General features: G+C 66.0%; 51 protein-coding genes (2 of these 51 running past the window's edge). 9 read left to right on the top strand and 42 right to left on the bottom strand.

What is annotated here, in order from left to right; genetic code table 11:
• Window positions 1-133: the end of a Tn3 family transposase gene (locus WQQ_RS20410; protein ID WP_007187153.1), read on the top strand. Its footprint begins 2846 nt before the window's first position; 133 of the gene's 2979 nt are visible here — the last part of the coding sequence; its start codon lies beyond the left edge, outside the window; its stop codon occupies window positions 131-133.
• Between the two features lie 10 nt (window positions 134-143).
• On the opposite strand, the gene mdeB is transcribed toward WQQ_RS20410, so the two are convergent.
• A complete protein-coding gene (gene mdeB / locus WQQ_RS20415) occupies window positions 144-2705 on the bottom strand; it encodes an alpha-ketoglutarate dehydrogenase (protein ID WP_007187154.1) in 2562 nt (853 codons plus the stop codon).
• Between the two features lie 141 nt (window positions 2706-2846).
• Between mdeB and WQQ_RS20420 the strand changes: the two genes are divergently transcribed.
• Window positions 2847-3362: an Lrp/AsnC family transcriptional regulator gene (locus WQQ_RS20420; protein WP_007187155.1), complete on the top strand. Its 516-nt coding sequence runs from the start codon at window positions 2847-2849 to the stop codon at window positions 3360-3362.
• Between the two features lie 6 nt (window positions 3363-3368).
• Here the strand turns inward: WQQ_RS20420 and WQQ_RS20425 are convergent, their stop codons facing one another.
• From WQQ_RS20425 to WQQ_RS24540, 3 genes are all read right to left on the bottom strand, one after another.
• Window positions 3369-3569 carry a hypothetical protein gene (locus WQQ_RS20425; RefSeq protein ID WP_007187156.1) on the bottom strand — a complete coding sequence of 67 codons (201 nt, stop codon included), beginning with the start codon at window positions 3567-3569 and terminating at the stop codon, window positions 3369-3371.
• Between the two features lie 35 nt (window positions 3570-3604).
• Window positions 3605-3919, bottom strand: coding sequence for a hypothetical protein (locus WQQ_RS23375; RefSeq protein WP_007187157.1), 315 nt, complete (start codon window positions 3917-3919; stop codon window positions 3605-3607).
• A gap of 280 nt (window positions 3920-4199) precedes the next feature.
• Window positions 4200-4373 (bottom strand): hypothetical protein, encoded by a 174-nt coding sequence (locus tag WQQ_RS24540; protein ID WP_007187158.1) that lies wholly within the window; start codon window positions 4371-4373, stop codon window positions 4200-4202.
• A gap of 164 nt (window positions 4374-4537) precedes the next feature.
• Here WQQ_RS24540 and WQQ_RS20430 point away from each other — a divergent pair, with 164 nt between their 5' ends.
• Window positions 4538-4855, top strand: a complete 318-nt coding sequence (locus tag WQQ_RS20430) for an SCP2 sterol-binding domain-containing protein (protein WP_007187159.1) — start codon at window positions 4538-4540, stop codon at window positions 4853-4855.
• Between the two features lie 112 nt (window positions 4856-4967).
• On the opposite strand, the gene WQQ_RS20435 is transcribed toward WQQ_RS20430, so the two are convergent.
• The 31 genes from WQQ_RS20435 to WQQ_RS20585 all read right to left on the bottom strand — a co-directional run bounded on the left by WQQ_RS20435 (window position 4968) and on the right by WQQ_RS20585 (window position 38305).
• Window positions 4968-6482 carry an aldehyde dehydrogenase family protein gene (locus tag WQQ_RS20435; RefSeq protein ID WP_007187160.1) on the bottom strand — a complete coding sequence of 505 codons (1515 nt, stop codon included), beginning with the start codon at window positions 6480-6482 and terminating at the stop codon, window positions 4968-4970.
• 17 nt (window positions 6483-6499) lie between these two features.
• Complete coding sequence (locus WQQ_RS20440; protein ID WP_007187161.1) at window positions 6500-7405, bottom strand: SDR family NAD(P)-dependent oxidoreductase; 906 nt, start codon at window positions 7403-7405, stop codon at window positions 6500-6502.
• 62 nt (window positions 7406-7467) lie between these two features.
• Complete coding sequence (locus WQQ_RS20445) at window positions 7468-8835, bottom strand: DUF1329 domain-containing protein (RefSeq protein ID WP_007187162.1); 1368 nt, start codon at window positions 8833-8835, stop codon at window positions 7468-7470.
• Window positions 8836-8938: 103 nt separating this feature from the next.
• Window positions 8939-9418, bottom strand: a complete 480-nt coding sequence (locus WQQ_RS20450) for a DUF2505 domain-containing protein (RefSeq protein ID WP_007187163.1) — start codon at window positions 9416-9418, stop codon at window positions 8939-8941.
• Between the two features lie 208 nt (window positions 9419-9626).
• Window positions 9627-9836: a rubredoxin gene (locus tag WQQ_RS20455; RefSeq protein ID WP_007187164.1), complete on the bottom strand. Its 210-nt coding sequence runs from the start codon at window positions 9834-9836 to the stop codon at window positions 9627-9629.
• The gene (locus WQQ_RS20460; protein WP_007187165.1) at window positions 9836-11122 is read right to left on the bottom strand and encodes a cytochrome P450; all 1287 of its coding nucleotides are present in this window, start codon (window positions 11120-11122) and stop codon (window positions 9836-9838) included. The genes WQQ_RS20455 and WQQ_RS20460 overlap by 1 nt, the downstream gene beginning before the upstream one ends.
• Before the next feature lie 14 nt (window positions 11123-11136).
• Window positions 11137-11919, bottom strand: coding sequence for a TetR family transcriptional regulator (locus WQQ_RS20465; protein WP_192813009.1), 783 nt, complete (start codon window positions 11917-11919; stop codon window positions 11137-11139).
• Window positions 11920-11976: 57 nt separating this feature from the next.
• A complete protein-coding gene (locus WQQ_RS20470) occupies window positions 11977-12447 on the bottom strand; it encodes an SRPBCC domain-containing protein (RefSeq protein ID WP_007187167.1) in 471 nt (156 codons plus the stop codon).
• Between the two features lie 5 nt (window positions 12448-12452).
• Window positions 12453-13949 (bottom strand): class I adenylate-forming enzyme family protein, encoded by a 1497-nt coding sequence (locus WQQ_RS20475; protein ID WP_007187168.1) that lies wholly within the window; start codon window positions 13947-13949, stop codon window positions 12453-12455.
• A gap of 22 nt (window positions 13950-13971) precedes the next feature.
• Window positions 13972-14280: a hypothetical protein gene (locus tag WQQ_RS20480; RefSeq protein WP_007187169.1), complete on the bottom strand. Its 309-nt coding sequence runs from the start codon at window positions 14278-14280 to the stop codon at window positions 13972-13974.
• A gap of 74 nt (window positions 14281-14354) precedes the next feature.
• The gene (locus WQQ_RS20485) at window positions 14355-15350 is read right to left on the bottom strand and encodes an alpha/beta fold hydrolase (RefSeq protein WP_007187170.1); all 996 of its coding nucleotides are present in this window, start codon (window positions 15348-15350) and stop codon (window positions 14355-14357) included.
• Between the two features lie 7 nt (window positions 15351-15357).
• Window positions 15358-16524 carry a thiolase C-terminal domain-containing protein gene (locus WQQ_RS20490; RefSeq protein ID WP_007187171.1) on the bottom strand — a complete coding sequence of 389 codons (1167 nt, stop codon included), beginning with the start codon at window positions 16522-16524 and terminating at the stop codon, window positions 15358-15360.
• The gene (locus tag WQQ_RS20495) at window positions 16521-16967 is read right to left on the bottom strand and encodes a Zn-ribbon domain-containing OB-fold protein (protein WP_007187172.1); all 447 of its coding nucleotides are present in this window, start codon (window positions 16965-16967) and stop codon (window positions 16521-16523) included. Before WQQ_RS20495 ends, WQQ_RS20490 begins: the two co-directional genes overlap by 4 nt.
• Window positions 16964-19423, bottom strand: a complete 2460-nt coding sequence (locus tag WQQ_RS20500) for a CaiB/BaiF CoA transferase family protein (protein ID WP_007187174.1) — start codon at window positions 19421-19423, stop codon at window positions 16964-16966. Before WQQ_RS20500 ends, WQQ_RS20495 begins: the two co-directional genes overlap by 4 nt.
• 439 nt (window positions 19424-19862) lie before the next feature.
• Complete coding sequence (locus WQQ_RS20505; RefSeq protein WP_007187175.1) at window positions 19863-22271, bottom strand: efflux RND transporter permease subunit; 2409 nt, start codon at window positions 22269-22271, stop codon at window positions 19863-19865.
• A complete protein-coding gene (locus tag WQQ_RS20510) occupies window positions 22268-23380 on the bottom strand; it encodes a WD40/YVTN/BNR-like repeat-containing protein (protein WP_007187176.1) in 1113 nt (370 codons plus the stop codon). Before WQQ_RS20510 ends, WQQ_RS20505 begins: the two co-directional genes overlap by 4 nt.
• A gap of 107 nt (window positions 23381-23487) precedes the next feature.
• Window positions 23488-24693 carry an acetyl-CoA C-acyltransferase gene (locus WQQ_RS20515; protein WP_007187177.1) on the bottom strand — a complete coding sequence of 402 codons (1206 nt, stop codon included), beginning with the start codon at window positions 24691-24693 and terminating at the stop codon, window positions 23488-23490.
• A 28-nt stretch (window positions 24694-24721) separates the two neighbouring features.
• Window positions 24722-25177, bottom strand: coding sequence for a MaoC family dehydratase (locus WQQ_RS20520; RefSeq protein ID WP_007187178.1), 456 nt, complete (start codon window positions 25175-25177; stop codon window positions 24722-24724).
• 7 nt (window positions 25178-25184) lie between these two features.
• Entirely contained in the window at window positions 25185-25991 is an 807-nt protein-coding gene (locus tag WQQ_RS20525; RefSeq protein ID WP_007187179.1) for an SDR family oxidoreductase, read from the bottom strand.
• Window positions 25992-26261: 270 nt separating this feature from the next.
• Complete coding sequence (locus WQQ_RS20530) at window positions 26262-27431, bottom strand: acyl-CoA dehydrogenase family protein (protein ID WP_007187180.1); 1170 nt, start codon at window positions 27429-27431, stop codon at window positions 26262-26264.
• Entirely contained in the window at window positions 27428-28597 is a 1170-nt protein-coding gene (locus WQQ_RS20535) for an acyl-CoA dehydrogenase family protein (protein ID WP_007187181.1), read from the bottom strand. Before WQQ_RS20535 ends, WQQ_RS20530 begins: the two co-directional genes overlap by 4 nt.
• Before the next feature lie 13 nt (window positions 28598-28610).
• On the bottom strand, window positions 28611-29483 hold the full coding sequence (locus WQQ_RS20540) for an SDR family oxidoreductase (RefSeq protein WP_007187182.1): 873 nt from the start codon (window positions 29481-29483) through the stop codon (window positions 28611-28613).
• A 1-nt stretch (window position 29484) separates the two neighbouring features.
• Window positions 29485-30639: an acetyl-CoA C-acetyltransferase gene (locus WQQ_RS20545; protein ID WP_007187183.1), complete on the bottom strand. Its 1155-nt coding sequence runs from the start codon at window positions 30637-30639 to the stop codon at window positions 29485-29487.
• Entirely contained in the window at window positions 30639-31718 is a 1080-nt protein-coding gene (locus tag WQQ_RS20550; RefSeq protein ID WP_007187184.1) for an acyl-CoA dehydrogenase family protein, read from the bottom strand. Before WQQ_RS20550 ends, WQQ_RS20545 begins: the two co-directional genes overlap by 1 nt.
• 3 nt (window positions 31719-31721) lie before the next feature.
• A complete protein-coding gene (locus WQQ_RS20555; RefSeq protein ID WP_007187185.1) occupies window positions 31722-32897 on the bottom strand; it encodes an acyl-CoA dehydrogenase family protein in 1176 nt (391 codons plus the stop codon).
• Complete coding sequence (locus WQQ_RS20560; protein ID WP_007187186.1) at window positions 32894-33670, bottom strand: enoyl-CoA hydratase family protein; 777 nt, start codon at window positions 33668-33670, stop codon at window positions 32894-32896. The genes WQQ_RS20555 and WQQ_RS20560 overlap by 4 nt, the downstream gene beginning before the upstream one ends.
• On the bottom strand, window positions 33667-34788 hold the full coding sequence (locus WQQ_RS20565) for an NAD(P)H-dependent flavin oxidoreductase (RefSeq protein ID WP_007187187.1): 1122 nt from the start codon (window positions 34786-34788) through the stop codon (window positions 33667-33669). The genes WQQ_RS20560 and WQQ_RS20565 overlap by 4 nt, the downstream gene beginning before the upstream one ends.
• A gap of 4 nt (window positions 34789-34792) precedes the next feature.
• Window positions 34793-35680, bottom strand: a complete 888-nt coding sequence (locus tag WQQ_RS20570) for an enoyl-CoA hydratase (protein WP_007187188.1) — start codon at window positions 35678-35680, stop codon at window positions 34793-34795.
• Window positions 35677-36507: a CoA-transferase subunit beta gene (locus tag WQQ_RS20575; protein ID WP_040455247.1), complete on the bottom strand. Its 831-nt coding sequence runs from the start codon at window positions 36505-36507 to the stop codon at window positions 35677-35679. Before WQQ_RS20575 ends, WQQ_RS20570 begins: the two co-directional genes overlap by 4 nt.
• A 1-nt stretch (window position 36508) precedes the next feature.
• Window positions 36509-37390: a CoA transferase subunit A gene (locus tag WQQ_RS20580; RefSeq protein WP_007187190.1), complete on the bottom strand. Its 882-nt coding sequence runs from the start codon at window positions 37388-37390 to the stop codon at window positions 36509-36511.
• 24 nt (window positions 37391-37414) lie between these two features.
• On the bottom strand, window positions 37415-38305 hold the full coding sequence (locus tag WQQ_RS20585) for a VOC family protein (RefSeq protein ID WP_007187191.1): 891 nt from the start codon (window positions 38303-38305) through the stop codon (window positions 37415-37417).
• A gap of 137 nt (window positions 38306-38442) precedes the next feature.
• On the opposite strand from WQQ_RS20585, the gene WQQ_RS20590 reads away from it, so the two are divergent.
• Window positions 38443-40176 (top strand): FAD-binding protein, encoded by a 1734-nt coding sequence (locus WQQ_RS20590; protein ID WP_007187192.1) that lies wholly within the window; start codon window positions 38443-38445, stop codon window positions 40174-40176.
• Window positions 40177-40184: 8 nt separating this feature from the next.
• On the top strand, window positions 40185-40634 hold the full coding sequence (locus WQQ_RS20595) for a nuclear transport factor 2 family protein (protein WP_007187193.1): 450 nt from the start codon (window positions 40185-40187) through the stop codon (window positions 40632-40634).
• Window positions 40635-40666: 32 nt separating this feature from the next.
• On the opposite strand, the gene WQQ_RS20600 is transcribed toward WQQ_RS20595, so the two are convergent.
• From WQQ_RS20600 to WQQ_RS23380, 4 genes are all read right to left on the bottom strand, one after another.
• The gene (locus WQQ_RS20600; RefSeq protein ID WP_040455249.1) at window positions 40667-41362 is read right to left on the bottom strand and encodes a flavin reductase family protein; all 696 of its coding nucleotides are present in this window, start codon (window positions 41360-41362) and stop codon (window positions 40667-40669) included.
• Window positions 41363-41612: 250 nt separating this feature from the next.
• Complete coding sequence (locus WQQ_RS20605) at window positions 41613-42866, bottom strand: hypothetical protein (protein WP_007187195.1); 1254 nt, start codon at window positions 42864-42866, stop codon at window positions 41613-41615.
• 13 nt (window positions 42867-42879) lie between these two features.
• Window positions 42880-43548, bottom strand: a complete 669-nt coding sequence (locus tag WQQ_RS20610) for a hypothetical protein (protein WP_007187196.1) — start codon at window positions 43546-43548, stop codon at window positions 42880-42882.
• 306 nt (window positions 43549-43854) lie between these two features.
• Entirely contained in the window at window positions 43855-46179 is a 2325-nt protein-coding gene (locus tag WQQ_RS23380) for a DUF349 domain-containing protein (RefSeq protein WP_050997794.1), read from the bottom strand.
• A 212-nt stretch (window positions 46180-46391) separates the two neighbouring features.
• Here WQQ_RS23380 and WQQ_RS20620 point away from each other — a divergent pair, with 212 nt between their 5' ends.
• From WQQ_RS20620 to WQQ_RS20630, 3 genes are read left to right on the top strand one after another with little or no spacing between them, the layout of a single operon-like run.
• Complete coding sequence (locus tag WQQ_RS20620; protein ID WP_007187199.1) at window positions 46392-47162, top strand: glucose 1-dehydrogenase; 771 nt, start codon at window positions 46392-46394, stop codon at window positions 47160-47162.
• Window positions 47150-48757, top strand: coding sequence for a FadD3 family acyl-CoA ligase (locus WQQ_RS20625; RefSeq protein ID WP_007187200.1), 1608 nt, complete (start codon window positions 47150-47152; stop codon window positions 48755-48757). Before WQQ_RS20620 ends, WQQ_RS20625 begins: the two co-directional genes overlap by 13 nt.
• Before the next feature lie 55 nt (window positions 48758-48812).
• A complete protein-coding gene (locus WQQ_RS20630) occupies window positions 48813-49679 on the top strand; it encodes an SDR family NAD(P)-dependent oxidoreductase (RefSeq protein WP_007187201.1) in 867 nt (288 codons plus the stop codon).
• 218 nt (window positions 49680-49897) lie between these two features.
• Here WQQ_RS20630 and WQQ_RS20635 read toward each other — a convergent pair whose 3' ends face one another.
• From WQQ_RS20635 to WQQ_RS23385, 3 genes are all read right to left on the bottom strand, one after another.
• A complete protein-coding gene (locus WQQ_RS20635; RefSeq protein ID WP_007187202.1) occupies window positions 49898-52267 on the bottom strand; it encodes a TonB-dependent receptor in 2370 nt (789 codons plus the stop codon).
• 171 nt (window positions 52268-52438) lie between these two features.
• Complete coding sequence (locus WQQ_RS20640) at window positions 52439-54892, bottom strand: TonB-dependent receptor (protein WP_007187203.1); 2454 nt, start codon at window positions 54890-54892, stop codon at window positions 52439-52441.
• 351 nt (window positions 54893-55243) lie between these two features.
• Window positions 55244-55852, bottom strand: a complete 609-nt coding sequence (locus WQQ_RS23385) for a flavodoxin family protein (RefSeq protein ID WP_007187204.1) — start codon at window positions 55850-55852, stop codon at window positions 55244-55246.
• A 135-nt stretch (window positions 55853-55987) separates the two neighbouring features.
• Here WQQ_RS23385 and adhP point away from each other — a divergent pair, with 135 nt between their 5' ends.
• Window positions 55988-56301 carry the start of an alcohol dehydrogenase AdhP gene (adhP, locus tag WQQ_RS20655; RefSeq protein WP_007187205.1) on the top strand. Its footprint extends 718 nt past the window's final position, so the window shows 314 of its 1032 coding nt (coding positions 1-314); the start codon lies at window positions 55988-55990; its stop codon lies off the right edge, out of view.

The following is a 56301-nucleotide window of genomic DNA, read 5'->3' on the forward strand; positions in this document are numbered from 1 at the left end:
GGAGGTCACTGCCGACATGGTCGGCTTCCTTTCCCCTTATCGAACCTGGCACATCAACCGGTTCGGCGACTATGTGGTGGACTACGATCGCCCCTGGGACCCTATGGATTGGACATTGAAAGTTTTCGATTAATAACAGACACTTAAGATAACTTTGCTGCGATTTCGTCAGAATCCCTGCCAACCCTCCCGAGCGTGACATAGCGGCGCGGCACGAAGGCGCGGATCAGCTCGGGCAGCGCGCGAACGTAATCGCTCGCGGCGATGACCGGGCCTTGGGTGGTCGACAGCTGCGCGGTGACGAAGGCGGCCGGCGTGCTCAGGCCATGCCGCAGCTTGCGCTCGCTTTCGATGCCGTCGCGATGCAGCTCGCTATAGCTCGTCGCGCTCCAGACCGCAGCGGCGATGTTCCAGTCGGCCTGCAGCAGGCGCTGGGCTTCGAGCACCTCGGTCATGATCGCGCCCGAGCCGAGCAGCTGGACCTGCGCGCCGTTGGCTTCGTTCGTGAGCGGATAGAGGCCGCGCAGGATGCCGTCGCGAACGCCTTCGTGCGCCGGCATCGAAGGCTGCGCGTAGTTGGCGTTGCCGACGGTGAGGTAATAGAAGCGATCCTGCTGCTCGACGAGCATCTCGTGCATGCCGGCCTCGAGCAGCACCGCCACTTCGTACGCGAAAGCCGGATCGTAGGCGCGGCAGTTCGGCACGCCCGCGAACGCCACGTGGCTGCTGCCGTCCTGGTGCTGCAAACCTTCACCGCCGAGCGTCGTGCGACCCGCCGTGGCGCCGAGCAGAAAGCCGCGCGCACGCTGGTCGGCGGCGGCCCAGATCAGGTCGCCGATGCGCTGATAGCCGAACATCGAGTAGTAGATGTAGAACGGCAGCATCGGCAGATCGTGCACGCTGTAGCTCGTCGCCGCGGCGATCCACGACGAGATCGCGGCCGCTTCGGAGATGCCTTCTTCGAGGATCTGGCCGCTCTTTTCCTCGCGGTAATAGAGCATCGAGCCGAGGTCTTCGGGCTCGTACATCTGCCCGAGCGGCGCGTAGATGCCGACCTGGCGGAACAGGCTCGCCATGCCGAAGGTGCGCGCCTCGTCGGCCACGATCGGCACGATGCGCTCGCCGATCTCCTTGTCCTTGAGCAGGCTGCCGAGCATGCGCACGGCGGCCATCGTCGTCGACATTTCCTTGCCTTGCGCGTCGAGCGCGAAGCTGCCGAAGCCCTGCACCTCAGGCGGCATCAGCGTTTGCGAAGAGCGATTGCGGCGACGCGGTAATGCGCCGCCGAGCGCTTCGCGGCGCGCCTTCAAGTAGCGCAGCTCGGCGCTGTCTTCGGCCGGTTTGTAGAACTCCAGGTGCTCGACCTGCGCATCGGACAGCGGCAGGTCGAAGCGATCGCGAAACGCCTTGAGGCTGTCGATTTCGAGCTTCTTCTGCTGATGCGTGGTCATGCGTCCCTGCCCGGCCGCGCCCATGCCGTAACCCTTCATGGTCTTGGCGAGGATCACCGTCGGCTGGCCCTTGTGCGCGATCGCGGCCGCGTAAGCCGCGTGCAGCTTGCGTGCATCGTGGCCGCCACGCTTGAGCCGGTCGATCTCGGCGTCGCTGAGATTCGCGACCAGCGCCGCGAGCTCCGGCGTCTGCGAGAAGAAGCGCTCGCGGTTGTACGCACCGTCGTTCGCGGAGAAGGTCTGGAACTGCCCGTCCACCGTGCTGGCGAACGCACGCAGCAACTCGCCTTGCGTATCGCGCGCGAACAGCACGTCCCAGTCCGAACCCCAGAGCACCTTGATCACGTTCCAGCCGGCGCCCGTGAACAGCGCTTCGAGCTCATCGACGATGCGGCTGTTGCCGCGCACCGGGCCATCGAGCCGCTGCAGGTTGCAGTTGATGACGAAAGTCAGGTTGTCGAGCCGCTCGCGCGCGGCCAGCGACAGCGCGCCGATCGATTCGGGCTCGTCCATCTCGCCATCGCCGAAGAAGCCCCAGACGCGGCGGCCTTCGGTTTTCAGCAGCCCGCGATCCTGCAGGTAGCGCATGAAGCGCGCCTGGAACACCGAGTTGATCGGCCCCAGGCCCATCGAGCCGGTCGGGAACTGCCAGAAATCCGGCATCAGCCACGGGTGCGGATAACTGCACAGTCCGCGGCCCGAAATTTCGCGCCGGTAGTGCTTCAGGTGCTCCTCGTCGAGAAAGCCTTCGAGATAGGCGCGCGCGTAGACGCCCGGCGACGAATGCGGCTGGAAGTAGACCAGATCCGCTCCGTCCGCATGCCCGGCCGCCTTGAAGAAATGATGAAAGCCCACTTCGAACAGATCCGCCGCCGAGGCATAGCTGGCGATATGTCCGCCGAGCTCGGCCGAGGCCTTGTTGGCGCGCACCACCATCGCGAGCGCGTTCCAGCGGATCGCGGCCATCAAGCGCTCTTCGATCTTGAGGTCGCCCGGATACGGGCCTTCGTGCTCGACCGCGATGCTGTTGCGATACGGCGTGACGCGCGCACGCTTCGATTGCACGCCGCGCCCGACCACGTGATCGGCGAGCCGGTCGAACAGAAACTGCGCGCGCTCCTTGCCCTGCGTCCGCACGATGGCGTCGATGGCATCGAGCCATTCGCGGGTTTCGGTCGGATCGGCATCGGCGGTCGAGCCGGTCGCGGAGAGCACCGTGCCGGCACCGGTCGGAAAGTCATTCGTATCGTTCATATCGCTCGCGGGTGAACGCGCCTCAAGGTGGCCGATAAGCTACTCCAGGCCACGCAGAATAGGCTTCTGAGTTGGCGGCTCAACCTGGCGTTTCCCAGTGATTTATTCTTCCACCTCGCTCTTTTCAGGTGGAATCCTCTAATGTCCCGGCCGACTACGCTCGATCACATCGATATCGCGATCCTCGATCGCCTGCAGGCCGACGCCAGCCTCAGCAACGTCGAGCTCGCCAAGGCGGTGAACCTCACGCCGACGCCCTGCTTCAATCGCGTCAAGGCGCTCGCGGCGGCCGGGCTGATCCGCAGCCAGGTCACGCTGCTCGACCCGGAAGTGCTCGGCCTGCGGCTCAACGTGTTCATCCAGGTGAGCCTCGAAAAGCAGCGCGAGGATGCGCTGAGCACCTTCGAGCAGGCGGTGTCGTCGCGGCCGGAAGTCATGGAGTGCTATCTGATGACCGGCGATTCGGACTATTTGCTGCGCGTGGTGGTGGCCGACATCCGCGAACTCGAGCGCTTCATCATGAGAAGCCTGTCGAAGATCCCGGGAATTTCGAACATCCGTTCGAGCATTGCGCTCAAGCAGGTGCGTTACAAGACCGCGCTGCCCCTGCCCGCCAAGGGCTACACGCTGGCAGCGCCGAACGAGGACGGACGTTGAAGCCGCTCAGCCGTCGTCGTTCTTCTTGACGCCGCGAATGTTCAAGGCGACCAGCCCGAACTGCAGCGCGACGAGCGCCCAGGCTTGCGCATGCCAGCCCCAGGCCACCCACAGTGCATTGCTGACGAGATAGATCCAGAAGCCCCAGTTGCGCCGGGCTTTTCGTTGCGAAGCCACCAGCCAGGCCGCGAACAGCGTCGCGGCCATGGCCAGCCACTGGAGTGCGTCCCAGGCGATGGCGATCAGCTCGCGGAAACCCGCTGCGACTCGACCTGCGCGCCCGGCGCAAGCACTTCGAGCATCGAAGGGGCGCTGGTGTGCGCCGGCCTGCTCGTCGCGACCACCTTGGACAGCGGGCGGAAGCGCGGGAGCATCGCCGCAGTCGGCGGTGCATCGACCCAATAGCTGCCGCAGGCCAGGCAGCAATAAGGCCGCCCCGCAACGCGGTCGCGACCGCGAAAGCCGGCCGGCAGCACCAGGGGTTCGAGATAAACGGGAACGCGATCGGAGTGCGTGAGGGACAGCAGCGATCGGCAGCCGAAGCAATCCTTGCTCATGGCGCTTCCTACTAAGACGGGGGTATCGGGGCGCACGATAGGCGCCGTTGGTGAACCCAAAATGATTCGTGACGCACCGACATCGACCGCCATGTTTGCCACTGGTGCAAGCCGCGGAGCGGCTGTGCCAAATTTCCTCGATTGCGTGATTCGCACGCGTAAAAAATTGCTCGAAGACGGTGCATTTTGGGATGTCCGTTTTCGGCTGAACCGTCGGAATCGTGCCGCCGTCGATTACCTGCTCGTAGCCGGAAGAACGATCTCGCGAGCGACGCTGGGGTCAGGCGCAGATGGCCGGATGGTTCTTGCGGTTCTGCAGGCAGGCCCGGTCGCTCTTGCGAACCGGCCTGGAGCGGCGTTTGTCGGTGTAGATCAAGCCAGCGAGGATCAGGCCGCAGGCGGCCGTCAGGGCGATCAGCGGAAGGACGAATTCGAGCGAGGAGAACGAGGGCATCGGACGGAACCAGAGGTCATGTTGCACTGCAACAGGACGCAGTATCGCGCGCGATCGGGCTCCAAGCAAACCGTGGGTGCCGGCGAGTCGTCCGTGTTGACGAGGTTTGCGCCCCGGTCGGCGGATAAGCTCGGAGCTCGAACTTCTTGGAGGGAGGCTTTTCAATGGACGTGGTCGACTTTCTCAAACAGCTGCCCCAGGCCCTGGTTCCCGAAGAGGCCGCGGACACCCAGTGCGTACTGCAATTCAATACGTCGAAGCCGACCTACGCGACGATCAAGGACGGCGCCTGCTCGGTCACCGAAGGCTCCGCCTCCGACCCGGACGTGACGATCACGATGGAGGACAAGGATCTCATCGAGCTGCTGCAGGGCAAGCTCAACGGCATGACCGCGTTCATGACCGGCCAGCTGCAGGTCGAAGGCGATCTGATGATGGCGCAGCAGCTGCAGACGATCTTCGATCAGTCCAAGCTCGCCTGAGCTCGTCGAGATTCTCTCGGGATTCTCTCGAGAGCTTCTCGAGCTGCAAAAGCAAAAGCCGGATCGATCGATCCGGCTTTTTTTGTTGGGCTCACCCCGCGCGTCCGATCGATCAGCGGCGGCGCAAGGCGCTCGTGAACTTGATGACGCCGTTGATGGCGTTGATCGCCGAGTTCGGCAGGTTCACCGGCTTGGCGAGCATCTGCGCGACCATCTTCTTGTACTTGTCCGAATACGGCGGAAACATCAGGTTCGGATCGGTGATCGGCGGGCCTTCCTCGACCACGGCGCGCGCGTTCGAGCATTCGAGGAAGCTGAAGCGCCCGCCGATGCGCCCGATGCCGCTCGCGTTGACACCGCCGAACGGCAGATGCGGATTGGTGCCCGACTGGATCAGGTTGTGATTGACCACGGTGCTGCCCGAGGTCGTGCGCGCCAGAAACCAGTCGATCGCCTCGCGATCCTTGGCGAAGATGTAGGAGCCGAGCGGCTTCGGCCGGCTGGCGATTTCGGCGATCACCTCTTCACGCTGGTCGAACGGCAGCACGCACAGGATCGGCCCGAAGATCTCCTCCTGCATGATGCGCATCTGCGGTTTCAGGTCGGTCAGGATGGTCGGCGAAACAAACAGATCGTCCGCATCCGTTTCACCGCCGAATGCGAGCGTCGCGCCCTGGGCGATCGCGTCGTCGAGCAGGCTCTTGATGCGATCGAAATGCCGGCGATTGACGATGCGCGGCAGGTCCGGCGAATGCCGAAAGCCACGGCGGTCGGCGTCGTACATCGCGCGCATCGCGCCGCCGAGCTGCTCGACGAACTCGGTCTGCACGCTGCGATGCACGAGCGCGTAATCGGGCGCCAGGCAGACCTGCCCGCAATTGGCGACCCGGCCCCAGGCGATCTTGCGTCCGGCGTCGGCGATGTCCGCGCTCGCATCGACGATGACCGGATTCTTGCCGCCCATTTCGAGCGTGACGGAGGCGAAATGCTCGGCCGCGGCACGCATCACCAGGCGACCGACCGCGTGGCCGCCGATGAAGAAAATGTGATTGAACGGCAAGCTCAGCAGTTCGCTCGCCACTTCGGGGCCGCCCTGCACCACCGCGAATTCATCGGGCTCGAAGACCTTGGCGACGATGTCGGCGAGTACCTGCGCCGATTGCGGCGCGAGCTCCGAAGGCTTCAGCAGCATGCTGTTGCCGGCCGCGATCGCGCCCATCAGCGGCACCAGGCCGATGGCGATCGGTGCGTTCCAGGTGGCGAGGTTGAGCACCACGCCCTTGGCTTCGTACTGCACGTAGCAGCGCTTGCCGAGCGTCATGATCGTGCCCTGCACGTCCTGTCGCTGCATCCAGGCTTCGAGGTTGCGCGCGATGAACTCGGCTTCCGCCGTCACCATGAGCAGCTGCGCGTCGATGTCGGTATCGCAGAGCCGCAGTTCCTTGCGGCCCGCTTCGAGGATCGCGGGCCGCGCGTCGAGCACCGCCTTGGCGAGCTTGCGCAGCTTGTCGGCGCGAACCGCCGCCGGGCTGCGCGCGAGCAGCGGCGCCTTGGCCTTGAGCCTGGCGAACAGTGCGCCGAGTTCGGTGTCGGTGGCTTTTTCGAATGAGGGAGCGGCAGCGTTCACGATGATCTCCGGCTCGCTCAGGCGCCCTTGCCCAACGATTTGTAGGTGGGAATCTTGAAGGTCATGCGCATCATGCTTTCGAGCTGGCTGTCGGACATCAGCCGGCGCATGAGGCCCATCGGCTTCACGTCCTTGCCGAGATATTCCATCGGCGCCCATTTCTTCTTGTCGAGAATCTGGAGCGTGCCGTCGAGCGCCTGCTCGGGCGAGCTGCCGGTTTTCTCGAGCATGTCGGGCAACACCTGCGTGACGACCTTCTGCAGGTAAGGATCGTAGACCTCGCGCACGGCCGCGGGCTGCTCGCCCCAGGTGCGCTGGGTGTTCGCATGCGAGTTCGCGGACATCGCCGTGAGCACGCCGCCCGGAATGATCGAGGTCACCTGGATGCCGAACGGTGCGAGCTCGTGGCGCAAGGTCAGCGTCATGCCGTGGATCGCGTGCTTGGTCATGTTGTACGCGCCCGCACCGACCGGGTTCGCGAGGATCGCGCCCGAGCTGTAATTGGCGATGCGCGAGCCCGGCGCATTGCGGCGAACCAGCGGCAGAAACGCCTGGATCACGCGCAGCTGCCCGAACATGTTGATGTTGAACAGCCGCTCCACGTCCGAGAACTTGGCGCCTTCGAGCACGCCGACGCCGACGTTGGCGACCCCGGCCACGTTCATCAGCAGATCGAGCCCCTTGCCGGCCAGCGCATCGGTGACGACCTTCGCGCTCGCCCTCACCGATTCGCTGTTCGACACGTCCTGGTCGACGACGACGATGTTGCCGCCGGTGACGAGGTCGGTCGGCGCGCCGGGCAGCACGCCCGCGAACACGCGCCATCCGCGCTTCGACAAGGCCTTCACGAGCAGGTTCGCCTGCCCGACATTGGCGCCCGTGATGAAAGCGGTCTTCTGCGCCGCGCTGTCGTTCTTCGCCATCGTTCTCCCCTGCCCCAATCCGGCTCGTCGTTATCGTTTGGTCGCGTTCTGCGCGGCTCGGCTCAGTGGCCGCCGCGTGCCGCGGCGTCCGGGCTGAACTGCGCCGGAGTCAGCGGTACGTTGATCTTCCACCAGTCCTTGCCGCGCTCGTTGACCAGATAGCCGGCCTCGTACACGCCCGAGGTCAGGTCGTGATAGACCGACACGCCGCGGTGGTAGGTCTTGGCTTCCGGCGAGTAATGGAAGGTCACGTAATTGGCGCGCCAGAGCTGGCCGCGGCTGTCGTAGGCATCGGCCCAGTTGACGAGCCAGGTGTCTTCGTCGGCGTAGAGCTCGCGCTTGCTGTAGATATGGCGAACGCCCTGCTTGAGCGTGCCCTCGATCACCCAGACGCGATGCAGCTCGTAGCGCACGTAGTCGCCATTGATCGTGTTGGGCTTGACGAGATCGGCGTACTTGACCGCCGGATCGTTGATCTTGAAGTTGTTGTACGGAACGTAGAACTCCTTCTTGCCGACCAGCTTCCAGGTATAGCGCTCGGGCGATCCGTTGAAGCCGTAGTCGTCGTCGACCGTGCGCAGGCCCGCGGGCGGAACCGGATAGTCGAAGCCCACTTCGGGCGCCTGGCGCACGCGCCGGATGCCCGGCTGGTACTGCCAGCTCTGCGTGGCATCGGCCGAGAAATCGTTCGGCTGGTAACCCACCGCGACGAAGCCCTTCTGCCGCTCCGGCAGCTGGAAGCCCTGGTAGAAGTAGGCGTTGACCTTCTCCTGGAAGCTCTTCGGCTTGCCGGGCTGGTTGCCGATGTTCATGGTCATGAACTTGGCGCGGCCCCAGGCGATGTTGCCGTCGGCATAGACGTCGGCGATGTCGCAGACCGCGGTCTCGGTCCACGGGCGAATCGAGTTGACGACGTTCCACATCGCCTCGATGCCGCTTTGCGGAAACGGGAACGGAATCGATCCGGTGGTGCCGGTGATGCCCTTGCCCTCATGAATCACTTCGGCGGTGGTCGCGTTCTTCTTCGCGGTCTCGCAAACGCCTTCGCCGTAGCCGAAATCGCGATGGCTGGCATAGACGTTCATCTTGAAGGTCTGCGGATACTTCTTGAGCAGGGCCTTCTGGCCGGCGGTGAGGTTGGCCGCGTACTGGTCCGCGTTCTGCGCGGTGATGGTGAACAGCGGCTTTTCATCCGCGTACGGGCCGGGCTCGTAGCTGTTGCTCTTCTTCACACCGGGCCAGTTGTCGGTCCACTTGCCCGAATACGCCGGCACGCCGCCCGGCGTTCCGGCCTTCTCGGCACCGAGGCAGGTGTAGGTGGCGCCGCCCAGTTCGGCAGCCTTCGCCTCGGGCACTTTGGCCTGCACGATCGAGGCCTGCAGGCTCAGGCCACTCACGATCAGGCTGGCCAAGAATGCGTTGCGATTCATTATGGTTCTCCTCATGCACGGTTCCGCGAGGATGCTGCGCGCCAGCCTGGCCTCGCGCCTCATCCGAAGCGACGAGCGCAAACGGACGAGTCGGTCGATGCGGCTAGCGATAGTCTTCGAGCAGCTCGAGCGCCACGCGGGTTTCGTCCGCGGCGCGACTCTCGATATCGTTGACGACGAATTTTTCGAACTGTCCACCGACGACGGGAATCTTCGCCTCGATGCTCCAGTCGAGCGTGACGACGCAGCCGTCGCCGTCCTCGGCGATCGAGGAGTCGCAGGACATCTGCAGCGGCATGCCCTTGGTCTCGACCTTCACCACGCCTTTGCGCTCGGCGAGGTTCCAGTGCTCCTCGTTGATCACCGTGGTTTCGCCGGCCTTCTTGCCGCCCGGCATCGTCACCGGAACGCGACGCTCGATGCGAATGCGGAACTGCTGGCCGTCGAAAGCGTGGTCGAGAATTTCGTATTTGGGCAGGCCGAGCTTTTCGAGCTTGCGCGCATGAAAGTCGCGATCGGTCAGCATGCGCAGCACGGTCGCCGCCGGCGCCGGATAGCGCGTCTTCATCGGATGCTTGGTCATGGTTACTCCGCGGCGTCGCTTTACGACGCCTGATCTTTGTTATGCCTTTCCTCTCTCCCGCTGTGGACACACTGGTGGGGCGGGGAGAGAGGGTTCATCTGAAAAAGTGAGGCTCTTTTCGAGCTTTCCCTCTCCCGGTCCTGCGGACCACCCTCTCCCGCGAGCGGGAGAGGGGAAAATCAGCGCCTTCGATTCGCTGTACGTTGACTCATTCTTCGTAGATCTCGAACGCCGACTTCGGCGATCCGCATTCGGGGCAGATCCAGTCGTCCGGCAAATCTTCGAAGCGTGTTCCGGCGGCGATGCCGTGTTCGGGCATGCCGACCGCGTCGTCGTAGATGAAGCCGCAGATCACGCAGATCCAGCGCTTCATCTGTGCATCCGCGGCGGGCTTTTCAGCGGCTTCGGCGGTGCTCATCAGGCGGCCTTGCGCTGCGCCTGGCGGTTGGTCTTGACCTTGAGCCGGGTGATGCGGCGCGCGTTGTGATGGTTGTAGTCGTAGTCGATCTCGCCGTCGCCGTTGGCGAGTTCGGCATGCGGAAACCGCTTCATGAACTCGGTCAGCATCAGGCCACCCTGCACGCGGACCAGATAGGTGCCGATGCAGAAATGCGCGCCGGCGCCGAACACCAGATTGCCTTCGAGGTTGCGGCGGATGTCGAGCTTGTCCCAATCCGGATACTTGGCCGGATCGTGCCAGGCCGACGGCAGGTTGATCATCACCGCCTGTCCCTTCCTGATCTGCTGGCCGTGGAAGTCCTGGTCTTCGGAAGCGAAGCGGAAGAACGGGAACTTGCCGAACGAGCCCCAGCGCAGCAGCTCGATGATCGCGTTCTCCATGAGCTCGGGCTGCTCGCGCAGCAGCTGGTACTGCTCGGGGTTCGAGAGCAGGCCGTGGATCACGTAGGTGTGCAGGTCGGTCGCGGTGTCCGAGCCCGCGGTGATCAGCGCGAGGATGATCGAGACGATGTCGTAATCGTCGAGCTGGTCGCTGCCGTCACGTGCGGAAACCAGGCTGCCGAGGAAATCGGTGCCGGGGCTCTCGGCCGCGCGGCGCTTGGCGATTTCGTCGAGGAAGAACTTGAGCCCCGGCAGCGTGCCGTTGATCGCATCTTCGCGCTGCTTGGCCGGCAGGTTGATGCGCGTGGACTTGACCACGTTAACCGCGAATTCGTGGAAGAACTCTTCCATCTCGGTCGGCACGCCGACCATGCGCGCGATCGAGCGCGCCGGCAGCTTTTCGGCGATCGTCGAGTAGACGTCGAACTCCTCGGCGTCGGCCGGAATCGAGTCGAAGCACTCCATCACGAGGTCGCGGATCTTGCCGTCGATCTTGCCCATCACCGGGCGCGAGAACGCCGGCATGGTGAGCTTGCGCAGCTTCAGGTGATCGCGCGTCGACACCGTGAACAGCGAGTGATCGAACACGCGGTCGTAGTCGTTCTTGTCCTCTTCGGCCTTGGCCGGCGGCGCATGCTCCCAGACGCGATAGTTCGGCGTGAAGATGTTGTTCTTGAGCATCTCCGCGCAGTATTCGTGCGAGTTGACCATCCACATCTGCAAATCCTTGTGGTAGGCCACCGGGAATTCCTTCACGAGCCGCTGCCAGGTCTCGCGCGGCTGGCGGATGAAGTCCTTCGAGTACGGATTGAACATGCGGCGATCGATCTCGATCCGGCCGTTGGCTGCGGGTGCTGCGGTCATGAAAGCGACTCCTCTTATGATTTCGGCGAATGGCCCGGCAAGGGGCTCGATAGGGGGCGCAGCGAACTCGGCAGTGTTTCGCCACGACGCGCCGCGATGCCTTCGAGCATCAGGCGCAGCGAATCCAGCCAGTCGCGCGATTCGGCGTTGACGTAGGTGTCGAGCACCGAGCGCGTGTGCTTGAGCGTTTCGGCCTCGCGCTGGGCGGCCGCTTCGCGCAGGGCCTGGTCCATCGGTGCCCCCAGCGCGCGCGCGGAGATCACCGAGATGGCGGCCACCGAAGCGCCGATCGCGAGCATCGCGACGGCGTGATGCAGTTGCATGCCTTCGTCGAGGCTGAAGCCCTGGCGCGTCATCGCATCGAGAAAGCGCTCGAGAAAGTCGAGCTCGATGTCCGGGCCCATCGTGCCTTTCATGAGCTCGTGGACGAGCTGCGGCTCGGCGACGAAGGATTCGTACAGGCTCAGCGCATAGCCGGTCGCGATCTCGGACCAGTGCAGGTCCTCGCGTTCGGGAGCGCGGCGCTTGAGCGTGAGCTCGAAGGCCGCCATGCGAACGAGTTCGTCGCGGCTGCGGATGTGCTTGTAGAGCGTGGGAACCGCGACGCCCAGACGATCGGCGACGCGCTTGAGCGTCACGCCTTCGAGCCCGATCTCGATCGCGGCCGCGATGATCGCCTGCGTCGAAACCCGCGGCGGCCTGCCGACGCGCGAGCCCTTGCGGGTGTCGTCTGCGGACTTCGGATCGGTGGCCGCGTGGCTGCGCATCGTCTGCTTGGCTTTGGAGGATCGGGGCATGGATCGTGTCCTGGTGAGCTTCGCAAACGGCATCGTTGCTGTCCTACTCAGCTTGGACTAGCCGGCGGCCGTCAGACCTTTGCGGCGCTCGTTCCAGAGAAACTCCGCGCGCTGGCGAACCCCTTCGTTCATCACCGCGAAGCCCGCCTGCAGGCGCCTGCCGAGCACACTACGCACGAGCGGCATGAGCCAGCCCTGAAGGCGGAAGCAGGATTCGTAGACGCAGCGCTCGGCATCGAGCGCCTCGATGGAATGCGAACGCCGGCTCGACAGGGAGCCGGCCGGGACCGGCTTCATGCTGTACGCAAAGCCGCGGCCGGAGTCGAACTCGGTCACGAACTCCCGCTGCCACTGCGGCCTCGCGAACAGCTGCACGCGCAGGTCGATGGCGTCGCCCGGCTTGAGCGTGGAGCGCGCCTCGATGCAGAAGCGGTTCCATTCGGGATAGCGCGGCAGATCGCTGATGACTTCCCACACCACCGATGCCGGAGCGGCGATTTCGAGTTTGCGATCGATCAGCAGGGCCATGGCGATTACGCCTCCACCGCTTGGGCGAACTGCTCGCGCACGAGCCTGCGCAGCACCTTGCCGAGCTCGTTGTAAGGCAGCTGGTCGCGAAACGCGATCGCCTGCGGAACCCGCGAGGACCGCAGCTTGGACCGCACCAGCGCCTGCAACACCTCGGGCTCGACATGCGCGCCGGGATTCAGCACCACGGCGGCGGCCACCGCCTCGCCCCATTGCTCGTCGGGCATGGCGACCACCGCGGCGTCGGCGACGGCCGGATGCGAGAGCAGCACGTCTTCGATTTCGCCGGGCGAAATGTTCTCGCCTCCGCGAACGATCACGTCGTCCGCGCGGCCGTCCAGATACAGATAACCCTCCGCATCGAGATAGCCTCGATCGCGTGTCGGGAACCAGCCGCCGTCGTCGAGCTGGCTGCCTTGCTGCTGGTATTCGCCCGAGACTTGCGGGCCTCGCACGAACACGAACCCGGCCTGCCCGGCGCCGAGCACCGCGCCCTGTTCGTCGCGGACTTCGATTTCGACGGCGGCGGTCGGCCGGCCGACCGAGGACAGCCGCCGGCGCAGCGCCGGATCGCGGGCGGACATCGCGGCCCGATGATCGTCGGGTCCGAGCACGCTGATCGTCGAGCTGGTTTCGGTGAGCCCGTAGGCGTTGGTGAAATCGACTTGCGGCAGCAGCCGCATGGCGCGTTCGATCGTCGACTGCGGCATCTTGCCGCCGCCGTAGGCGAGCGCGCGCAGGCTCGTCAGCGAAACCGGCTTGGCTTCCAGCTGCTCGACGATGCGAACCAGCATGGTCGGCACGACGAAGGCGTTGCTGACGTTCTCGCGAACCACCGCGTCGATCCAGGCGGCGGGCTCGAAGCTTTCGAGCTGCACCATGCGGCGGCAGGCATACGTCGAGCTCAGCACCGCCGAGATGCCGGCGATGTGATACGGCGGCACCGTCACGAGAATCGCATCGCCCTCGTCCGCGCTCGCGAACTCGACGGTGCCGACGATATAGCCCATCAGGTTCTCGTGCCGCAGGATCGCGGCCTTGGGCTGGCCGGTGGTTCCGCTCGTGAACAGCTGCACGGCCACGGCCCGCGGATCGTCGCCGGGCTCGATCGCATCGGCGCGCGGCAGGCCAAGAAAATCCTCGCGATCGACCACGCGCACGCCGTCGATCGCATCGACCAGCGCCGCATGCTCGGCACCCGCGACGATCACGGCCGGCGCGATGCGCTGCACCAGCGCGTTGATCTCGGCGCGCGTGAGCCGATAGTTGAGCGGAACGTACGGAATGCCCGCGTAGGCCGCGCCGAACAGCGCCACGGCCGCGGCCGGGCTGTTGACGTCGAGCAAGGCCACGCGCGAGGCGCCGCTATCGCGCAGGCAGGCCGCCGCCGCGTGCGCCTTGTTCCTGAGCTCTTCGAAGCTCAGGCGGTGCCGGCCAGAGACGATGGCGATGCGTTCGCCGAAGGCTTCGGCGGACATGTCGAGCAAGGTGGCGATGTTCATGCGGTGCGCTCGATTGCGGTTTTCAATCCGACGACGGCAGCTGCTTGGCCTGCTTGATGTCGAGCGCCTCGCCACCGAGCCACAGCGCGCCCTTGCCGCCCTTGGTGCACAGCAGTTCCAGCGATTCGTCGGCGTTGACGTAGCGCTTGCCGATCAGCGTCTCGCCGTCGGCGGGCGCTGCGGATGCTTCCGCGGCGGCCGCGTTCGCGGCGAGCATTTCCGCTCCGCCGCACAGCAGCGTGTGTTCGCCGGCCGGCGCCTTCACGACCATCACCTGCACGTCGCTGACCGCGCTTTTGTAGCGACTGCCGGCCTTGAGCATCGTCCCCATCGTGTTCTCCGAATGTCGAAATCAGTTATTTGAAGTGAGTTGAAGTCATTGGGAATGGCGTGAACCAAGGTCGATCAGGCGTGCGCCGCATCCGCGGCCCAGCGGCCGAGGCGTTCGAACAGCTGCGCTCGCGAGGCGAACAGAAAATGACTGTGGCCCGCCTGCTCGAGGATCTGCAAAGTGACATCGTGGCTGCGCGTGAACGCCGCCGGGATCGCATGCGCGCCTCCGGTCAGATCGAGCTCGCCGACGCCGATGAACGTCGGCACGCCGATGCTCGCGCAGGCCTGGGCGATGTTGCCGGGCATCATCGCGAGCATCGCTGGCACCGGCAGCATCGGCGCGAGCGCGCTCTTGAGCGCGGCCATTCCGCGCGGCTCGGCCTTGGCTCCGGCGAACAGGTCGCTCGGCGCTTCGCCGCGTTTCATCGCACTCGGCGCCGCGCCGAACTGCGAGCGCGCGAGCCGTACGAGCTCGTCTTCCGACAGCGAGGCCGGCGTCGCCGAACGCGCCTGCGGAACCAGGTATTGCGGCAGCCCCGCGGTCGAAAAGCCGAGCGCGGCGATCGCCGCATGCGTGCCGAAGCGCGCCTGCTGCAGGCAGGTGAGCAAAGCGCCCATCGAATGACCGACGCCGATGCTGCGCAGATCCGGCAAGGCCGGTCGATCCGCGAGCAGGCCTCCATCGCGCAAGCCGGCCAGCACCGCCGCAACCACGCGCTCGTTGGCACGGACCAGTAGCTCGGGCGTCAGCGCGTAGAGGTCGTCCGGCCGGTCGCTCTCGCCGACACCGAGCGTGTCGATGAGCATGACCAGATACCCGCGTGCACTCATCTGCGCCGCGAAGCTGAAATCCTCGCCGCCATCGGCGGGCATCAGGTCGAAGAAGCGACGGTTCATGCCGCCGCCCGGAACGCAGACGAACACGCTCGTGGGCTCGCGCAGGCGCTCGGGCCAGACCAGCTCGAGCGCGATCGTCATCGGGCGCCCGTCGAGCTCGACGCCGCTGTCGAGCCTCAGCGTGCGCCGTCTGGCGGACGGTGTCGTGCAAGCCTGCGCCGCTGGCGACATCGAATGCTCAGCCGCGACCGAGGATCGCGCCGGCCATGCCCGAGGACACCAGCACGTGCTCGACCTTGGCGACCTGGTTCACTGCGCTTCCGCGCACCTGGCGCACCATCTCGGCGATGCTGTTCATGCCGTGGATGTAGGCCTCGCCGATGAGTCCGCCGTTGGTGTTCACGGGCAGGCGGCCATCGAGTTCGAGATTGCCGTCGGCGACGAAATCGCGCGCTTCGCCCCGCTTGCAGAAGCCGAAAGCCTCCAGCTGCTTGAACACCTGCGGCGTGAAGGCGTCGTAGAGCATCGCCGCCTGGATGTCGTCGGGCTTGAAGCCGGTCTGGGCGTAAAGCCGCTGGGCGGTGCCTTCGGCCTCGGGCATCAGCGCGAGATCGGCATCGTGGTAGTAGTTCGAGATGACTTCGACGTTGTACGGAATCGACTGGCAGGCGCCGATGATCTTCACGGCCGGCTGGCGCAGATCGCGCGCACGCTCGAGCGAGGTGACGAGGATCGCCTGGCCGCCGTCGGATTCCTGGCAGCAGTCGAAAAGCCTCAGCACGGGCTCGACGATCCAGCGCGCGTTCTGGTGATCGTCCAGCGTGATCGGCTTGTCGTAGAACCAGGCCTTGGGGTTGCGCGCCGCGTACTGGCGCTGCACCACCGACACGCGGCCGAAGTCTTCGTTCTTGATGCCGTAGCGCTGCATGTAGCGCTGGGCCGCGAGCGATTCCCAGGTTCCCGGCGTCATCGCGCCGAACGGCACGCACCACAGCAGCGAGCCGGTGCCGTTGCCTGCGCTGTAGCTGCCGCCGCTCTGGTTCTGGCCGAAGCGATACTGGCTGCGCTCGTTCATCGCGCGCCAGATCAGCACGTTCTTGCAGAGCCCCGCGTTGACGAGCGCCATCGCCTGGTAAATCGTGGCGACCGCAGCCGCGCCGCCGCCCGGAATGCGCGCCGTGTAAGCGAGATCGCGCACACCGAGACAGCGCGCGAGCGTGACTTCGTCGCTGTTGTCGAGCGTGAACGTGAGCATGCCGTCGATGTCGCGCGGATCGACGCCCGCATCGTCGCAAGCGGCCTTGGCGCATTCGGCGGCGAGCTGCAGCTCGCTGCGGCCCGATTCCTTCGAAAATTCGGTGGCACCGATGCCGGCGATCGCGGCCTCAACGAAACCGCGGCTCATCGTTTTTCCTCCCTCGGACGAAACACCGGCACTTTGTGATTGCCTACGGTTTCGACGAATGCGACCTGCACCGGCAAGCCGGCGGTGATGTCTTCGAACGCGATGCCTTCGACGTTCGAGACGAAGCGGATGCCCTCTTCGAGTTCGATCACGGCGACCGTCGGCGGCTCGCGAAACCCATAGGCCGGCGGATGCAGCGGCCGTATCCAGGTGTAGACGGTGCCGCGACCGGACAGCGGCACCTCGCGGCGCTCCAGGCTGTGGCAATGCGGGCACATCGGCCGCGGCGGAAAGCGGAAGCGCTCGCAGCTTCCGCATTGCTGGCCGAGGAACTGCTCCTGATCGGCCGCGTCCCAGAAGAACTTCGCATCGGGCGTGACGATCGGCGCGAGCCGGATGGGCTTGTTCGGCTTGGCTTCGGTTTCGCTTGCGGCGGTGCTCATGCGGCCTTCCTCGGCGGCATGCGCGGCATGCCCGCGAAGCCGATGGCGAATTGTTCTTCGAGCAGCTTGATCTGCGCCTCGTCGTAACCGAGCTCGGCGAGAATCTGCTGCGTGTGCTCACCGACGATCATCGGCCGGCCCTGGATCACGCCGGGCGTGTCGGACAGATCGACGAGCAGGCCGATCTGGTCGAGCTTGCCGACGTGCGGATGCGCATACGAAGTCACCCAGCGGCGCTTCTGGAACTCGGCGTTCTCGTGCAGCTTGAGCGAGAAATCTTCGGAGACGATCTCGGCCGGTACACCGGCCGCATCGAGCTTGGCGAACCACTGCTTCGCCTCGTCGGAAGCGAAGCGCCCGGCGAGCGCCGCTGCGAGTTCGGCGTCGTGCTCGGCGCGTGCTTCGGCCGTGGCGAAGCGTGCATCGCCCGCAAGGTCCGCGATCTTCAGCAAGGCGTCCCAGTGCGCGGGCTTGGCGGCGACCAGGCACAGCCAGCCCTTCCTGGTTTCGTACAGGCGATGCCCGGCCGAATAGCCGTACTGCTGGCCATCGATCTTGGGCCGGTCGAAGCCGCTGCCATCGGGCCTGGCGACCGCGTAAGAGGTATTGAGCAGGGCCGCGTTGATGATCGAGGTATCGACCATCTGCCCTTCGCCCGTGCGATCGCGATGGTAGAGCGCCTGGATCACGCCGACGGCCGACAGGAAGCCATTGCCGGTGTCGCCGAAGCTCGTGAGGCTCCAGAGCGGCTTGCCGCCATCGTGCATGCCGCCGTCTTCGTATTGGATGCCCGACAGGCAGGCGCCGGTCTGGTCGTTGCCCGGCAGGCCCGCGCGCTCGCCGGTCTCGAAGCCGCGCGTGTGGCAGTAGATCAGGTCGGGCTTGAGCTTCTTGAGCGACTCGTAATCGATCTTCAAGCGCTCGGCCGCGTCGTAGCGCATGTTGTGATGCACCACGTCGGCCTTGGCGAGCAGCTTGTGGAAGATCTCCATCGCACGCGGATCCTTGAGGTTCAGCGTGATGCTGCGCTTGCCGCGGTTCGCCATGTAGGCGATGTGCACGCGGTGCCAGAACATGTCGTAGAGCCCGTTGATCTTGATGACCGTGGCGCCGAGATCGCTGAGCAGCTGCGTACCGAACGGCCCGGCGATCGCAAGGCCGAGATCGAGCACGACGATGCCTTCGAGCGGCGCCTTGAGCTTGGGATTCTTTGCGTCTTTGGCCGTCGCGGCTTGGGCCTTCGCAGCCTCCGCCTTGACCTGCTCGGTGTGCTCGCCGACGCGCGGCGCATGCGATCCGGGCTTGGATGGATTCGCGCTCAGGCGATACGTCTGGCCGACCGTGCGCAGCTTGCCGAGCTCCGGATCGGTGGTTTCGACCACGCAGCCATCGGCCAGGAACAGCGGGTCGGCCAGCGAAGCTTCGGCCGAGCGCACGTTCTGCATCGTCATCTCGGCCTTGGCTGCGGCTTCGACCCAATCCTTGGCCGGAAACTTGGCGATCGCCTCGGCGAGGATCGGCTGGTAATGCGCCATCACCAGCAGTTCCTCGGGCCCGGTGCCGAAGCGATCCGGATCGTTCTGCACGGTCAGGTCGGGCGAGGCATCGAGCTGGTCGCCGGCCGAGGCGCTCATGATGAAGCGCGGGTTCGGCACCCAGTTGTGGATCCACTCGCCATCGGCCGCGCGGAACTGCCCCTTCGGCGCCTTGCTGCCGAGAATCCAGGAATCGAATCCGGGCGCATCGATGTTCTCGGCGCGCATCCAGACACCGGCCGCACCGGCCATGGCGCCCTGCAGCAGCGAGGTTTCGACGTGCTGTCCGCGACCGGTGTGCTCCCGCGCACGCAGCGCCGCGTTGATGCCGACGCTCGCGGAGAAGAACGCGCCGAGGCTCGGCCAGTGCGAAGACGGAAACAGCGGTCCCGGCCGCGCGGCGCCCTGCAGCCAGTCGTACGGGATATCGAGATCGGGAAACGGATCGTCGCGCCCGGCCAGATGATTCAAGGCGCCTTCGGGCCAGCCGCGCTGTTCCCAATGCAGGCCGGTGCGCGCCGCGACCAGCGCGTCGTAGGCCGGACGGTCTTCGTCCTGCGTGCCGCGCCCGTAACCGGTGATCGAGCAATAGACCAGGCGCGGATTGAGCTTTTCGAGCGTCGCGTAGTCGATGCCGAGCCGTTCGGTCACGCCCGGCGTGTAGCTCTCGACGAGCACGTCGGCGGCTTTGACGAGCGCGAGGAAGGCTTGCTTGTCGGCCTCGTTCTTGAGGTCGAGAACGGCACTGCGCTTGCCGCGCTGCCAGACCTTGTAGCCGAGCTGATCGCGAAACGGATCGCCGCCCGGAGGCTCGATCTTGGTGACGTCGGCGCCGTGATCGGCCATCAGCATCGCCACCATCGGGCCTGCGATGCCCCAGCTCAGATCGAGAACGCGTACGCCTTGCAGAACTCCAGCCATCGTTGCACCTGCCGTGGTTGGGTGTGTCGTCGGGGGCGGGAACGGGTCTCGCCGGTGTGGGGCAAAGTAGTCGGCGGGCGGTGCAAGTGCCTGCTGCAAATGGACGAGTCGGGGTGATTGCGAGTGGCGACTCTTGAGCGGCTTGTCCTCTCTCCCGCTTGCGGCTGTTTTTTGTCGGCGCTTCGCTTGGGGGTTCAGCTGAGCGCTGAGGGCTTTCGACCTCGCCGGTCGGGCCGTACTTTCTTTGCTTGTGCAAAGAAAGGAAGCATCGAGCGCACACCCTGGTGACGCACCCCGTTGGGGTGCCCTGCGCTGCTCACGTGCTCGGGGCAACGCTTCGACGCGATGCAACATTCTGCCGAGGGAGATGATCACAGCCCCTCTCTCCCTCGCTACCGCGAGGACTCTCTCCCGCAAGCGGGAGAGAGGACAAACAAGCTCACGGCGTATGACCAGGCGAAACCCGCCGAACCGAAACCTCCGCAGTCCGCGGCACCACGGCCACCCGTCCCTTCCCCCCATCCCTGAACAACCACGCCCCGAGCGCCGGAAGCAGGCAGATCGCCCCCAGCATGTTGTAGAGGAACATGAACGACAGCAGCAGCCCCATGTCGGATTGCAGCTTCAACGCCGACAAGGTCCAGGTACCCACCGCCACCGACATCGTGATCGCCGTGAACACCGCCGCGCTGCCGCGTTCCTGCATCGCCTCGGCAAACGACTCGCGGAAGCAAAGCCCCGCGTCCATGTGATGCCGCACGCGCTCGAACAGGTAGATGCCGTAATCGACGCCCACGCCGACGCCGAGCGCGATCACCGGCAGGGTCGCCACCTTCAGGCCGATGCCGAGCATCGCCATGAAAGCGTTGCAGAAGATCGACACGATGGTCAGCGGCACGATCACGCAAAGCGCGGCCTTCCACGAGCGGAAAGTCAGCAAGCACAACAAGGTCAGCGCGCCGAAGATCGCGAGCAGCATCTTCACTTCGGCTTCGGCGACGGCTTCGTTGGTCGCCGCCATCACGCCGACGTTGCCGCTGGCCAGGCGCATCGTCACGCCTTCGACCGGGTTGGCCTCGATGAACTTCTTCACCTCGGCCACCGCATGCGCGATCGTCGCGCCTTCGTGGTCGTTCATGAAGATCAAGGTCTGGATCGCGCGGCAGCCCTCGGTGTTGAGCCCGAGCGCGGGTTCGAAGGCGCGCGAGCCGGTCGACAGGCCGACTTCCGAGCGCGGCAAGGCGCGCCAGCGCAGATTGCCTTCGTTGAACGCGGAGATCACCAGCTTGCCGATGCCGGCGACGCTGGTCACCGATCGCACGCCCGGCACGCCGCGCATGTACAGGTCGAAGCGGTCGATGAGGCTGATGACCGGATAATGCAGGCAGGAATCGCCTTCGAAGTCCGGCGCTTCGACGATCACGCTGAGCACGTCGACGCCGATGTCGTAAGAACCGGCGATCGTGCGGCCGTCGATGTTGTAGCGCGAGTTTTCGCGCAGCTCGGGTGCTCCGCTGCCGGAATCGCCGACGACCAGGCCGCGCGACAGCACGCTGGTCCCGGCGACCAGCAGCAGGCAGACGCCCAGCACGTACAGCGCGCTGCGTTCTTCGGCGCATTTGCCGACCGCCAGCCAGATGCGATTCAGGCCGTTGGCGCCCGAGGTGCGCCAAGGCTGCTTCCAGCTCGATGATTCGAGGCGGACGTGCGTGAGGATGATCGGCAGGATCATCTTGTTGGTCACGATCATGAGCAGCACGCCGAGGCAGGCCGTGAGCCCGAGCTCGTGCACGATCGGAATGTCGATGAACATGATCACCGCGAAGCCGAGCGCGTTCGTGAGCAGTGCGACCGAACCCGGTACGAACAATTTGCGGAACGAGGCGCGCGAGGCTTCGATCGCCGAAGCGCCGCTGATGATCTCGTTGCGCCAGGCATTGGTCATCTGCACCGCATGGCTCACGCCGATCGAGAAGATCAGGAACGGCACGAGGATCGACAGCGGGTCGATGCCGAAGCCGATCAGCGGCAGCGCGCCGAGCAGCCAGAGCACCGGCAGCAAGGCCACCGTCAGCGCGGTGAACGTGAGCCGCGGCGAGCGCGTGTACCAGAACAGCAGCCCGGCGGTGATCACGAAGGCGAGCAGGAAGAATCCGATCACGCCGAACAGGCCATGGATCACGTCGGCGAGCAGCTGCGCGAAGCCGATGATGCTGACTTCGATGTCGGGATTGTTGAACTGCTTGCGCAGCGCCTCGAGCCGCTTCTGCACTTCCCAGTAGTCGACCTTGCTGCCGTCGTTCGGATCGTAGTCCTGCAGGTCGGCGCGGATCAGCGCGCTCTTGAGGTCGTTGGCGACGAGCAGGCCGAGCTGGCCGGAGTTCTCGACGTTGTGCCGCACCTGCGCGAGCTGTTCGGGTGTGCGTGCGAATTCGGCCGGCACCACGGGCGCTCCGCGAAAGCCGTCTTCGGTGATCTCGATGTAGTAGACATCGGGCGTGAAGATCGACGACACCTTGGTGCGGTTGATGCCCGGAATCGAGAACACCTCGTCGGTGGCCTGCTGCATCGATTCCATGAACTCGGGGTTGTAGATGTCGCCCTGGCCCTTCCAGCGCAGCGAGATCAGCATCGTGTTCGCGCCCGAGAAGTTCTGCAGGTAGCGCATCATCGTCTTCATGTACGGATGCTCGACCGGAATCAGCTTCAAAAAGCCCGGATCGAGCTTGAGCTGGGTCGCGCTCGCGGCGAAGCCGACGGTGAGCGCGACGAAGACGATCGACAGCAGATGACGGTGCGCGATCAGCAGATCGGAACAGCGGTTGACGAAGCTTTCGAGCAGTTTCACGGCTGGGCTCCAGGCTTCAGGTGCAGCACCACGCCGGCTTCTCCGCCGGTGATCCAGCGGCCGTCGTCGAGCGCGACGATGGCGGCGAGCGACTTGCGGCCGTCGGGGCTCACGCGTGCGAACGTGGCGCCGCCATCGCTGGACTTGAGCACCGTGTTCGCGTCGCCGACCAGCAGCACGCTGCCGTCCGCGGCGAGCGTGGCGGCGGAGATCGCGCCGCTCGTCGGCACCGCCAGCTTGCGCCAGCGCGTACCGCCGTCATCGCTGCGAAACACCTGGCCGCGCATGCCGTAGGCGAGCAAGGCATTGTCGTTCACGGCGAGCACGCCGAAGAAGGAGCCCGTATAGATCGCCGGCAAGGCCTTCCAGCTTTCGCCCTTGTCGGTCGAACGCATCAGCAGGCCGCGTTCGCCGACGAGCACGAGCGCGCCGTCGTCCGCGCGCGCGACACCGTAGACGTGGCGATCCTCGCCACTGCTGGCCGCGCCGCCGCCGCCCTCGTCTCCGAACGGGAACGCATCGGGGTCGGCCTGCGCGGCGGCGGGGCTTTCGGCCGCGGCTTCGCCGGCGCTCAGCGAAACACGTCGCCAGCTGTCGCCGCCGTCATCGGAAACCTGCAGCTCGCCGAAGCCGCCATAGGCGAACAGCCGGCCGTCATAGGGCCCGGCGGCGCCGAGCAGCACGCTGCCCTGCTCGGCGTCGAAGGCGGCTTCCTTCCAGCTCTGTCCGGCGTCGTCGCTGCGCAGGATCCAGCCGTCGTGACCCACCGCGATGGCGCTGCGCTCGCCGGTCGCCAGCACCTGCGTGAGCATGGAGCCACGCGGGTGATCGACACGCGCGCTGCGCCACGGTCCTTCGGCCTTGTCCGCGATCAGGATGTTGCCCTGCTCACCGACCGCGACCAGGCGGCCGCCGACCCGACCCAAGCCGCTGACGAGCAGCCCGTCCGGCTTGACCGTCGACGCCGCCATCGGCGGCATCGGCCGATGCGAGAACGAATACAGCGCCGCAAACAGCACCACCAGCGCGAAGCCGATCGCCGGCCATCCCACGCTTGCGCTGGTCTTCACCTCGTACTGCTCGATCGCTGCGGTCATCGCTCGTGCCATCTCGTCTTCCTCCAGCCTTGCCGCTGCGGTACTTGCCGCCTCGGTCCCTGATTTCGCCGATCCCGCCGCATCGCCAGCGCGCTGCGGCTTCGGCTTGTGCATCGTGCTCAGCGCGGAATCTCGAACAGGCCGGCCGCGCCCATGCCGCCGCCCACGCACATCGTCACGACCACGTAGCGCAGGCCCCGACGCCGGCCTTCGATCAGCGCGTGCCCGACCATGCGAGCTCCACTCATGCCGAAAGGATGGCCGATCGCGATCGCGCCGCCGTCGACGTTGAGGCGGTCATTCGGAATGCCGAGCTGGTCGCGGCAGTACAGCACCTGCGCGGCGAAGGCTTCGTTGAGTTCCCACAGCCCGATGTCGCCGACACCGAGCCCATGACGCTCGAGCAGGCGCGGAACCGCGAGCACCGGGCCGATGCCCATCTCGTCGGGCTTGCAGCCTGCCACCGCGCTGCCACGATAAATCCCGAGCACTTGCAGTCCGCGACGCCGTGCTTCTTCGGCACTCATGAGCATCACCGCAGCGGCCCCATCGGACAGCTGCGAGGCATTGCCCGCGGTGACGTGCTGGCCCTGCTTGACCCACTGCCCGTCCTTCCACACCGGCTTGAGCGCGGCGAGGCTGTCGAGCGTGGTATCCGCACGCGCACCTTCGTCGCGGGCGAGCGTGACGGTCTGCTTGTCGGTCGGCTGACCTTGCTTGTCGAACAGCTGCTTGACCACGCTGATCGGCACGATCTCGTCGTCGAAGCGGCCTGCGGCCTGTGCGGCGGCCGTGCGCTGCTGGCTCTGGAACGCGTATTCGTCCTGCGCCGCGCGCGTCACGCCATAGCGCTCGGCGACGAGTTCGGCGGTTTCGATCATCGGAATGTAAGCGGTCGGCTCGGCCGCGATCGCGGCTTCGGAGACCGAGCGGTACTTGTTCTTGTGCGCGTTCTGCGTGAGCGAAATCGACTCGACGCCGCCCGCGATGACGATGCGCTGCTCGCCGGCCATGATGGTCTTGGCCGCGCTCGCGATGGTCATGAGCCCGGACGAGCACTGGCGGTCGAACGTCATGCCCGGCACGCTGTCCGGCAGCCCGCCCGTGTACGCGCAAAGCCGGCCGAGGTTGTAGCCCTGCGTGCCCTGCTGCGCGGCGCAGCCGATCAGCAGATCATCGATTTCATCGGGCGCCACGCCCGAGCGCTGCACGAGCGCGCGGACCACGTGCCCGCCGAGCACGGGCGCTTCGGTGTCGTTGAACGCGCCGCGATACGCTTTGCCGATGGCGGTGCGGGCGACGGAAACGATGACGGCTTCGGTCACGTGTGAACCTCGTTGGAAGTGGCGTTGGTCAGAAGTAGTAGCGCGACAGCAGGTCGACGACGCAAGCGGGCCGCGCTTCGTTTTCGATCTCGATCGTCAGCCGCGTGGTGGTCTGCAGGCCGCCGTCACGCGTGGCTTCGGCGGCGACGAGTTCGCCGGCCGCGCGGATGCGCGCGCCGCATTTCACCGCGTTGGGAAAGCGCAGCCGGTCGCTGCCGACGTTGACGCCCATCTTCATGCGCACGTCGATGAGCTGGGGAAGAAAGAACGCGCACAGCGATACGGTCAGAAAGCCGTGCGCAATGGTGCTGCCGAAGGAGCTTTGTGCTGCGCGCACCGGATCGACATGGATCCACTGATGATCGCCGGTGGCATCGGCGAAGGTATCGATGCGCTGCTGATCGATGGTCAGCCAGGGCGTGACGCCGAGCGATTGCCCGACGGCGGCCAGCAAGGATTCGGCGGAGTCGAAGACGATGGGCATGCGAATCTCAGGCGCGCTGGCTCGAGGCCGAAATGGTTTCGCCGACCAGGTAGGAGGCGTAGTCCGAGGCCAGAAACACGATCACGTTGGCGATCTCCCAGACCTCGGCCGCACGGCCGAAGGCTTCGCGGCTCGCGAGCTCGCTGAGCAGCGCGGCCGGCGCGGTCTTCTTGAGGTGTTCGTGAAACGCGATCGACGGCGACACCGCGTTGATGCGAATGCCGAACTCGGCCGCCTCGAGCGCCGCGCAGCGCGTCAGCGCCATCACGCCGGCCTTTGCCGCCGCGTAATGCGCCTGCTCCTTCTGCGCGCGCCAGCCGAGCACCGAAGCGTTGTTGACGATGGCGCCCTTGCCACGCGGCTGCATGCGCTTGAGCATCGCGCGCGTCATCCGGAACGTGCCCGTGAGCGTCACGTCGAGCACGCGGTTCCACTCGTCGTCGCTCATGTCGACGACACGGCGACTGCCGCCGAGGCCGGCATTGTTGACGAGCACGTCGATGCCGCCGGTGATGCGTTCGGCGAAGTCGACGAGCTCCTGCACCTGCGGCTCCTGCGTGACGTCCGCGAGCAGGCCTTCGACGCTGCGATCCGGGAACTCGCCACGCAGCGCGTTGAGCGCCTCGCCGAGGCGCCGCTCGTGGACATCGGCGATCACGACGGCGCGCGCGCCCTCTTCGAGCGTGCGCTTGGCGGTGGCGAAACCGATGCCGCCTCCGGCGGCCGCGGTGACCAGAACGCTGCGGCCTGCGAGCAGTCCGTGCGGCGCGACGTATTCGGGTACGGGCACGGGAATGGTGGGAGTGGCGGTCATGAACGATCCAATGGGCTGATCGCAGTGTGGCCGCTAGCGGGCGCTCGAAAATCAGCCGGAAGGGTGAGATTCGGTGAACGGAACGCTGCGCTTTGCCGTTTCTTCTTTGGCTTCCATTCGAAGGCCTAGAAGCCCCTCTCTCCCCGCCGAGGGCGCCTTCGGATCGAGCGATTTTTACAGCCGGTGTTCCCTCACTCCCCTCGCTAACGCGAGGGACTCTCTCCCGCACGCGGGAGAGAGGAAAAGCAGCCAGCTCTGAACCGCGATCCCCTACGCCACCGGCCGCGGTTCCCTCGGCATTCCGAGCCCGCGCTCCGCGATCAAGTTGAGCTGGATCTCGTTGGTGCCGCCGTAGATCGTGTCGGCGCGCGAGAAGAAGAACAGCTGCTGCAGCGGACGGATCAGCGGATCGTCGCTCGGGGTGTCGGCGGCCTCGCCGAGTACGTCCATGGCGAGCTTGCCGAGATCGCGATGCCAGTTGCTCCAGTAATACTTGTAGATCAGCGCCTCGCGGCCAAGGCTCGTCGCTTCGCCGGCCAGCGTGCGCAGCGCGTTGTAGCGCAAGGTGCGCAGGCCGATCGCGGCCTGGGCGATGCGATCGCGGATCGCCGGATCGCGGTCGCGCCCCTGCGCCTTGGCCGCGGCCACCACACAGTCGAACTCGTGCGCGAAGCGCATCTGCTGCCCGAGCGTGGAAACGCCGCGCTCGGCTTCGAGCAGCGACATCGCCACCTTCCAGCCTTCGCCGGCCGCGCCGACGAGCGACTGCGCATCGGCGACGGCGCCGTCGAAGAACACTTCGTTGAACTCCGAGCCTCCGCCGAGCTGGCGGATCGGCCTGATCTCGATGCCCGGCTGCGCGAGCGGCAGCAGCAAAAAGCTCAGCCCCTTGCCGCCGCGGCTACCGGGCTCGCTGCGTGCGACGACGAAGATCCATTCGGATTCGTGCGCGAGCGACGTCCAGATCTTCTGCCCGGTGACGCGCCAGCTGCCGTCTCCCTGGCGCTCGGCGCGCGTCTGCACGTTGGCGAGGTCGGAACCTGCGTTGGGCTCCGAATAACCCTGCGCCCAGTACACGCGGCCCGCAACGATGTCGGGCAGGAAGCGCGCCTTCTGCTCGGGCGTGCCGTAGCGGATCAGTGTCGGGCCGATCAGGCCTTCGCCGATGTGGCCCATGCGACCCGGGCCGCCGGCGCGTGCGTATTCTTCGTGGAAAATCACCTGCTGTTCGATCGACAGCCCGCGACATCCGTACTCGACCGGCCAGCCGACACAGGTCCAGCCGCCGGCCGCGAGTTCGCGTTCCCATTGCTTGCGCAGCTCGGGTTCGAACTCTTCGTCGCCCGGACCGCCGCGATGCTGCAGGCAGGCAAAGCGCCCGATCAGATGCTCACGCATCCAGGCCGCGACTTCGGCCCTGAAGACGTCGTTGGCGCTCATGCGAACACCCGCTCGGCGATGCGTTCGCGCAAGGCGCTGGCGGTGCCCATCCAGTGCGCGCCGGCCTGGGCGCGTTTGAGATGCAGCTGGGGATCGTATTCCCAGGTGAAGCCGACGCCGCCGTGCAGCTGGATCGCTTCCTGGGCGCAGCTGAAATAAGTGTCCTTGGCCAATGCAAGCGCGATTGCGCATTCATCAGCGACGGCTCGCTGTTCCCCTCTCCCGCCTGCGGGAGAGGGTGGCGCGATAGCGCCGGGTGAGGGAGCGCCAGTTGAAAGAGCGCCCTCGGTCTCCGCAAACAAGGCCGCCGCCCCATACACCATCGACCGCAAGGCCTCGACATCCACCATCATCCGCGCGCAGCGATGCTTCACCGCCTGAAACGATGCGATCGCGCGCCCGAACTGCTTGCGCTCCGCGACGTAGGCAACGGTCATGTCGAGACAGGCCTGTGCTCCACCGAGCTGTTCGGCGGCCAGGCAAAGCCGCGACAGCACAGCGGCTTTCGCAGAATGGGCTTGCAATGCATCGATCCGCACCGCCGGCGTCGCTTCGAGCGCCAGCGCAGCGAATCGCCGCGTGCGATCCCAACCGGCGATCGGCTCGCATCGCGCGTCTTCCGCACGCACCGCGAACCAGCCGAGGCCGTCCTCGCAACGAGCCGGCAGCAACAGCAGCTCGGCACTGGCGCCGTCGACGATGCGCTCGACACGCCCGCCGAGCTGCCAGCGACCATCGACGCAGTGCGCGTGCAAGGCGCCGCGGTGGTGATCGCCCGCCCCATCCGGCATCGGCGCAGTCAGGCGCAAACGCCCTTCGGCGATCATCGGCAAGTAGCGATCGCGCGCGGCTTCATCGGCCTGATGCAGCAGCACCGGCAAGGCCAGCGCTACCGTGGAGAAGTACGGCGCGCAGAACAGCGACCGCCCCATCGGCTCGAACAACTGCACGAGCTCGACCGCTCCGAGTCCGAGCCCGCCGCAGGCTTCCGGAACCGCCATCGCGCACCAGCCGAGTTCGGCGGCGATGTGTTCCCAGGCCGCCGCATCGAATCCTGGGTCTGCTTCCATCGCGGCCCGGGTCCGCGACGAGCTGGCCAGCTCCGCGAGCACCGCATCCGCGGACTCGCGGATCATGCGCTGCTCGTCGCTCAGTGCGAGGTTCATGCGCGATGCACGCTCAGGTGCCGTAGACCTTCTGCGGCGGCTGAGCTTTGGCGATCAGGCTTTCGATCGCATCGCCGATCGCCTCGGGTTTCCAGCGCGCCTTGTTGTCGATCACCTCGCCGGTGCGCCAGCCGTTGGCGACCGAAACCTGTCCGCCGGCCACTTCGAAGACGCGACCGCTGACCTGCGCCGACGCCGCGCTGCACAGCCAGACCACCAGCGGCGCGACGTTGGACGGATGATAGAAATCGAAGCCCGCGTCCGGGGCCTTCATGGTGTCCGCGAACACCTGCTCGGTCATGCCGGTGCGCGCAGCCGGAGCGAGTGCATTCGCGGTGATGCCGTAGCGTCCGAGCTCGGCCGCTTGCACGAGCGTCAGCGAGGCGATACCGCCCTTGGCCGCCGCGTAGTTGCTCTGCCCGACCGAGCCTTGCAGACCCGCGCCCGAACTGGTGTTGACGATGCGCGCATCGACCCTGGCGCCCGTTGCCTTGACCTGGTCGCGCCAGCGCTGCACCAGTGTGCTCGCGATGCAGAAATGGCCTTTCAGATGCACCTTGACGACGAGATCCCAGTCGTCTTCGCTCAGCGAGGCGAACATGCGATCACGCACGATGCCCGCGTTGTTGACCACGCCGTGCACGTCTCCGAAGCGCGACACCGCCGCCTCGACGATGGAACGAGCACCGCTCATCGAGGTGATGTCGTCACCATTGGCGAGCGCGGCGGTTCCGAGCTCGTCGGCGACGGCCTGCGCCGCTTCGAGCTTGATGTCGTTGACGAGCACCCTGGCGCCCGCGGCGACCAGTGCGCGCGCGTATTCGCGACCCAGACCCGCTCCGGCGCCGGTGACGATGATGATGCGGTCTTCGCAGATGCGGCTCATCTCACAGCCTCTCGATGATGGTCACGTTGGCCACGCCGCCGCCTTCGCACATGGTCTGCAGGCCGTAGCGGCCCTTGGTGCGTTCGAGTTCGTGCAGCAAGGTCGTCATGAGCTTGGCGCCAGTGGCGCCGAGCGGATGCGCCAGCGCGATGCCGCCACCGTTGACGTTGGTTTTCTCGTGCGGATAGCCGGTTTCCTTGAACCAGGCCAGCACCACCGGCGCGAAAGCCTCGTTGATCTCGACGAGGTCGATGTCCGACAGCTTCATGCCGGCCTTCTTCATCGCCACGCGCGTCGCCGGAATCGGCGCCGTGAGCATGAAGATCGGATCGTCGGAATAGACGCTCAGATGATGGATGCGAGCACGCGGCGTCAGGCCATAGCGCTTGAGCGCCTGCTCGGACACGATCAGCACCGCGGCGGACGCGTCGCCGGTCTGGCTCGACACGCCGGCCGTGATCGTGCCGCCCGGCGCGAGCGGCTCGAGCTTGGCCATCTGCTCGATCGAGGTTTCACGCGTGGTTTCGTCGTGATCGAGTCCGGCGATCGGCACGATCTCGCGCGCGAAGCGGCCTTCGGCGATCGCACGTCGCGCGCGCACATGGCTTTCGAGCGAGAAGTCCTCCATCTCGCGACGCGAGATTTCCCACTTGTCGGCGATCAGCTGCGCACCGTGGAACTGCGACACCGGCTCGCTGCCGAAGCGCTGCGCCCAGCCCTTGCTGCCCGAGAACGGATCGCTGAAGCCCAGCGGCTGCGCCGCGAGCATCGCCGAGCTGATCGGGATCTGGCTCATGGTCTGCACGCCGCCGGCGATCACCACGTCCTGCGTTCCGCTCATGACCGCCTGCGCCGCGAAGTGGATCGCCTGCTGGCTCGATCCGCACTGGCGATCGATGGTCACGCCCGGCACGTGCAGCGGCAAGCCGGCCGCGAGCCAGCTGGTGCGCGCGATGTTGCCGGCCAGCGGGCCGATCGCATCGAGGCAGCCGAAGATCACGTCGTCGTAGTCTTCGGCCGGAATCGCGTTGCGCTCGACGATGGCCTTGAGCGCGTGCGCGCCGAGGTCGGCGCCGTGGATGTTCGCGAGCGTTCCGCGCCGCTTGCCCGTGGGCGTGCGCAGCGCGTCGACGATGTAAGCCTGTGCTTGAGCCATCAGAAGTTCCGGTAGTCCTGCAGGTTCTGGAAAGTGGTGCCCGGCCCGATCTCGACCGTCTCGGCGAAGATCGCGGCGCTCACGCGCTGCTTGTGGAAGATGCGATCGCCCCAGGCCGCGTCGAGCGCCCAGGCGCGTTTCATGAACATCTGCAGATCGGCCTCCCAGGTGTAGCCCATCGCGCCATGCGCCTGCAGTGCGTTGCGGGCCGCCAGGCGTGCGGCTTCGCCGGCCGCGAGCTTGGCGTGCGAGACATGCACCGCCGCGTCGTCGAGTTCGTGCGCCAGCGCATAGGCCGCGCGATGCAGCACCGGCTCGGCGAATTCGATCTTCACCGCGACGTCGGCCAGCTGATGCTTGACCGCCTGGAAGGAGCCCACCGGTTTGCCGAACTGCTTGCGCTGGGCTGCGTGATCGACGCCCAGATCGACCATGCGCTGCGCGAGTCCGAGCAGCTGGGCCGCCAGCGCGAGCGCTCCGCGATCGAGCAGGCGCGACCACAGCGCACGACCGTGACGCGCCGAGCACAGGCGCGTCTGCGGCGACGGCGTCCATTCGACCGAATACAGCCTGCGCGAGGCATCGATGCTCGGATGCAGCGTGCAACGCGCGGACGAGGGCTTCAGCGCATGAATCTCGTCCTCGTGCCACATCAGCAGCAGGTCGGCGAGCTCGGCGTCCGCGATCAGCGGATTGATCGGATGGCCGATCGCGATGCGCGCCGTACCCGCGGCGATGCGCGGCAGCCAGTCGCGCTTGAGCGCAACGTCGGCCGGCAGGTTCTCGATCAGCCAGGCGCCCAGATAGGCGGTGTCGGACAGCGAATCCGGGATCGCGTAGTAACCGATCTCGGTCTGCACGAGCGCCCAGTCGAGATCGCCCAGGCCCATGCCGCCATGCGGCTCGGGAACCGAGATCGCGGTGAGGCCCTGGTCCGCGAGCTTGGCGCGCAGCTCGCGCGAACGGCCGCTGCGCGTCTCCCAGATTTCGCGCAGCATCTCGGGCGCCGCTTCCACCATCAGGAATTTGCGCACCGCATCGCGATAGGCCAGTTGTTCTTCGCTGAACGTGAAATCCATCGCTCAGACCCTCGGCAGGCCAAGCATGCGCTCGGCGATGATGTTGCGCTGGATCTCGTTGGTGCCTGCGTAGATCGGGCCGGCCTGCGAGAACAGGAAGCCGTCGAGCCAGCCGTAACGGTTGCCGAGCGCAGCGGCTTCTTCGGGCTCGGTGACGAGTTCGCCGCTCGCGCCGAGGATCTGCATCGCGGTTTCGTGCATCAGCAGGTCGAGCTCGGACCAGAAGATCTTGTTGGTGCTCGCTTCGGCGCCGATCTTTCCGCCCTTGCCGAGCTTGCAGGCGGTGCGATAGGTGGCGAGCGCATAGGCCTCCGCACCCATCCAGCTGCGCATGACCGCGTCGCGGATCGCGGGGTCGGCGTCGGCGCGCTCGCGATTGCGCTGGTAGAGCTGCAGCAGCATGCGCGCGGTCTGCTGGAAGCGGCCCGGCGAACGCAGCATGAGCCCGCGTTCGAAGCCAGCCGTCGCCATCGCGATGTTCCAACCCTCGCCTTCGCCGCCGAGCCGGTTCTCGACCGGCACGCGCACGTTGTCGAAGAAAATTTCGGCGAAGCCCGGCAGCCCGTTGAGCTGGCGGATCGGACGGATCGTGATGCCCGGCAGGTTCAGCGGCAGCAGCACGAAGGTCAGCCCGTGATGGCGCTGCGAATCGGGCTCGCTGCGAAACAAGCCGAACAGCCAGTCGGCCCACACCGCGCGCGTGCTCCAGGTCTTCTGCCCGTTGAGCACGTAGTGGTCGCCATCGCGAACCGCCTTGCTGCGAATGGCCGCCATGTCCGAACCCGCGCCGGGCTCGCTCCAGCCTTGCGCCCAGATGTCGTCGCCGTTGGCCATGCGCGGCAGAAAGCGCGCCTTCTGCTCGTCGGTGCCGTACTCCATGAGCGTCGGCGCGAGCAGGAAGATGCCGTTCTGGTTCACGCGCAGCGGCGCGCAGGCGCTCCAGTATTCCTCCTCGAAGATCAGCCATTCGACGAGGTCGCAGCCGCGGCCGCCGAAGGCTTCGGGCCAGGTCACGGCGCTGTAGCGGCCCTTGGCGAGCTTGGCCTCCCAGGCGCGATGTTCCGCGAAGCCCTGTTCGGTATCGAAGCTCTGCAGCGGTGTCTTCGGCACGTTGGCCGCGAGCCAGGCGCGCACCTCTTCGCGAAACTGACGCTGCGGCTCGGTGTATTCGAGCCTCATGCCTTGGCTCCGGCGCGGCCATCGAACTGCGCATCGCGCTTTTCGACGAAGGCCCGGCGTGTTTCGGCCGAATCCTTGCTCATGTAGGCCTGCAAGGTGAAACCCTGCTCCCAGCGATACTTGTCTTCGAGATTGCCGTCTTCGATGCCGTTGAGCGATTCCTTGGCGAGCCGGATCATCGGCCCGCTCTTGGCTGCGATCTTCGCTGCGATCGCAAGCGCCGCTTCGCGCAACTGCTCGCGCGGCACCACGCGCTCGACCGCACCCAGACGATGCGCCTCGGCGGCGCCGATCGGCTCGCCGGTGAAATACATCATGCGCACCTTCTGCACCGGAAACAGACGCTGCAGATGCGCGCCGCCGCCCATTGCGCCGCGATCGACTTCGGGCACGCCGAAGCTCGCGTCATCAGCTGCGACGACGATGTCGGCCGCACCGGCCAAGCCGATGCCGCCGCCGAGCACGAAGCCATGCACGGCCACGATCACCGGCAGCGGGTTGCGATGCACGGCCTCGAAGCTGCGGTAATTGCCCGCGTTGACCGAGACGATGCGATCGGGATGCGCATCGAGCTCCTTGATATCGACGCCCGCGCAGAAGCCGCGGCCTTCGGCTCGCAGCAGGATCACGCGCGCCTCGGGCAGCCGGCCGATGCGCGCGATCTCGTCGGCCAGCGCATGCCAGCCGGCGTCGTCGAGCGCGTTGACGGGCGGACGCTGGATCACCAGTTCGGCGATGCCGTCGGTGATCGTGGTGCGGAAGGGCTGGCTCATGCGGTTCTCGCGGAACGGGTCGGAGTCGCGATTGTTTGAGTGTTCGGTATGGGCGTTGTCTGCAATCGAGACAGGCAATGCTCAGCCTCGGCGACGATGGACGCGATGAGTTCGGCAACCGGCGGTAGCGCGTCGATCACGGCAGCGACTTGTCCGCTCGGCAGCACGCCTTCATCGGGACGTCCGTCGACCATGGCTCGTTGAATGATGACCGGCGCGTTCGCGGCCATCATCGTCTGTATGGCCGAGTCGCCTTCGCGTATCGCGCCGATGAAGGTCTTGAGCATGTGGCTCATCGACATGCCGGTCTGGCGCCGCCAGCTCCAGGCGCTGCGCATCGCGACGAGCAGGCGCGAAGGCAGGCCGCCGCGTTCGAGCCGCAGCAAAAATTCGTTGTCGATCATGCGCTGCGGCATGCCGTCGAGCGCGGTCGAAGCACGGATGTGGGCGGCATCGCGCACATCGAGATAGCGCTGCAAGGTGGCACGCGGAACCGGCGATTCGGCCGTCATCAGAAAGCGCGTGCCCATTGCGATGCCCGCCGCACCGAAGCCGAGCGCGCCTGCGAGTCCGCGTCCCGAATGAAAACCGCCGGCCGCGACCACCGGAACCTTCACCGCATCGAGCACCTGCGGCAGCAACAGCGTGGTCGGCACGCTGCCGGTGTGACCGCCACCCTCGCCACCTTGCACGGTGATGAGGTCGGCCCCGAGTTCGACGGCCTTTTGCGCATGCTTGAGCGCACCGACCGTCGGCATGCACAGGATGCCGGCCTGCTTGAAGCGAGCGATGGTCTTCGCATCCGGCCCACGGCCGTAGCTGACCGCGCGAATCCGATCGCGATGCTCGATCACCGTATCGATGACCTCGGCCGCGTTCGGCTGAAACATGTGAAAATTGACGCCGAACGGGCCTTCGCAACGCTCGCGCACGAGCGCGATCTGCTCGCGCAGCGTCGGCGTCGACATCACCGCCGCGGCGAGAAAGCCGAAGCCTCCGGCATGCGTGGTCGCGCTCACCAGATTGGCGTCGGCGACCCAGCCCATCGCGGTCTGCACGATCGGATAGCGGCAGCCGAGAGTGCGCGTCAGTTCGGTTTGCAGCAGGCTCGCCGTCATCGGCTCAGCCTTGTTTCTTGTTCGCAGCCGCCATCGAACGCGCGTCCTGTCCGCCCAGGCTGTTGCCCTGCGTGAGGTCGCTTTGCGCGTGCGCGAAGTGATGCATGTGAAACACCGCATCCATCGCCGTGCGCTTGCCGCGCAATTCCTCGACGTGATTGATCGCCTGCTTGGTCAGCCAGAGCCCGAGCCGGCCCTTGGCGGAAAGATTCTCGGCGATCGAGCGCACTTCGCTCTCGAGCTTGTCGCGCGGCACGATGCGATTGACCATGCCGAGTTCGTAGGCGCGCTGCGCGCCCATGCGATCGCCGAGCATGATGAATTCCTTGGCCACGCGCGGCGGCAGCTCGAAGGCATGCGCAAAGTACTCGACGCCCGGAATGCCCATGCGCTGCACCGGGTCCTGGAAGAAAGCGTCATCGCTCGCGACGATCAGATCGCAAACCCAGGCGAGCATGAGCCCACCCGCAATGCAGGCGCCCTGCACCATCGCGATCGTCGGCTTGGAAATGTCGCGCCAGCGCCGGCACATGCCCAGGTAAACCTCCTGCTCACGCGTGTAGAGCAGTTCGGCTCCGGGCTTGTTGACGTGCTCGGGCAGCAGATGTACGCGGTCGAAGGACTTGTGCAGATCGCGCCCCGGCGTGCCGATATCGTGGCCGGCCGAAAAGTGCTTGCCGCTGCCCGCGAGCACGATGAGCTTGACCGCATCGTCGTCGACCGCGCGCCGGAACGCAGCGTCGAGCGCATAGGTCATCTGCGAGTTCTGCGCGTTGTTGTACTGCGGCCGGTTCATCGTGATCCAGGCCGTCGCCGCTTCGACGCGGTACAGCACCGGCTCGTCGGTTTCGTACTGAATCTCGACGGTCTTGGGCTCGATGAGATCGCTCATGCGCTGACCGGCGTGCTCGCACGCAATGCAGGCGGATTGTTCTTGAGCTGCGCGGCACGCAAATTGTGCGGATCGAGTTTCGCGATCAACGCCAGTTGCCGTGCATCGGGCAAGGCGGTTTCACCGAGATCGGCCGCGCGCTGCAGCGGGAAGCCCGTCGCGGCCTGCACCTGCTCGAAGCTCACGCCCGGATGCAATGAGCGCACGCGCATCGCCGGGCTGCCGTCTTCCGCACGCGCTTCGAAATCAAGCACGCACAGGTCGGTGACGATGCGGCGCAGATCGATGGTGCTGGTGTTCATGCCTTCGGAGAAGCGCTCGCGCCGGTAACCCACGCCCGACACCATGTCCACTTCGCCGGCCACGAATACGCGCGTGTTGTGCTGCGGCACGAACATCGAATTGATGTGGCAAAGGCTGTTTCCCGGCAGGCCGCGCACGCCGAGCATCGCCGCCTTGGGCTTGGCGTAATCGCCGACCACCGACAGGTTGCTCTGGCCCCAGCGATCGATCTGCGTCGGCCCGATCATGGCGTGGCGACGTCCGCCCCAAACGCATTCGAACACGCGATCGAACGGCAGATACCCTTCGTAGCGCGGCAGGTAATCGCCACGCGGCCCGAGCGGAACCGGCTCGGACACCAGATAAGCCTCGCTGTCCGTCATCAGCAGCTCGGGCGTATGCGTGAGCTTGGCCAGGCTCGCGCCGAGGCGCGGAATGACGCCGATGCCCGAGGCCAGCAGCTCGCCGTTGCCGCGCCAGGCTTCGCTCGCGGCGACGATCATCAGCTCGGCCAATGAAATTTCTTTGGACGTTTCGTGGCTCATGTCAGAACACCGGCTGGCGCAGGCGGCCGAGACGTTCGGCTCCACCGATGCTGTTCAGATAATCGGCCTCGCCACGCGAGACGAATTCCTCGACGTAGCGCTGCCAGCCACCGTCTTCGGCCGCGCTCGCGCTGTAGCGCTTCAGATGGTCGAGGTCCCAGCCGTAATCGGGGCCGAGATAGGTCGGATGCGCCCCGCCCCTGGCTTCGACGACGCCGCGCACGAGATAGCGTTCGAAGCCGTTCTGGCGCGCTTCGTCCGCACTCAGCTCGAGCTTGTCGTGCAGGCGTTCGGTGCTCACGTAGCAGGCATCGGCTGCGCGTGCGAACAAGGGGTCGAAGAAAGTGTCGGCACCGCGCATGAGCGTGTTGCCGAGCCGATCGGCCTCGTTGACGTGCAGCAAGGCCGCATCGAGCTTGAGCGCCGGCATTGCCACGTAGACTTCGCCGTCGTCGTACGGCGAGCGCACCGTCTTCAGGCGCGGGTTGCGTGCGAGCACGTCGCTGCCGAGGCCGACGCGCGTCGGCAGAAACGACATGCGCATGGCCGCTGCGCGCAAGCCCCACTGGAACATGCCTTCGTCGTATTCCTCGATCTCGATCGCCCCGCTCTCGCGCGCCTTGCGGTAATACGGTTCGAGCGGAATCGCATCGAGCGTGACGAAGGCGAAGATCAGCTTGCGCACCTTGCCGGCCGCGCAGAGCATGCCGACATCGGGCCCGCCGTAGCTGACCACGGTGAGATCGCGCAGCGGCGAGCGCAGGATTTCGCGTACGAGCGCCATCGGCTTGCGGCGCGCCCCCCAGCCGCCGATGCCCAGCGTCATGCCGCTACGCAGTTCGGCGACGACTTCGGCCGCGGTCTTTTGTTTGTCGAGTGCCATGTGTTCTTTCGTGCGCGCCGGCGATCAGGCGAAGCCGACCGAGAAGTCGTGGCCCCAGATCGAAACCTGCTTGGTCTGCGTGGTTTGCCAGGTGGCCGGATCGACTTCGATGCCGCCCCAGCCGTATTCGAGCGCGAAGCCGCCCGGCGTCATCATGTAGAACGAGGTCATGCGATCGTTCTCGTGCTGGCCGAGCGTCGCCATGAGCTTGACGCCGTGCTCGATGCGGCGCTGATCCGCGCGTTCGACCTCGGCCTTGTCCTCGACTTCGAGCATCACGTGCACGCAGCCGCTGGGGCTCGGCATTTCGGCGAGCGCAAGGCTGTGGTGGCGGCCGCTGGCCGCGTGCAGGAAGTAGATGCGCATGCTCGGCGCATCGGGCGCCGGCTGAAAAACGAAAATGTCCGATAGCCCGAAGCCCAGCACTTCGCGAAAGAACTTCAGGCTCGCATCGAAGTTCAGCGTCGGCAGCACCGTGTGCCCGACTCCGAACCTACCGGTCTTGAAGCGCACGCCGATCGGCGAAACGAAAGCCGACTCGCCTGCGGTGCGGCCATGACTGAGTTCGTGAAGATTGCCGGACGGATCGACGAAGCTCGCCAGCGCTTCGACCTGGCGCGCCGCGAGGGTCTGCGCATCGGCCGGCGTGACTTCGACGCCGGCCGCGCGTACCGCCGCCACGCTGGCATCGAACGCGGCGCGATCCGGCAGCTCCCAGCCCGAGGCGTAATAGCGATCCTCGGCACCCGGCACGATGGCGATGCGATACGCCCGCTCGTCGAGCTTCAGGTAAAGCCCGCCGCCGGGCGCCGGCGCGGTCTGCGCGCCGAGCACCTGCTCGGCATAACGCTGCCAAGTCGAAACGTCTTTGCTTTGCGCGACGAAGTAAGCGAGCGCCTGTATGGAGGAGGCCATGGCGAATCGGCACCGGATGCGGGTTCGCGGCCATTATCGAGACGGCCCCTGCCGCACTCTTCATCCGATGGGGTGAGGCTGGGCGCAGGCGCTTGGCCGAGTCTGGCGGCCTCAACCGACGCTGCAGGAGCCTTGCGATGTCCGCCGACGAGCTCGCCTCGCGCTGGGATTTGCCGATCGAGCCGCCGCTCACGGTCGACCCCGAGCAGCACCCCTGGAGCGAGGCCGCCGACCTGGTGGTGGTCGGCGTCGGCGGAGCCGGCATCGCCGCCGCGCTCGAAGCGCTGGAGCACGGCGCCAGCGTGATCGCGCTCGATCGCTACGGACTCGGCGGATCGACCAAGGCCAACGGCGGCGTGTTCTATGCCGGCGGCGGCACCGCCCTCCAGCGGCAGGCCGGCGAGCAGGACACCGCCGAAGAGATGTTCCGCTACCTCAAGCTCGAAACCGACGGCGTGGTGCAGGACGAAACCCTGCGCCGCTTCTGCGACGAGAGCGTCGAGACCGTCGACTGGCTGCTGCGGCACGGCGCCCAGCTCAGCAGCGCCTTGTGCAAGGACAAGACCTCGTACCCGCCGCTCGACAAGTTCCTCTATCACTCCGACAGCTCCCTGGCCGCGCCGTATGCGCGACAGGCCAAACCGGCGGCGCGTGGGCATCGCGGCTACACCACCAACGGCAAGAAAGCCTGGGGGCTCGGCGGCGCGATCTACGATCCGCTGCGCGAAGCGGCCGTGAAACTCGGCCTGAAACTGCACGTGCATGCGGAGGCGCTGCAGCTTGCGCTCGATGCGGGCGGTCGCGTCATCGGCGTGAAGGCGCTGGTGATTCCGGCCGATTCGCCTGCGCATGCGGCCTACGCGCGTTGCATCGCCTCGGCCTCGCAATGGCTCGGCGCCTTGCCGCCGAGCTTTCCGCTCGCCGGACTCACGCAGCGCATCGGCCAACGCTACCTGCGCAAGGCCGCCGCGATCGAGCGCGAGCATCGCGTGCCGCGCTGGTATCGCGCGCACCACGGCGTGCTGCTGTCGGCCGGCGGCTTCGTGATGAATCGCAAGATGATCGACGAGCTCGCGCCCAAGTACAGCGCCGGCATGCCGCTCGGCACGCTCGGCGACACCGGCAGCGGCATCGCGCTGGGCGTCGGCGTGGGCGGTGCTTTCGATCTGCCGCATCGCATCAGCGCCTGGCGTTTCATCAATCCGCCGCTGGCCTGGGCCAAGGGCGCGCTCGTGAACCAGCGCGGCGAACGCTTCGTCAACGAGATGCTGTATGGCGCGAGCATCGGCGACGCGATGGTCGAGCGTAACGGCGGCAAGGCCTGGATCGTGCTCGACGCCAGGCTGCGTCGAGACGCGATGGCGCAGGCACGCGATCCATCCACGGTGCCGTTCCAGCGCGACGTCGCGCTGGTGAATCTCTGGTTCAACGCCAGGCAGGCGCCGACTCTGGACGCGCTCGCCGATCGCATCGGCTTCGATCGCCAAACCCTGACCAGGACGATCGCCGACTACAACAAGGCCGCACGCGGCGAGATCGACGACGCCTTCGAAAAGCGCAGCGGCGAATGCGCGCAGATCAGCGAAGGCCCGTTCTACGCGATCGACGCCTCGATCGATTCCAAGTGGCTGCCGCTGCCGACGATGACCATCGGCGGCTTGCGCGTCGACGAGCGTCGCGGCCTGGTCCGCCGGGCCGATGGCAGCACGATCGACGGTCTTTACGCGGCCGGCAGGACCGCGGTCGGCATCTGCTCGAACATCTACGTCAGCGGGCTTTCGTATGCGGACTGCGTGTTCTCGGGTCGCCGAGCCGCGCGTGATGTCGCTGCCGCAAGATCCGCGAATCAGCGACAGACCGCCGAAGCCTGAGCCCCGCCATGCTCGACCTGCAGACCATCTCCGACCGTCTCGAAATCCAGCAACTGCACGCCGACTATTCCGGCGCGATCGACCGCAAGAACTGGGATGTGCTCGACCGCGTGTTCACGCCCGATGCCTGGATCGACTACAGCGCGATGGGCGGCATCAAGGGCCGCTATCCCGAGATCAAACGCTGGCTCGCCGAAACCCTGCACTGGTTCCCGCACTACTACCACCTCGTCAGCAACCTGCAGCTCGAGATCGACGGCGACACCGCGAACAGCCGCATCGTCTGCTTCAACCCGATGGTGATCCAGCCGCAGGGCGGCAAGAAGACCACGATGTTCTTCGGCTTCTGGTATCTCGATCGGCTCGTGCGCACGGGCGATGGATGGCGGATTGCGGAGCGGGTTGAGGAGAAGTGTTTTGATTGCAGCTTGGCTCCGCCGCCGAGTGCGAAAGCTTGAAGTGCTGCCGGGGAGCAGCGCTAGAGAGAGCATTAAAGCTTCGAAGCAGTGCGCGCACGCTCGACGTCGGGGCTCAGATACGTGGCTTCCGGGATCTCGCCGAGTCGCGACGAATGAACCTGACTGGCGTTCACGCCATAGAACTTCTGGAACTTCATGATCAGGGGCCCCCATTTGTCGGGGTCGATGCGATCGGTCGTGCCTTCCATCAGCAATTCCGGATGCACGTGGACGCGCTGGATTCGGACTTCGAACACCTTGATCCCCACTTTCCACATCGGATCGTCGGCCATGAATCCGTTGGTAGCCGAAAGCACCGCTTCCATCTGAACCGGACATTCCAGCGCACGAGGCGGCTTGACGGTTTCGCTGGGCACCGGGGTGAGCCCCGATATCTCCCACTTGTTCTTCTCGTGGGTGTAATTGCGCATCTGCTTGGCGGCCGGCACCGGATCGCTTCCCGTCAACCGCGCCAATCGATCGACATGCCCGACCTGCGCCGGAGAGGGCAAGTTGAGCACGCATTCGCCGGTCCGCATGAGGTTTTCGGTGTTCTTCGAACTGGCGTCGAGTCCAAGAATGCAGCGCCAACCGAGCCAGAAGGCAGAGGACATCGGCGCGAGATTCGAGCTGCCGTCCTCGTTGCTCGTACTGATCAGCACGACCGGCGTCCCCCAGTAAAGGATGGCCGGCTCGACACTGACGGTCTTGATGCGGGGTGAGTTCATGGCGGAGAGGCTCGCAGTGGTGAAGGTTCCGCGAGTCTGTGATCGCGAGCGCTTCAACACACTCCGAATCTTGCTGCGGGCGTTATCGGCACCGCCCGGCATCTGTCGCGGACAGGACGTGCAAGCACGGCAGGATCTTTCAGCGGTTAGGTGTCTTCATCAGAATCGGACACAAGACAGGCTTTGATCGATCCCGCACAGGACAAGGACATCTGCATTTGGCGGGGTTTTGCCCTGCCCCGGAATGTCATCATCCCCCTCTTCTGCGCGCTGCATTCCGTGCGTCGCATCGAGACTTTTCCGGCTCGCTGAAGGGACAAACCTCATCTGCCTGCAGGGGGGCGGAAGGGGAATTCGACGTCTGCCCGCGCGGTGAAGCTGGAGACCCACCCGGCGCCGCCGCGCCCATGCACTGACGGACGTAGTGCGAATACTCGTCGATGAACTCCGCGTTCATTTGCAAGGCGGCGTAGGCGACCTGCAGTGCGACCAGCGCACCGGTCTCCACGCCCACCCGTCCGTGCGTCGTGATGCTGGAACTCAAAGCCATCGGGAAGCGCGCATATTCCGCATCGCCGTCGGCGCAGGCGACGGTGATCTGGCAGGCCCTGCGCGCGGCCTCCAGCGCCTGGAAATATCCGCGCCCCAGTTCATTGTTCTGGTCACGCAGGGAGTACTGGCTGACGCGGGGCGCCCACTTCTTCGCGTTGGCCTCTACCTGCCCCGGACGGCTGACCGACCTGTAGAACTCGGCGAGGTCGGGGTCGGTGAACCGGCTCCAGCGGCTGCGGAATTCGGGCGATACGTCGGACGAGCACGCCAGCTGGGCCGACCGCGAATACTTTGCGTAGTACTGTTCATAGTCCCCGCCATTGCCCTGCGGCGGCATCGCGCCGCCGATCGCCTGGTCCGAGGCCGCGTACTCTCCGAGTCCCACGCTCTGCAGTATTTGCTTGGCTTCCATCGCGGCCTCGGGGTTGTCGAAGGCCGCCTGGTCCTGCAGCACCTGGCCGCCGGCCTTGATGGCGCCTGTCAGCACACCGACATCCCATCCGGCCTGCTTCGCGGCCTCCGGCGTGATGCCGGCGCTCGTCGCCGCATAGGGATCGGTGCTGGCGGATTGCGTGACATCGAAGCGCGGTGGAGCGGCGGTGGTTCCCGAACGCGGCAGCTTCTTCCAGGCCGGTTCTGCCGCCGGGTCCGCTCCGAACATTTCGTTGCGCTGCGCCAGCGGCCCCTTCAAGGCAGTTCGCAGCCAGGTCACCGCCGCATCGCAGTGCTGCAGATCGTCGGCCTGGCTGGGCCAGTACTTCGCGCAGGCCGGGCCGCGAGCGATGCAGGTTTTCAGGTCCTGAACCTCTGCGGGCGTCATGGTCCGGGTGCAGTCCGGGTCGTCCAGAATGCTCGCGGCCGCCACGGCCATGCCGCAGAGCAGCAGGGCCGGAACCAAAGATGCAGCCGATGCAAAGCTCATGAGTTGCCCTGGATGCTTGACGCCACGCATGTGGAGCGATCGCTTACGGCGACACCGCCGCCTTCACTTCGGCCGCGAACGATTTGATCAGGGCGCTGCGCGCCTGCTTCACCGCGAAGATGAAGTCGCGGTTATTGGCATCCGGGAACTTGGGTTCCGTCTCCTGCTTGTAGCGCACGTTCGCCACGACGTCCGGCCCGGCCACCAGCTCGCCATCGATGAAGTTGATCGAGCAGTTGGCGATATGGTCGATATGCATGATCGGGGACGGCGTGTACTTGCTGTCCAGGCTGATGTAGTTCAGATCCAGGTCCAGCACGCCGACGTAATCGGCCCCGCCCTCGAACGCTTCCGGAATGCTGCCTGCAAGGCGCACTTCCTTGAACGCCGCCTTCAACGGGACGAACAGGGCGCCCAGGAGACCTTGCTCCGACAGGACGATGTCGACGTCCGAGCCGATGGCCTCATGATTGAGCGTCATGCTGCCGATGGTCGAATGAAACCGTTGGTTGAGCTCGGCATTGAAGGCCAGCGATGCTTGCGTGTTCTTGGAGAAGACCACCGCCAGAACCTTGGTCTTCGCGCCCTCGATGCGAGCGCGAGACTGCTGCAGCTGGGAGCGATCGACCAGGCCCTGGTAGCGGTCTACCAGGGGAGACTTGGTCAACGGAAGTCCACACCCGGACACGATCAGTGCAACCAGTACGGCCATGGCGCGTGCCGCCGTTTCAACTCTCATTTCAATGCTCCCCCTACGTGTTGGATCCGTCGATCGTCCCGCCCTGCGCATCTTCCCCAAGATGTCTGACACGCCCACGTTGACGAGCGCAACTCGCCCTCCGCAGGGGGTCACAGTCTGTTCGCCCATCGTTCGAGGGCGACGCCGAAACTCAAAGGGCCACCGCTGAATTTCCTTGAATTTCGGATGTTTCCCGCGTTCTGGAAACCCCCAATTGGGGCTACCACAACGGCCGCCATCTGACGCCACAGAACTCGTCGTCCAGCATCGCTCCTTGAGCTATGCCCCTCTGGACGACCGCTCCCTGCAGCCCCGAAACCGTTGCACCAGCGGCTGATACACCGCCTCGTCCACTGGACCGGCAGTCACCCACTCCATCGCCAGGCTGTCCAGACTGGTTTCATCCGCAGCGCCACCCTGCCCCATGTTCTGCACCAGACGCTGCAACTGGTATTCGCGACGCAAGCTTTGATCCTCGGCCGGAGTCGGCACATCGCTCAGTATTTCGGCGCGGATGCAGAGCATCTTCAAAGCCGTCTCGTTCGCCGCGAGATCGCTTGAGCCTTCGCTCGCGAGCGCCTGCTTGAGCGCCTGAAGCCCGCCCTTCGGCCAGCGCTTCACGGAGCCGATGTAGCTTTCGGCGGCTTCTTTCAAGGCGTCGATCCGTTCCGCATCCAGTTTCTGAACCACGGCGAGCCGATACGCACGCACGTGGTTGGCGGCTTCGAACAGGTGCGTCCAGCTCCCTTCCGCCTCACGTCCACGCTGGCGCGCCAGTGCGGCGTCGCAGCGTTCCAGGCCCTTTTCGAACCGGCGTTGCAGCTCGCGCGTCTCCGCACGCGGAAGCTCGCCGAGCCCTTCGAACGCCGTCCGCAACTCGCCCAGGCCCGCCGCGCGCTCCTGCAGCTCGGGCCCTTCGAGCGCGGCGATCTGCTCGAGCTGTTCGCACAGGGCAATGGCCTGCGCCTTGTTGTTTTCGAGCCCGGCGGTGTAGCTGGCGGACTCCTGCTGGCGCTTCTGGAACACGCCGTCGCAATGCTGGCGGAAGGCTTCCCACAGTCGCTGATCGGCTTCGCGCGGCACCGGCCCGACGGTTTTCCACTGCTGTTGCAAATCCTTGATCGCTTCGATGGCCCTGCGGCTGTCGTCGCTGGCGAGCAGCGCCTGGGCGCGTTCGATCAGCGATTCCTTCTGCTTCACGTTGCGCGCGTATTCCGCATCGAGCCGGGCCTGCAGGCGCTTGGAGACGGCGGTGAACGCCTCGTGCTGTTGCTTGCCGGCCTTGCGATCGACCGCGGAATGCTGGTGCCACTCCTGCTTGGTTTCGCGCAGGGTCTTGATCACGGCGCGCCAGTCGGGCCGCTCCCAATCGTGGCCCGCCTCGAAGGCCGTCAATTGCGCGAGCACCGCATCGCGGCGCTGCAGGTTCTCCTGGCGGACCAGGGCCTGCGCCGCGAAGTATTCGCTGCACGGCTGATACGCCTTCTGCGCGGCCTCGTGAAAGCGTTGCCAATCGGCCTCGAGGTTTTCGCCAGTGCCCTTGCTCAGGCTGCGCCACTGCTCCTGCAGACTCTTGATCTGATCGGCGAGCGCGAGCGGCTCCAGCTCAGCACCGACCAGCGATTCCATCTCCTCGATCAGCTCGGCGCGTTTGGGCGCAACCGAAAAGCGCTTCCAGTCCTGCAGCTCGGCGATCTGCCTATCGAGCTGTTGCAGCTGGCTGGCGAGGCTGGCCGGCAGCGGCGGCGCCTTGGCGAGCTTGTCTTCGATGGACTTGCGCACACCGGCCGCGCGCAGGCTGCTGCCGTCGCTCAAGGCCGCATGCGCTTTCTTGATCAGCTCGCCGATCTGGCGCGCCGCCTGCTGCTCGGCCTGCTGGCCGGATGGCTGTTCGGCGGCCTGCGTACGCTGCTGCTCCTCGTGCGCCCGATCCTGCTCGGCCGCAGCAGCTGCCTCGGCCTGCGCCTCCTGCTCGCGCTGGCGCTGCGCTTCTGCGGCGGCAAGGGCCGCCGCTTGCTGGCGCGCTGTCTCGGCCGCCAGCTGGCGCTCGTGTTCGGCGATGGTTTGGCGCGAGCGCTCGATCCATTGCCGGGCCTGGTCGCGCTGCTCCGCATCGGCCTGCGCGGCCACGGCCTGCCAGCGGCGCTCCAGATAATCGAGCTCCGAGCCGTACGCAGCGTCGTAGGCGCCCTGGCTGTGACGCTCGAGCGCTTTCGATGCGGCCTCGATGTCGGCGCGCGACTGTTCGAGCTTGCGGGCCTGCTCGAGCTGCGCGTCGCGCCTGGTCGTCAGCACCTTGTAGACGCCCTTGTCGTTGCCGCCGCGCAGATCGCGGATCAGCTGTCGCAGCACGTCGGGGTCATCGATCGCGTGGGCGGCCGCCTGGCGAACCCTGGTCGAGCTTCCCGCAACGACCAGACGGGCCACGGCCTGGACATCGCCGGCGCCGATGGCCGCCTGCAAGGCCTGCTCCTCCGCGGCGGTGGTCTGCGCGCGATCGGCCGCACTGGGCTTGGGAGGCGCGGCCGCAGCCGGTCGGGACGTCGGGGCGGGAACGGAAGACGGCTTTGGCGCTTTGCGAAACAAGCGCGAGAGAAACGACATGGTTTGGCCTGCACAGCGGGTGGTGGGCGGGTCGCGCATTCTACCCGCGCCGCAGGAACGGCTCGGCTTCGCAGGCCATTGCCCATCACCCGCTCGGACGAGGCCGCGACCGCCCCGATGACCAAAGATGACGAAGGGCTGGGCACTCATCAGCCACCGTCGCGGGTCATCGATCCGGGCATCGATTCGGGCCACCTATTCGGGAGCAGGGCATGGGACGTGTGCAAGACAAGGTCGCGATCGTGACCGGAGCGGCGAGCGGTGTCGGCAAGGCGGATGCGCTGCTGCTCGCCAAAGAAGGCGCCAAGGTGGTCATCACCGACGTCAACGAAGAAGCCGGCCGCGCGGTGGCCGCCGAGATCGGCGACGCGGCCCTGTTCGTCAAGCACGACATCGCCTCCGAGGACGACTGGAAGCAGGTCATCGGCATCACCGAGGAAACCTTCGGCGGGCTCGACATCCTCGTCAACAACGCCGCGATCCTGATCTACGGCAACATCGAGGACACCGATCTCGCCACCTGGCAGAAGATCCAGCGCATCAATTCCGATGGCTATTTCCTCGGCTGTCATCACGGCCTCGCCGCGATGAAGAAGCGCGGCGGCGGCTCGATCGTCAACATGTCGTCGATGGCCGGCATCGGCGGCGTCGGCTCGTTCTGCGCCTATTCGGCGAGCAAGGGCGCGGTGGCGGCGATGACGCGCTCGATCGCGGCGCATTGCCGCATGAACCTCTACAAGATCCGCTGCAACTCGATCCACCCGGACGGCATCCAGACGCCGATGGTCAGCGGCCTGATGGGCGCGATGCCCAAAGGCAAGCAGACCGCGGTGCGCATGATGGACCAGAAGCAGCTCATGGCCCGCTTCGCCAAACCCACCGACATCGCCAACCTCGTGCTGTTCCTGGCCTCGGACGAATCGAGCTTCATCAACGGAGCCGAGATGCGCATCGACAACGGCTATCTGATGTGGGCGGACTGAGCACGCCAGCGCATACCGCCCCGGCCGCGTTTCGCGCGGCGGTCGAACGCTACGCCGACCGCATCGCGGTCATCGCCGAAGACGGCGGCGCGCTGAGCTACACGCAGCTCGACGCGCTGCGCATGCAAGCCGCGCGCGCCTTGATCGCCTGCGGCATCGAAGCCGGCGATCGCGTCGCCATCTGGGCGCAGAATCGCGTCGAGTGGATGGTCGCCGGGCTCGCGATCCACGCGGTCGGCGCCGTGCTGGTACCGCTCAACACGCGCATGAAGGGTGACGAGGCCGCATACATCCTCGGCAAGAGCGGCGCTAGGTTGCTGGTCTGCTCGGGCGCCTGGCTCGCGCAGGATTATCCGCTGCTGCTCGATTCCAAGCGCCCGGCTACGCTCGAACGTCTCGTCGTGCTCGACGACAGCACCGCCGCCCTGCGCGCTGCCGATCTGCGCTGGGATGATTTTTTATCGCTGGCCGAGCGCATCGACGCGAGCGCGGTGGAAGCGCGCAGCGCGGCGCTGACCGGCGAATCGAGACTCGACATCCTGTTCACCTCGGGCACCACCGGGCTGCCCAAGGGCGTCGTCACCGGGCATGCACAGAACCTGCGCGTGATCGCCGACTGGTCTCGCGCGATGAGCCTGTCGCCCGCCGATCGCTATCTGGTGGTGAATCCATTCTTTCATTCCTTCGGCTACAAGGTCGGCTGGTTCGGCGGCCTGCTGTCGGGCTGTACGGTGCTGCCGCATGCGATGTTCGATGCGGGCGCGATCCTGCGGCGCATCGCGGAGCAGCGCATCTCGGTGCTGCCCGGGCCGCCGACCTTGTTCATCTCGCTGCTCGACGATCCAGCGCGAGCGCAGGCCGACCTGTCTTCGCTGCGCGCGACCATCACCGGCGCCGCGGCCATCGCGCCGACGCTGATCGAGCGCATTCGCCGTGAGCTCGGATTCACCACCGTGCTGACCGGCTACGGGCTCACCGAAACCTGCGGCGTGGTCGCGCTCTGCGATGCGAGCGACGACGCCGAAACCATCGCGCTCACGAGCGGCAAGGCGATTCCCGACATCGAGCTGCGCTGCGTCGATGCGCAAGGCCAGGCGCTCGCGCCGAACCAGTCCGGCGAGATCGTGGTGCGCGGCTACAACGTCATGCAGGCGTATCTCGACGACGAGGCGGCGACGCGCGAGGCCGTCGACGAACAAGGCTGGCTGCACACGGGCGACGTCGGCAGCCTCGACGAGCGCGGCTACCTGCGCATCACCGATCGCCTGAAGGATCTCTACATCAGCGGCGGCTTCAACTGCTATCCGGCCGAGATCGAACGCATGCTCGCGGCGCATCCGGCGATCGCGCAGGCGGCGGTGATCGGCATCGCCGATGCGCGCATGGGCGAAGTCGGCAAGGCCTGCATCGTGCTGCGTCCGGGCTTCCAGCTCGAGGCGAGCGAACTGATCGCCTGGTGTCGCGAACACATGGCCAATTACAAGGTGCCGCGCGTGATCGAGTTCCGCGCTTCGCTGCCGACGAATCCGGGCGGCAAGGTCATGAAGTTCCAGCTGCGCGAAGACGCCGTACAAGGCGCACAAAGCGCGGCCTGAGGGCTGCGCGCCATCGATAGATAACCCGCAGGCAACCGCAAGCAGGAGCAAGGCCATGTCGAAACCGCTCGAAAACACCATCGCCCTCGTCACCGGCGCATCACGCGGCGCCGGCAAAGGCATCGCGATCGCGCTCGGGGCCCAAGGCGCGACGGTCTACGTCACCGGCCGCACGCTCGACGAAGGCCAGGCTCCCCTGCCCGGCACCATCGCCTCCACTGCGGCGGCGGTCACCGCGGCCGGTGGACGCGGCATACCGGTGGCTTGCGATCATGCGGATGATGCGGACGTCGCCCGGCTGTTCGCGCGCATTGCCGAAGAGCAACGCGGCCGGCTCGATATTCTCGTCAACAACGCCACCTTCCTGCACGACCAGCTGATCGAGAAAGGCGGCTTCTGGAGCAAGCCGCTGGAGCTCGTCGACATTCTCGACGTCGGTCTGCGCTCGGCTTACGTCGCGAGCTGGCACGCGGCGCAGCTCATGGTGGAACGCCGCAACGGGCTCATCGCCTTTACTTCGTCGTTCGGCAGCAGCTGCTACATGCACGGCCCGGCGTATGGCGCGCAGAAAGTCGGCGTCGACAAGTTCGCCAAGGACATGGCGGTCGACCTGAAACCCCATGGCGTGGCAGCGGCTTCGATCTGGATGGGCATGCTGCGCACCGACCGCACGCGCCGCGTGATGGACCGCGACGCGGCCAAGTACGCGGGCTTCTGGGAGATCGCCGAGACGCCCGAGTTCACCGGCAAGCTCATCGCCGCGCTCTACCGCGACCCGAAGCGCGCCGAGAAATCGGGCCAGGTATTGATAGGCGCCGAACTGGCGAGCGAATACGGCATCGACGACGAAGGCCGTAACCCGCCAAGCCATCGCGGCATGCTCGGCGCGCCGGTGCAGGCGCATCCGGCGATCGTGGAGTAGGCGCGCCGGGCGAAGTCGCGGAACCAGTCTGCCGTTCCTCTCTCCCGCTCGCGGGAGAGAGTCCCTCGCGTTAGCGAGGGTGGAGCCGTTAGCGAGGGGAGTGAGGGAACACCGCCTGGACTCAGCACTTTGCCGCAGAGCGCTCCCTCACCCGGCGCTCGCGCGCCACCCTCTCCCGCGCTGCGGGAGAGGGCATAAGCAGCCAGGCTTACAGCTCGCTACCAGCGCACCGTTCCCGTAATCCCGAACGTCCTCGGCTCGACGAAGTTCGCGACCGTCAGGCTGCCGAAGCTCGGGCCGAAGTCGATGTAGTTGGTGGCGGCGTCCTCGTCGGTCACGTTGCGCATCCACAAGGCGAGCTCCGCCGATCCGCCGGAGCCGACGCGGATGTCGGCCAGCGCGAGTCGCAGGTTGAGCAGGCCGTAAGCCTTCACGCGCGTGTCCGCGGCGACCTGGTTCGCCGGGTTGTATTGGGTGCTGCCGGGGCCGTCGAGCTGGTACGGATAGGTGAAGAACGCGCCGGTGTAGGCGTAGTCGACGACGCCGCGCAACGTTCCCCACGCTGCGCGATGCAGCACGCTGTCGAGCAGCGCATTGAACGTGTGCTTGGGCGCATGCACGAAAGCGCGGTTGTCGGCCGCGTTGCCGGCAACGAAGCTGCCCGCGTCGCTCGCATCATCCGGCGTGGCATCGTCGGGGTTGCGCACCAGATCGGTGAACTCGTCGTACTCGGCGTCGAGATACGCGTAGCTCAGGCGCAGCTGCGTTCCCTTCACGGGAACGAACACGGCCTCGATCTCGGCGCCCTGCACCGTCGCCTCGCCGGCATTGCGGATGACCGAGCCGGCCGCGCTGGTTTCACCGCCGACGAAGGTCGACGTCTGCATGTCTTCCAGCGTGTTGTGGAACAGCGCGAGATTGAACAGCGCCTTGCCGTCGAGCCAGGTGCTCTTGGCGCCGATCTCGAACGAGCGCTGCTTCTCGGGCTTGAACGGCGTCTGCGTCTCTTCGATGTTGATGTTCGGGCGATCGGCCGGCGGCGCGGTGTTGCTGTATTCGCCATTGAAGCCGCCGCTCTTGAAGCCTTCGGCGTAGCGGGCATACAGATTGATGCCCTGCGCCGCACGCCAGGCCAGCGAGGCCATCGGCGTGGTGGCTTCGAAGTCGCCGCTGGCGCGCGTGCCTTCGGGAATGAAGTAGAAGAACGGGTCGCTGGTCGAGCCGCTGACTCCGAAGCTGCGGGTCAAGTCCTTCTTCTCGCGCGTGTAGCGCGCGCCGATCGCGGCCGTGAGCTGCTCGGTGAGCCGATAGTCGATCTGGCCGTAGGCCGCCCAGGCCGAGGTCTTGGTTCCGTAGCGCGAGTCGTAGTTGGCGCCGCCGAAGATCAGCTGCTGCGGATTGTAGGTGTCGCCTTCGTCGCCGAAGTAATACACGCCGGCCACGTAGTTGAGGCGCTCGCCGCTGCCGAGCAGCTGCAGGTCCTGCGACAGCTGATCGTAGTCGGTGAAGCGCTGGGTGAAGACGAAGGCCAGCGGCGAGCCGTCGATGTCGATCGAATCGTTCCACTCCAGGCGCCGATAGCCGGTGATCGACTTGAGCGTGATCTGTTCCGAAAGATCCCAGCTCAGCGTGAACGAATGGCCCATGATGCGGGCCTGCTCAAAAGTCGGCGCGTCGATGTCGGCCTCGTCCTGGCGTCGCGTCGAGGCATACGAGGCCAGCACCGGATAGAGATCGGCCAGCGGCCCGAAACCCGGGTCGAACAGGCCGGTCGGCCGCAGGCGATAAAGCTGGTTGTAGTTGTTGCTCTGGTTGACGTTGGAACGGTCGAAGCGATATTCGCCGGTCCAGTTCTCAGTGAAGTCGAAGTCCGCCGCGATGCGCACCGCATCGTTGTGGCGATTGTTGAGTTCGTCGACCGAGCTCGTGCGTGCCGTGTCGACCCAGCCATCACGCCGCTCGCTGCGCACGCCGATCGAGATGCGCGCGATGCCCCACTGCGGCAGATCCACCGAGGCCTTCTGCACGAGCGCGTTGTAGTTGCCGTACTCCAGGCTCGCACTGCCCGAGAACTGACCGCTCGGCGCGCGCGTGCGCAGGCTGATCGCGCCGGCCAGCGTGTTGCGCCCGTAGAGCGTGCCCTGTGGACCACGCAGCACTTCGACCTGGGCCAAATCCACCACGTCGAATATCGAGCCCTGCGCCTTGCCGATGTAGACACCGTCGACGTAGATGCCGACCGCCGGGTCCCAGTAGATCGCCGGATTGATCTGGGTCACGCCGCGAATCGCGATCTGCGAAATCGTGGTGTTGGAGGGTGTTCGGCTGATCTGCAGGCCCGGCGCGAGCGCGGACAGATCGTCCACGCTCTGGATGCCGCGCGACTCGATCTGCTCGGACGAAAACGCGGTGACCGCCAGCGGCACGTCCTGCAGTTTCTCCTCGCGGCGTTGGGCCGTGACGACCACTTCGGCGATGCCACCCTCATCCACACCCGGAGCGGCTTGCGAAGCATCGTCCTGGGCAGCTGCCGTCAGACAGATCATTGCCAGCAGGCTCATCATCATCGCGCGACTGCTGTGATTCATGCGGCTCTCTCCCGTGTTCGCGAACGCGCGGTGGCCGTCTGATTCGGGGCCCCACGCTTTATTGGTGTGTACAAGCCCAGCGATCGCTGGACCTGCTCTTGAATAGACCGCGAATGCAGCCGATGCCTCACCCGTAGAGACGAGCTCGGCACACCCGCGCTGCGCGAAGGCTTACTGCCAGCGGTAAATCAGCTCCGCGCCGATCGTGCGCGGCTCGCCGAACAGCACCGCCCGATCGGCATGCGGCTGGTTGTCGATCGCCGAGATCACGTATTCCTTGTCGAGCAGATTGCGCGCCCACAAGGCGATCTCGGCCTTGCCTCGACTGCCGGCCGCGATCTCTCCGAGGCTCAGCCGCGCACCGAGCACACCGTAGGCGCCGATCGCCGTCATGCCTTCCTTGCCCGGCTGCATGCTGCCCTTGCGATCGTCCGTGTAGTTGTAGTTGAGGTTGCCGCGCAGCACGCCCCAGCTGCGATCGAGCATCGTCCAGTCGATGGCCGCGACGAAGGAATGCGGCGGTGCGGAGACGAACGAGAATTCGTCCGTCACGTCTTCGCCGCTGATGTTGCGCACCTGGGTGACGTCGGCATCGAGGTAGGCGTAATCGAGCGAGAGCAGCAGGCCCGGTGCGGCGAGCAGCGTGGTTTCGAGCTCGAAGCCGCGCATGCGCGCCTTGCCCGCGTTGGCGACCTTGGTGTCCGACACCGTGCCCGAGATCAGGAAGTTGATCTGCATGTCGGTGTAGTCGCTGTAGAACACGTCGGCATTCACGCGCAGCCGATGCTGCAGCCACTCGCTCTTGACGCCGAGCTCGTAGGCGTTGACGCGCTCGGGCGCGAAGCCTTCGACGAAACCGTAGCCGTAGTCGATGCCATCCGACGCCGGCCCGGATTCGCCCGAGATCTGCGGGTCGCGCGTGTTGAAACCGCCGCTCTTGTAGGCCTCGGCGTACTTCGCGTAGACGTTGATGTCGCGGTCGATGTCGAAGGCGACGATGCCGGTGATCGCGTCGTCGCTGAACTTGCGCTTGGCGCGCACGTTGTCGAAGCGATCGGCGCTGCTCAGCAGCACGGCGGTTCCAAAGCCGTTGAAGCTGCCTTCGAGATAAGTGTCGTTGACGCGAAACTTGAGCGCCTCGCGCTTGTCTTCCGAATGCCGGTAGCCGAGCGTCAGATGCAGGCGCTCGTCCAGCCATTGCGGCGTCCAGGTGCCTTGCGTGTAGAAGGCCAGCGCCTCGTTGTCGATGCTGTTGAGCACCTGGTCGAAGTTGACGAGTCGCGGATTCAGCAGGCCGCCCAGCAGCGGCTCCAGCGGCGCGATCAGCTCGGGGCTGATGTTGCTGCTGAACTGGTGATAGCGCTGCTTGCGATCCTCCTTGGCCTTCTCGCTGAAGTAGAAGCCGCCGACGATGTATTGCAGCGAATCGTCGAACAGCAGACCGTTGAGCTGCAGCTCGTGCGACCACTGCTTTTGCGTGGTGCGCGGGATCATGAGTTCGGTCGGCCCGCCATTGGCGACCTGCGCCGCGGGGCCGTCGTAGACGTTGCTGTCGAGCCGGTACGTCGCCGAACCCGCACCGCCGCCCAGATCGGTATAGGCCGCGTCGTCGAGCTCGCGATGCGCGCCGATGTACTTGAGCTCGTGCTCGCCGAGATCAAGCGTGAAGGTCGCCGCATGGCCTTCGATATCGACGCGCGATTGTTCGAGCGGAGCGCCGGTGGTGAGCGATTTCAACCGATGGCGGCTGTAGACCGACTGCGACTGCGCATAGCGCTTGAACAGTTCGGCCGCACCCTTGTCGCCATCGGGCGGCAGCACGGCCTGGTAGAGATAGTTGGTGTAATCGCTGCGGCTGCGGTCATAGCTGTAATCCACCGTCAGCGATTCCGTCGCGTGCCAGCGCAGGTCGAAGCGTCCGGCTAGATCGTCGCGATCGCCGAAATCTTCGCCGGGGCCGTCGTTGCGCACGTAGCCGTCGACATTGCTCGCGAGCACCGCGAGCTTCACCGCGAGATCATCGGCCAGCGGTACGTTGACCGAGCTGCGCAGGTTGCGGATGTTGCGCTCGCCGAGACCGAACTTGTGGCTCATCGAGAAGCCGTCGGTCGACGGCCGGCGCGTCACCAGGTTGACCGCACCGCCCGTGGTGTTGCGCCCATACAGCGTGCCCTGCGGGCCGCGCAGCACCTCGATGCGTTCGAGATCGGCGACGTCGAAGGCGTTGCCGGTCGATCGCGCGATGTAGACGCCGTCGATGTAGACACCGACGGGCGGGTCTTGCGTGACCTGCGCATCGAGCAGGCCGATACCGCGAATGAAGAAACGCAGGCTCGCATTGCTGGTGGGAAACGGATCGACCGTCATGCCCGGCACGTTGCTGCCGAGATCGCCGAGGCCGTCGATGCCGCGTGTGGCGAGCTGATCGGCATTGAAGGCTTCGATCGAGATCGGCGTCTTCTGCAGCGACTCGCTGCGCTTCTGCGCGGTGACGATCACCTCTTCGAGCGCTGCTTCCTCGGCGGGCGCACTTTCGCTCTCGGCGGGTTCGCGCACTTCCTGGGCCGAGAGCGAAAACGGCAAGGCCACGGTGATCAGCGCAAGACGCATATCGAGCTTCTTCATGCTTGCCTCCCCAGACAAGATCGCGACACGTCGGCGATGCTAGTGGGGCCTTCGAAAAAGCTTCCTCATGCAAGCGGATGAGGGATGGCGCCGTTCGGCAGGTGATGGCCCGGTCAGGCCACGGGCGCAGCCTGCCTCATTCGCAAAAATACCTTGCCTTCTCCCGCTTGCGGGAGAAGGTGGCGCGAGGCGCCGGGTGAGGGAGCCCCACCGATGACGGCGCAGACTGGTCTAGCCGCGTTCCCTCACCCCTGCCCCTCTCCCGCACGCGGGACAGGGGTTCTCAAGACTCCAGGCATCCGAGCCTTGTCATCCGGGACGATAGCCGCATGCGCCAAGCACCAGGGAGCTTCACGCGACGGGGATGGCAGCCACCGCATCGGCAAACTTCCTGAGCTTTCTGCGGCCCCTGGTTTCGGACCAGAAGTCGCCATCGTCGAGCGCGACGGCCGGAAAGCGATCGCGCTCGATCACCTCCGCATGCGGATCGAGCAGCGCGCCCATCTCGCCGAGGCATTGCTCGGCGCCGCTCGAGCCCATCGTGCAGAACAGCGCGACGCGCGGCATGGCCGAAGCATAGCGGCACAGATAAGTGCGCACGGGACTCGAAACGCGCGCGGCCCAGACCGGCGAGCCGACCACGACGATGTCGTAGGCACTCGGCTCATGCCGGATGCCGGAAATGCGCGGCCTGATCTCGGCGAGCGCCTCGATCACGCAGCGCAGCATGCCCAGCCGCCCCGTACGCTTCCCCGCCGCGACAAGCTCTTCCACATCGGCCCCGAGCATGTCGGCGAGCTGACGCGCCACGCTGCGCGTGCGGCCGCCGCGCGAGTAGAACACCACGAGTATTTTCTTCGGCCGATGCGTGGCCGTGCCGTCGATGCCGCTCGCACTCGCGCTCGTTCCGGGCGGATGCTGCGCCGGCTCCCGGTTCGAGCGCGGTTCGGACGAGGTCATGGACGGACTCCTTCAGTGCTGTTTCGTCAGCGTCCACTCACGGCTCGATGTCGGCATTGATCACGATCAAGGCGATGCTCCGGGCCCGCGGCGATTCTAGACGCACCGCCACCGAGCACCGACGAGATTCCGACCATGACCCAGACCATGAAGGCCGCTGTAGCACGTCGCTTCGGCGCGCCCTTGAGCATCGAAGACGTGCCGGTGCCGACGCCGGGCCCGGGCGAAGTGCTCGTGCGCGTCATCGCCAGCGGCGTCTGCCATACCGATGTGCACGCCGCCGACGGCGACTGGCCCGTCAAGCCGACGCTGCCATTCATTCCGGGACATGAAGGTGCCGGCATCGTCGCCGCGCTGGGCGCAGGCGTGAAACATCTCAAGGAAGGCGATGCCGTGGGCGTGCCGTGGCTGCACGATGCCTGCGGCGGTTGCGACTACTGCATGACCGG

Source organism: Hydrocarboniphaga effusa AP103 (assembly GCF_000271305.1).
Taxonomy (GTDB): domain Bacteria; phylum Pseudomonadota; class Gammaproteobacteria; order Nevskiales; family Nevskiaceae; genus Hydrocarboniphaga; species Hydrocarboniphaga effusa.

What these genes read in the sequence shown, in the direction of transcription:
- WQQ_RS20455 (WP_007187164.1), bottom strand. Translation starts at nt 9,836, where the DNA reads ATGAGCACCGCCGAAGCCGCTGAAAAGCCCGCCGCGGATGCACAGATG.
- WQQ_RS20590 (WP_007187192.1), top strand. Translation starts at nt 38,443, where the DNA reads ATGTCCGCCGACGAGCTCGCCTCGCGCTGGGATTTGCCGATCGAGCCG.
- WQQ_RS20470 (WP_007187167.1), bottom strand. Translation starts at nt 12,447, where the DNA reads ATGGCCCTGCTGATCGATCGCAAACTCGAAATCGCCGCTCCGGCATCG.
- WQQ_RS20520 (WP_007187178.1), bottom strand. Translation starts at nt 25,177, where the DNA reads ATGCCCATCGTCTTCGACTCCGCCGAATCCTTGCTGGCCGCCGTCGGG.
- WQQ_RS20535 (WP_007187181.1), bottom strand. Translation starts at nt 28,597, where the DNA reads ATGAACCTCGCACTGAGCGACGAGCAGCGCATGATCCGCGAGTCCGCG.
- WQQ_RS20465 (WP_192813009.1), bottom strand. Translation starts at nt 11,919, where the DNA reads ATGCCCCGATCCTCCAAAGCCAAGCAGACGATGCGCAGCCACGCGGCC.
- WQQ_RS20540 (WP_007187182.1), bottom strand. Translation starts at nt 29,483, where the DNA reads ATGAGCCGCATCTGCGAAGACCGCATCATCATCGTCACCGGCGCCGGA.
- WQQ_RS20575 (WP_040455247.1), bottom strand. Translation starts at nt 36,507, where the DNA reads ATGAGCCACGAAACGTCCAAAGAAATTTCATTGGCCGAGCTGATGATC.
- WQQ_RS20560 (WP_007187186.1), bottom strand. Translation starts at nt 33,670, where the DNA reads ATGAGCCAGCCCTTCCGCACCACGATCACCGACGGCATCGCCGAACTG.
- WQQ_RS20580 (WP_007187190.1), bottom strand. Translation starts at nt 37,390, where the DNA reads ATGGCACTCGACAAACAAAAGACCGCGGCCGAAGTCGTCGCCGAACTG.
- WQQ_RS20445 (WP_007187162.1), bottom strand. Translation starts at nt 8,835, where the DNA reads ATGAATCGCAACGCATTCTTGGCCAGCCTGATCGTGAGTGGCCTGAGC.
- WQQ_RS23380 (WP_050997794.1), bottom strand. Translation starts at nt 46,179, where the DNA reads ATGTCGTTTCTCTCGCGCTTGTTTCGCAAAGCGCCAAAGCCGTCTTCC.
- WQQ_RS20510 (WP_007187176.1), bottom strand. Translation starts at nt 23,380, where the DNA reads ATGGCACGAGCGATGACCGCAGCGATCGAGCAGTACGAGGTGAAGACC.
- WQQ_RS20530 (WP_007187180.1), bottom strand. Translation starts at nt 27,431, where the DNA reads ATGAGCGCCAACGACGTCTTCAGGGCCGAAGTCGCGGCCTGGATGCGT.
- WQQ_RS20425 (WP_007187156.1), bottom strand. Translation starts at nt 3,569, where the DNA reads ATGGCCGCGACGCTGTTCGCGGCCTGGCTGGTGGCTTCGCAACGAAAA.
- WQQ_RS20420 (WP_007187155.1), top strand. Translation starts at nt 2,847, where the DNA reads ATGTCCCGGCCGACTACGCTCGATCACATCGATATCGCGATCCTCGAT.
- WQQ_RS20640 (WP_007187203.1), bottom strand. Translation starts at nt 54,892, where the DNA reads ATGAAGAAGCTCGATATGCGTCTTGCGCTGATCACCGTGGCCTTGCCG.
- WQQ_RS20495 (WP_007187172.1), bottom strand. Translation starts at nt 16,967, where the DNA reads ATGAGCACCGCCGCAAGCGAAACCGAAGCCAAGCCGAACAAGCCCATC.
- WQQ_RS20525 (WP_007187179.1), bottom strand. Translation starts at nt 25,991, where the DNA reads ATGACCGCCACTCCCACCATTCCCGTGCCCGTACCCGAATACGTCGCG.
- WQQ_RS20610 (WP_007187196.1), bottom strand. Translation starts at nt 43,548, where the DNA reads ATGGCCGTACTGGTTGCACTGATCGTGTCCGGGTGTGGACTTCCGTTG.
- WQQ_RS20550 (WP_007187184.1), bottom strand. Translation starts at nt 31,718, where the DNA reads ATGGATTTCACGTTCAGCGAAGAACAACTGGCCTATCGCGATGCGGTG.
- WQQ_RS20585 (WP_007187191.1), bottom strand. Translation starts at nt 38,305, where the DNA reads ATGGCCTCCTCCATACAGGCGCTCGCTTACTTCGTCGCGCAAAGCAAA.
- WQQ_RS20570 (WP_007187188.1), bottom strand. Translation starts at nt 35,680, where the DNA reads ATGAGCGATCTCATCGAGCCCAAGACCGTCGAGATTCAGTACGAAACC.
- WQQ_RS20500 (WP_007187174.1), bottom strand. Translation starts at nt 19,423, where the DNA reads ATGGCTGGAGTTCTGCAAGGCGTACGCGTTCTCGATCTGAGCTGGGGC.
- mdeB (WP_007187154.1), bottom strand. Translation starts at nt 2,705, where the DNA reads ATGAACGATACGAATGACTTTCCGACCGGTGCCGGCACGGTGCTCTCC.
- WQQ_RS20555 (WP_007187185.1), bottom strand. Translation starts at nt 32,897, where the DNA reads ATGAGGCTCGAATACACCGAGCCGCAGCGTCAGTTTCGCGAAGAGGTG.
- WQQ_RS23385 (WP_007187204.1), bottom strand. Translation starts at nt 55,852, where the DNA reads ATGACCTCGTCCGAACCGCGCTCGAACCGGGAGCCGGCGCAGCATCCG.
- WQQ_RS20460 (WP_007187165.1), bottom strand. Translation starts at nt 11,122, where the DNA reads ATGACCGCAGCACCCGCAGCCAACGGCCGGATCGAGATCGATCGCCGC.
- WQQ_RS20635 (WP_007187202.1), bottom strand. Translation starts at nt 52,267, where the DNA reads ATGAATCACAGCAGTCGCGCGATGATGATGAGCCTGCTGGCAATGATC.
- WQQ_RS20480 (WP_007187169.1), bottom strand. Translation starts at nt 14,280, where the DNA reads ATGGGGACGATGCTCAAGGCCGGCAGTCGCTACAAAAGCGCGGTCAGC.
- WQQ_RS24540 (WP_007187158.1), bottom strand. Translation starts at nt 4,373, where the DNA reads ATGCCCTCGTTCTCCTCGCTCGAATTCGTCCTTCCGCTGATCGCCCTG.
- WQQ_RS20565 (WP_007187187.1), bottom strand. Translation starts at nt 34,788, where the DNA reads ATGACGGCGAGCCTGCTGCAAACCGAACTGACGCGCACTCTCGGCTGC.
- WQQ_RS20485 (WP_007187170.1), bottom strand. Translation starts at nt 15,350, where the DNA reads ATGTCGCCAGCGGCGCAGGCTTGCACGACACCGTCCGCCAGACGGCGC.
- WQQ_RS20600 (WP_040455249.1), bottom strand. Translation starts at nt 41,362, where the DNA reads ATGAACTCACCCCGCATCAAGACCGTCAGTGTCGAGCCGGCCATCCTT.
- WQQ_RS20630 (WP_007187201.1), top strand. Translation starts at nt 48,813, where the DNA reads ATGTCGAAACCGCTCGAAAACACCATCGCCCTCGTCACCGGCGCATCA.
- WQQ_RS20450 (WP_007187163.1), bottom strand. Translation starts at nt 9,418, where the DNA reads ATGACCAAGCATCCGATGAAGACGCGCTATCCGGCGCCGGCGGCGACC.
- WQQ_RS20430 (WP_007187159.1), top strand. Translation starts at nt 4,538, where the DNA reads ATGGACGTGGTCGACTTTCTCAAACAGCTGCCCCAGGCCCTGGTTCCC.
- WQQ_RS20620 (WP_007187199.1), top strand. Translation starts at nt 46,392, where the DNA reads ATGGGACGTGTGCAAGACAAGGTCGCGATCGTGACCGGAGCGGCGAGC.
- WQQ_RS20440 (WP_007187161.1), bottom strand. Translation starts at nt 7,405, where the DNA reads ATGGCGAAGAACGACAGCGCGGCGCAGAAGACCGCTTTCATCACGGGC.
- WQQ_RS23375 (WP_007187157.1), bottom strand. Translation starts at nt 3,919, where the DNA reads ATGAGCAAGGATTGCTTCGGCTGCCGATCGCTGCTGTCCCTCACGCAC.
- WQQ_RS20545 (WP_007187183.1), bottom strand. Translation starts at nt 30,639, where the DNA reads ATGGCTCAAGCACAGGCTTACATCGTCGACGCGCTGCGCACGCCCACG.
- WQQ_RS20475 (WP_007187168.1), bottom strand. Translation starts at nt 13,949, where the DNA reads ATGAACATCGCCACCTTGCTCGACATGTCCGCCGAAGCCTTCGGCGAA.
- WQQ_RS20490 (WP_007187171.1), bottom strand. Translation starts at nt 16,524, where the DNA reads ATGAGCCGCGGTTTCGTTGAGGCCGCGATCGCCGGCATCGGTGCCACC.
- WQQ_RS20605 (WP_007187195.1), bottom strand. Translation starts at nt 42,866, where the DNA reads ATGCGTGGCGTCAAGCATCCAGGGCAACTCATGAGCTTTGCATCGGCT.
- WQQ_RS20595 (WP_007187193.1), top strand. Translation starts at nt 40,185, where the DNA reads ATGCTCGACCTGCAGACCATCTCCGACCGTCTCGAAATCCAGCAACTG.